Source organism: Neobacillus bataviensis (assembly GCF_019969725.1).
Genome location: NZ_JAHXYW010000005.1, coordinates 403,700 through 461,370 on the forward strand (window position 1 = coordinate 403,700; position 57,671 = coordinate 461,370).

Annotated in this window: 43 protein-coding genes (2 of these 43 running past the window's edge); 11 read left to right on the forward strand and 32 right to left on the reverse strand. The window is 38.7% G+C overall.

Annotated features, from left to right (window positions below; all coding sequences use genetic code 11):
• From LC455_RS15765 to LC455_RS15790, 6 genes are all read right to left on the reverse strand, one after another.
• Nucleotides 1–842 carry the 5' portion of a cytochrome c3 family protein gene (locus LC455_RS15765; protein ID WP_223592168.1) on the reverse strand. 310 nt of this gene lie to the left of the window's left edge, so the window shows 842 of its 1,152 coding nt (coding positions 1–842); it begins with the start codon at nucleotides 840–842; its stop codon lies beyond the left edge, outside the window.
• Nucleotides 843–1,124: 282 nt separating this feature from the next.
• The gene (locus tag LC455_RS15770; protein WP_223592169.1) at nucleotides 1,125–2,237 is read right to left on the reverse strand and encodes a cytochrome c3 family protein; all 1,113 of its coding nucleotides are present in this window, start codon (nucleotides 2,235–2,237) and stop codon (nucleotides 1,125–1,127) included.
• Between the two features lie 97 nt (nucleotides 2,238–2,334).
• Nucleotides 2,335–3,297, reverse strand: a complete 963-nt coding sequence (locus LC455_RS15775; RefSeq protein ID WP_223592170.1) for a 6-bladed beta-propeller — start codon at nucleotides 3,295–3,297, stop codon at nucleotides 2,335–2,337.
• Nucleotides 3,298–3,313: 16 nt separating this feature from the next.
• The gene (locus LC455_RS15780) at nucleotides 3,314–4,021 is read right to left on the reverse strand and encodes a tetratricopeptide repeat protein (RefSeq protein WP_223592172.1); all 708 of its coding nucleotides are present in this window, start codon (nucleotides 4,019–4,021) and stop codon (nucleotides 3,314–3,316) included.
• 121 nt (nucleotides 4,022–4,142) lie between these two features.
• Nucleotides 4,143–5,303, reverse strand: a complete 1,161-nt coding sequence (locus LC455_RS15785; RefSeq protein WP_223592174.1) for a cytochrome c3 family protein — start codon at nucleotides 5,301–5,303, stop codon at nucleotides 4,143–4,145.
• 29 nt (nucleotides 5,304–5,332) lie between these two features.
• Entirely contained in the window at nucleotides 5,333–6,742 is a 1,410-nt protein-coding gene (locus LC455_RS15790; RefSeq protein ID WP_223592176.1) for a cytochrome c3 family protein, read from the reverse strand.
• 492 nt (nucleotides 6,743–7,234) lie between these two features.
• Between LC455_RS15790 and secA the strand changes: the two genes are divergently transcribed.
• Complete coding sequence (gene secA / locus LC455_RS15795; RefSeq protein WP_223592178.1) at nucleotides 7,235–9,748, forward strand: preprotein translocase subunit SecA; 2,514 nt, start codon at nucleotides 7,235–7,237, stop codon at nucleotides 9,746–9,748.
• Nucleotides 9,749–9,955: 207 nt separating this feature from the next.
• Here secA and LC455_RS15800 read toward each other — a convergent pair whose 3' ends face one another.
• From LC455_RS15800 to LC455_RS15840, 9 genes are all read right to left on the reverse strand, one after another.
• Nucleotides 9,956–10,360: a cbb3-type cytochrome c oxidase subunit I gene (locus LC455_RS15800; protein ID WP_223592180.1), complete on the reverse strand. Its 405-nt coding sequence runs from the start codon at nucleotides 10,358–10,360 to the stop codon at nucleotides 9,956–9,958.
• A 188-nt stretch (nucleotides 10,361–10,548) separates the two neighbouring features.
• Nucleotides 10,549–11,574, reverse strand: a complete 1,026-nt coding sequence (locus LC455_RS15805) for a DUF5667 domain-containing protein (RefSeq protein WP_223592182.1) — start codon at nucleotides 11,572–11,574, stop codon at nucleotides 10,549–10,551.
• A 163-nt stretch (nucleotides 11,575–11,737) separates the two neighbouring features.
• Nucleotides 11,738–12,580: a DUF1028 domain-containing protein gene (locus LC455_RS15810; protein ID WP_223592183.1), complete on the reverse strand. Its 843-nt coding sequence runs from the start codon at nucleotides 12,578–12,580 to the stop codon at nucleotides 11,738–11,740.
• A gap of 190 nt (nucleotides 12,581–12,770) precedes the next feature.
• Nucleotides 12,771–13,319, reverse strand: a complete 549-nt coding sequence (gene hpf / locus LC455_RS15815; protein ID WP_223592184.1) for a ribosome hibernation-promoting factor, HPF/YfiA family — start codon at nucleotides 13,317–13,319, stop codon at nucleotides 12,771–12,773.
• A gap of 351 nt (nucleotides 13,320–13,670) precedes the next feature.
• Complete coding sequence (locus tag LC455_RS15820; protein ID WP_223592185.1) at nucleotides 13,671–14,387, reverse strand: ComF family protein; 717 nt, start codon at nucleotides 14,385–14,387, stop codon at nucleotides 13,671–13,673.
• A 20-nt stretch (nucleotides 14,388–14,407) separates the two neighbouring features.
• Entirely contained in the window at nucleotides 14,408–15,895 is a 1,488-nt protein-coding gene (locus LC455_RS15825) for a DEAD/DEAH box helicase (protein WP_223592186.1), read from the reverse strand.
• 349 nt (nucleotides 15,896–16,244) lie between these two features.
• On the reverse strand, nucleotides 16,245–17,090 hold the full coding sequence (locus LC455_RS15830) for a DegV family protein (RefSeq protein WP_223592187.1): 846 nt from the start codon (nucleotides 17,088–17,090) through the stop codon (nucleotides 16,245–16,247).
• Between the two features lie 113 nt (nucleotides 17,091–17,203).
• Nucleotides 17,204–17,887: a response regulator transcription factor gene (locus LC455_RS15835; protein ID WP_223592188.1), complete on the reverse strand. Its 684-nt coding sequence runs from the start codon at nucleotides 17,885–17,887 to the stop codon at nucleotides 17,204–17,206.
• Nucleotides 17,888–17,904: 17 nt separating this feature from the next.
• Nucleotides 17,905–19,038 (reverse strand): sensor histidine kinase, encoded by a 1,134-nt coding sequence (locus tag LC455_RS15840; protein WP_223592189.1) that lies wholly within the window; start codon nucleotides 19,036–19,038, stop codon nucleotides 17,905–17,907.
• 279 nt (nucleotides 19,039–19,317) lie between these two features.
• Here LC455_RS15840 and LC455_RS15845 point away from each other — a divergent pair, with 279 nt between their 5' ends.
• A complete protein-coding gene (locus LC455_RS15845) occupies nucleotides 19,318–19,959 on the forward strand; it encodes a YigZ family protein (protein ID WP_223592191.1) in 642 nt (213 codons plus the stop codon).
• A 53-nt stretch (nucleotides 19,960–20,012) separates the two neighbouring features.
• Here the strand turns inward: LC455_RS15845 and LC455_RS15850 are convergent, their stop codons facing one another.
• A complete protein-coding gene (locus LC455_RS15850) occupies nucleotides 20,013–21,077 on the reverse strand; it encodes a glycosyltransferase family 4 protein (protein ID WP_223592192.1) in 1,065 nt (354 codons plus the stop codon).
• A gap of 127 nt (nucleotides 21,078–21,204) precedes the next feature.
• Nucleotides 21,205–25,599, reverse strand: coding sequence for a bifunctional 2',3'-cyclic-nucleotide 2'-phosphodiesterase/3'-nucleotidase (locus tag LC455_RS15855; protein WP_223592194.1), 4,395 nt, complete (start codon nucleotides 25,597–25,599; stop codon nucleotides 21,205–21,207).
• A gap of 379 nt (nucleotides 25,600–25,978) precedes the next feature.
• Between LC455_RS15855 and LC455_RS15860 the strand changes: the two genes are divergently transcribed.
• Nucleotides 25,979–27,061 carry an LCP family protein gene (locus LC455_RS15860; protein WP_223592195.1) on the forward strand — a complete coding sequence of 361 codons (1,083 nt, stop codon included), beginning with the start codon at nucleotides 25,979–25,981 and terminating at the stop codon, nucleotides 27,059–27,061.
• A 14-nt stretch (nucleotides 27,062–27,075) separates the two neighbouring features.
• Here LC455_RS15860 and LC455_RS15865 read toward each other — a convergent pair whose 3' ends face one another.
• The 3 genes from LC455_RS15865 to LC455_RS15875 form a co-directional block, all read right to left on the reverse strand.
• Nucleotides 27,076–27,462: a GtrA family protein gene (locus LC455_RS15865; RefSeq protein WP_223592197.1), complete on the reverse strand. Its 387-nt coding sequence runs from the start codon at nucleotides 27,460–27,462 to the stop codon at nucleotides 27,076–27,078.
• An 86-nt stretch (nucleotides 27,463–27,548) separates the two neighbouring features.
• Entirely contained in the window at nucleotides 27,549–28,610 is a 1,062-nt protein-coding gene (locus LC455_RS15870) for a glycosyltransferase family 4 protein (protein ID WP_223592280.1), read from the reverse strand.
• A gap of 227 nt (nucleotides 28,611–28,837) precedes the next feature.
• On the reverse strand, nucleotides 28,838–29,950 hold the full coding sequence (locus tag LC455_RS15875) for a glycosyltransferase (RefSeq protein WP_223592199.1): 1,113 nt from the start codon (nucleotides 29,948–29,950) through the stop codon (nucleotides 28,838–28,840).
• A 155-nt stretch (nucleotides 29,951–30,105) separates the two neighbouring features.
• Between LC455_RS15875 and LC455_RS15880 the strand changes: the two genes are divergently transcribed.
• The gene (locus LC455_RS15880; protein ID WP_223592201.1) at nucleotides 30,106–31,578 is read left to right on the forward strand and encodes an MBOAT family O-acyltransferase; all 1,473 of its coding nucleotides are present in this window, start codon (nucleotides 30,106–30,108) and stop codon (nucleotides 31,576–31,578) included.
• Between the two features lie 13 nt (nucleotides 31,579–31,591).
• Nucleotides 31,592–32,695 carry a hypothetical protein gene (locus LC455_RS15885; RefSeq protein WP_223592202.1) on the forward strand — a complete coding sequence of 368 codons (1,104 nt, stop codon included), beginning with the start codon at nucleotides 31,592–31,594 and terminating at the stop codon, nucleotides 32,693–32,695.
• A 67-nt stretch (nucleotides 32,696–32,762) separates the two neighbouring features.
• Here LC455_RS15885 and LC455_RS15890 read toward each other — a convergent pair whose 3' ends face one another.
• Entirely contained in the window at nucleotides 32,763–34,052 is a 1,290-nt protein-coding gene (locus LC455_RS15890; protein WP_223592203.1) for an N-acetylmuramoyl-L-alanine amidase, read from the reverse strand.
• Between the two features lie 261 nt (nucleotides 34,053–34,313).
• On the opposite strand from LC455_RS15890, the gene LC455_RS15895 reads away from it, so the two are divergent.
• Entirely contained in the window at nucleotides 34,314–35,630 is a 1,317-nt protein-coding gene (locus tag LC455_RS15895; RefSeq protein ID WP_223592204.1) for a metallophosphoesterase family protein, read from the forward strand.
• A gap of 70 nt (nucleotides 35,631–35,700) precedes the next feature.
• Nucleotides 35,701–36,954 (forward strand): glycosyltransferase, encoded by a 1,254-nt coding sequence (locus LC455_RS15900; RefSeq protein WP_223592205.1) that lies wholly within the window; start codon nucleotides 35,701–35,703, stop codon nucleotides 36,952–36,954.
• Nucleotides 36,955–36,990: 36 nt separating this feature from the next.
• On the opposite strand, the gene LC455_RS15905 is transcribed toward LC455_RS15900, so the two are convergent.
• The 3 genes from LC455_RS15905 to LC455_RS15915 all read right to left on the reverse strand — a co-directional run bounded on the left by LC455_RS15905 (nucleotide 36,991) and on the right by LC455_RS15915 (nucleotide 40,611).
• Nucleotides 36,991–38,082 (reverse strand): glycosyltransferase family 4 protein, encoded by a 1,092-nt coding sequence (locus LC455_RS15905; protein WP_223592206.1) that lies wholly within the window; start codon nucleotides 38,080–38,082, stop codon nucleotides 36,991–36,993.
• Nucleotides 38,083–38,122: 40 nt separating this feature from the next.
• On the reverse strand, nucleotides 38,123–39,001 hold the full coding sequence (gene galU / locus LC455_RS15910) for a UTP--glucose-1-phosphate uridylyltransferase GalU (protein WP_223592208.1): 879 nt from the start codon (nucleotides 38,999–39,001) through the stop codon (nucleotides 38,123–38,125).
• Nucleotides 39,002–39,153: 152 nt separating this feature from the next.
• Complete coding sequence (locus LC455_RS15915; RefSeq protein WP_223592210.1) at nucleotides 39,154–40,611, reverse strand: O-antigen ligase family protein; 1,458 nt, start codon at nucleotides 40,609–40,611, stop codon at nucleotides 39,154–39,156.
• A 294-nt stretch (nucleotides 40,612–40,905) separates the two neighbouring features.
• On the opposite strand from LC455_RS15915, the gene LC455_RS15920 reads away from it, so the two are divergent.
• On the forward strand, nucleotides 40,906–41,676 hold the full coding sequence (locus tag LC455_RS15920) for a LicD family protein (protein ID WP_223592211.1): 771 nt from the start codon (nucleotides 40,906–40,908) through the stop codon (nucleotides 41,674–41,676).
• Nucleotides 41,677–41,727: 51 nt separating this feature from the next.
• Nucleotides 41,728–43,191 (forward strand): oligosaccharide flippase family protein, encoded by a 1,464-nt coding sequence (locus tag LC455_RS15925; protein WP_223592213.1) that lies wholly within the window; start codon nucleotides 41,728–41,730, stop codon nucleotides 43,189–43,191.
• Nucleotides 43,192–43,235: 44 nt separating this feature from the next.
• Here the strand turns inward: LC455_RS15925 and LC455_RS15930 are convergent, their stop codons facing one another.
• The 3 genes from LC455_RS15930 to LC455_RS15940 all read right to left on the reverse strand — a co-directional run bounded on the left by LC455_RS15930 (nucleotide 43,236) and on the right by LC455_RS15940 (nucleotide 47,382).
• Nucleotides 43,236–45,152 carry a metallophosphoesterase gene (locus LC455_RS15930; protein ID WP_223592214.1) on the reverse strand — a complete coding sequence of 639 codons (1,917 nt, stop codon included), beginning with the start codon at nucleotides 45,150–45,152 and terminating at the stop codon, nucleotides 43,236–43,238.
• Nucleotides 45,153–45,320: 168 nt separating this feature from the next.
• Nucleotides 45,321–46,028: a WecB/TagA/CpsF family glycosyltransferase gene (locus tag LC455_RS15935; protein ID WP_223592215.1), complete on the reverse strand. Its 708-nt coding sequence runs from the start codon at nucleotides 46,026–46,028 to the stop codon at nucleotides 45,321–45,323.
• Between the two features lie 76 nt (nucleotides 46,029–46,104).
• Entirely contained in the window at nucleotides 46,105–47,382 is a 1,278-nt protein-coding gene (locus LC455_RS15940; protein WP_223592216.1) for a nucleotide sugar dehydrogenase, read from the reverse strand.
• Between the two features lie 229 nt (nucleotides 47,383–47,611).
• Here LC455_RS15940 and LC455_RS15945 point away from each other — a divergent pair, with 229 nt between their 5' ends.
• Nucleotides 47,612–48,673 (forward strand): hypothetical protein, encoded by a 1,062-nt coding sequence (locus tag LC455_RS15945; RefSeq protein ID WP_223592217.1) that lies wholly within the window; start codon nucleotides 47,612–47,614, stop codon nucleotides 48,671–48,673.
• Nucleotides 48,674–48,717: 44 nt separating this feature from the next.
• Here the strand turns inward: LC455_RS15945 and LC455_RS15950 are convergent, their stop codons facing one another.
• The 4 genes from LC455_RS15950 to LC455_RS31725 form a co-directional block, all read right to left on the reverse strand.
• Nucleotides 48,718–50,724, reverse strand: a complete 2,007-nt coding sequence (locus LC455_RS15950; RefSeq protein WP_223592218.1) for a leucine-rich repeat domain-containing protein — start codon at nucleotides 50,722–50,724, stop codon at nucleotides 48,718–48,720.
• 148 nt (nucleotides 50,725–50,872) lie between these two features.
• Nucleotides 50,873–52,921 (reverse strand): leucine-rich repeat domain-containing protein, encoded by a 2,049-nt coding sequence (locus LC455_RS15955; RefSeq protein WP_223592219.1) that lies wholly within the window; start codon nucleotides 52,919–52,921, stop codon nucleotides 50,873–50,875.
• Nucleotides 52,922–53,072: 151 nt separating this feature from the next.
• On the reverse strand, nucleotides 53,073–53,819 hold the full coding sequence (locus tag LC455_RS31720; RefSeq protein ID WP_317851442.1) for a C40 family peptidase: 747 nt from the start codon (nucleotides 53,817–53,819) through the stop codon (nucleotides 53,073–53,075).
• A 337-nt stretch (nucleotides 53,820–54,156) separates the two neighbouring features.
• Nucleotides 54,157–55,650 (reverse strand): glucosaminidase domain-containing protein, encoded by a 1,494-nt coding sequence (locus tag LC455_RS31725; RefSeq protein ID WP_317851443.1) that lies wholly within the window; start codon nucleotides 55,648–55,650, stop codon nucleotides 54,157–54,159.
• A gap of 173 nt (nucleotides 55,651–55,823) precedes the next feature.
• Here LC455_RS31725 and LC455_RS15980 point away from each other — a divergent pair, with 173 nt between their 5' ends.
• Nucleotides 55,824–56,339, forward strand: a complete 516-nt coding sequence (locus tag LC455_RS15980; protein WP_223592220.1) for a nuclease-related domain-containing protein — start codon at nucleotides 55,824–55,826, stop codon at nucleotides 56,337–56,339.
• Between the two features lie 1,046 nt (nucleotides 56,340–57,385).
• Here the strand turns inward: LC455_RS15980 and LC455_RS15985 are convergent.
• Nucleotides 57,386–57,671, reverse strand: partial view of an NTP transferase domain-containing protein gene (locus tag LC455_RS15985; RefSeq protein WP_223592221.1) — the 3' end only. 407 nt of this gene lie beyond the right edge of the window; the window shows 286 of its 693 coding nt (coding positions 408–693); its start codon lies beyond the right edge, outside the window — the gene reads right to left on this strand; the stop codon is at nucleotides 57,386–57,388.

Genomic DNA, 57,671 nt, shown 5'->3' on the forward strand with positions numbered 1-57,671 from the left:
CTTCTGCCTTGCTTAGTACTGTTTGTAGTATGTGTATAGTGTACTCCGTCAGCTCTAGGGCCATTTTCTCTATTTTTTAAATAATCGTCATGGCAGCTTGCACAGAATTCAGAGTAATTCAATTTGGAATCATAAACCTGTGCTTGTGTTAATCCATCAGCAGGTTTATTATAGATACCATTTGATTTGTAAATTTTTAAGCCTGATAGACCTGTAGCGCTATTAATAGCAGCGTATGCAGGATCTTCTACTAAGTTAAGCTTAATAGCTTTTGTACCGATTGGAACCTGATTCAATTTCGTAATTGTTTCAGCGTATCCAACGATAGTGACATTATAGTTGTTACCGTATTGCTTACCGGCAACGGTTTCATTTAATAAACGGTCATTAGCTGATCCGTGTGGATTATGACAGCTTGAGCATTCAAATACAGCTGTAGATTTATTGTTTAATGCACCAGGTGCTGAATTGACTGATAAATCTGAATCTACATTGTGCATAGAAGCACTTTCTTCATGAGAACCCATAACACCAGCTTCACTTGCTACTTTAACGTTATAGAAGCCCATTGTCCCATCATGGCAGGACATACAGAGCTCATATTCGCCGCTCTTCATTAACAGGTATTCGTCTTCCCCATTGTGCGTACTGTGACAGTTTGCACAAGAGTTTGTGTTGTTTTGGAAGTTACCATGTGTTCTGTGCGTATTGTTGTCTCCAAAGTTATCTACAGTTCCAACATTAGATGGTAGTTTCACTTCTTCTGCAGAAGCAAGAGCGCCGAACATGCTTAGTAAAATAAGCATGAATATTGCAGACACACTGATTTTTAACTTACTCACTCTAAAAACCTCCCTAAAATCTCTCTCTGTTTGTTTTTCTCTCTTTTTTGTTTGGCATACCTGACTTATAGACTTACTTTTCTTCACCACCCCCTTAAGGTAAATATCCTATATCCATATCAAAAAACTAACCGTGCGGGAGGTATTCCTGGTAGTTTTCTGTCCTTATTCGAGTTTATCAATTTTCCTTTTAGCTAAAAAAATCATTTAAAACAAGGTAACAATACTAAAATTGCTACCTTGTTCTGAAATCAACTTTCCTGCCAATAAATTGCTAAATTATTATCTGATTAGTCCTCTTCCGATGAAACGGCCGTCTGGACCGATGTATTGCGGATCAATCTGAGTTGTAATACTTGTTGCGTGACAAGCAAAACAGATTGCCATGTTCGTGTATTTCTTTAATGAAGAGCCTTTAACGCTTACATCTTTCATGTATGCTTCAGCTTTTTCTTCTGTCCAGCCATATTTTCCGCCATCAGCAACCGGCTTAGTAAGGTCAGCAACTTTTTGTCCTAATGCATCTGTTAAAGTTGTTACATCTGTACCGTGTGCATAGTGACAGGCAGCACAGTTTCTTCCTTGTGATGTAGAGTTTGTAGTATGAGAGAATAGATAATCATGTGTATCTGTTTTCGTTGCATTGCTAGGTCTGCCTGATGATCTCTTTCCATAGTAGTCATCGTGACAGGCAGAACAGAATTGAGAATAGTATTGTTTATCAAGCGAATCTTTTGGACCGATTGATTTTGTGATTTTTAATCCGCCACCTGTAAGTGTGTTGATAGCCGTATAGTCAGGATCCTCTGTCAAGGCAAGATTAATCGTTTTAGTGCCCACTGGAACCGACACTAATGTGGAAGGATTGTAAGCGAAAGGTGTAGTTCCAATCACTGTTTCTTTCAATAATCTGTCATTAGCTGAACCATGTGGATTATGACAGCTAGAGCATTCTAAAATATCTGTTGATGTATTCTTTACTGCACCAGGTGCTTGTTTCACTAATAAGTCTGAATCAACATTGTGCATTGATGAACTTAAATGGGAATCATCAAAGGTTCCTGCACCGCTGCCTTTTGTAACATCATAAAAACCCATTGTTCCATCATGGCAGGACATACAAAGCTCATATTCTCCATCTTTCATTAGCAACATTTCGTCTTCACCGTTGTGCGTACTGTGACAGTTTGCACACGAGTTCGTGTTGTTTTGGAAATTACCATGTGTTCTGTGAGTACTTTGATTACCAAAGTTATCAACATCACCAACATGAATTCCAGGTGCAGGGTTTGTAGAAGTAGGCGGTACGCCATCTTCCGCAAAGGCAACTGCACTGAATATGCTCAATAACATAAGCATAAAGACAGTTGATAACCCAATTCTTAACTTACTCATTTCTAAAACCTCCCAAATCTCTCTCTATTTATTTAATGGTAAAATACAAGAAAATTTACTTTTTCCGGCTCACCTCCTTTACCGGGAAGGGGAATGGTTAATAGAAAACGGATACTCGTTGATTGATAGTATCTGTCACAAACAAGGTGTCTCGATCGTCAATAAACAGTCCATTTGGAAGATAGAGTTTATCATTTTCAGTTCCCATTCCACCTAATTCATATAATTCCTTTCCATCCTTATCAAAAGCATAAATATTATGGGCGAGATTGTTTACTACAAAAACATTTCCCTTAGAATCGACGGCAACCCCTCTTGGATTTAGAAAGGTAGGATCACCTTTTCCGTCTTTAGATCCATTGATAATTTTGATGAATTTGCCAGATTTATCAAAAACTTGGACTCTATTATTTCCTGAATCTGTAACGTATATATGGTCATCATTATCGACCGCTACCGCATTCGGTGCGATGAATTTACCTTCTTCCATACCGGCGCCGCCGATTTCCAGTAGTTTCTCTCCGCTTAAATTAAAAACAAACAATTTATTTGCTTTAATATCAGTAACATAGAGCTTTTTATCAATAATCCGCAGCCCGCCAGGTGATTTTAGAAGTTTTTCTTTATCATTAAAGTATTTAAGAAACTTACCTTTTGAATCGAAAATAGAAATATTGGCATTGTATAAATCTGCTACGTAAACATTGCCATCTTTATCTCCAGCTATTCCATATGGGAATTTAAATTCGCCTTCTTTTGTACCTTCTTTCCCGAACTTAAAGACCGAAGTACCTGACTGGTCAAACACTTGAACTTGTTTGTTATTTGTATCACTTACATAAACAAATTCCCCAATTTTTGTTACATCCATTGGTTTATTTAGGGGTGCATTAAACTCCCCGTATAAGGCATTCGTAAAAATCGGCGGTCCGCTCGGATCTACTTTTGCAACAATCGGTTTGATCGTCGATTCTAAATTAAAGAAATAGATTGCTGCAAAAAAGGCAACGGAAAGTGCGACAATACTACTCATCAATATATAAACAGTTCTCTTTTTCAAGTGTGGTCAGCTCCTTCTATTTGTTGTCTTTTCCTTTTGCAGCGATTCTTTCCAGGCCTTCAGAGGCAGGTTTATAGAGCGGATCATAGGTTAAAGCCTCTTTGAAAAACTTCTCAGCTTCCTTCCTTTTGCCTTGATCCTCTGCCACTCGTCCAATTTCCGTGATGATATCTGTATTAGTCGGCATTAACTTTAGGGCTTCTTTGAGAGATTTATTCGCTTCGTCATACATTTTCAAATTGCGATAAACCATTCCAGATAACAGATGTGCTTTAAAATTACGTGGTCCTAACTCTACCGCTTTTTGAGCCTGCTTTAAAGCATCGTTGTATCTTTCTTCCTTAATATAAACAAGACCTAAGTTAAAATAGGCACCAAAGTATTTGCTATCCAGGTCGGTTGCCACCTTCAATTGTTTAATGGCATTGTCGTTATCACCTTTTATAAAATAGGAGTAGCCTAAATTTACCCGATTTTCAGCATTATTTGGCTTATCATCCACTAATGCTTGATAATAATCGATTTGTTTATCAAGCCGGCTTTGGTCTGAATTGGACCATAAATATTTTTCGCTTACAAAAAAGGCTCCGCCTACACTAACGATTAAAGCAGCAAATAAAAGCATAAAAGCTTGTAATTTAGTAAAATACTTACTTTTTTCCTTCAACTTTGTTCTTTCGTTTATTTCTTTTTCTGGAATGATTGGCAGCTCTCTAGCTTCCATAATATCCACCTCAAATTTCACTAGTATTTTCTGATTACCCCTGATCGACTTGTTGGTAATATCAGAACCTATATCGCTCCAAATCACAGGTACCAACTGTTTTTACGGGTTTAAAACTGCTCTATTGCTTATGGCATTCTGTACACTTTGGTTTAGAATGGCACGTATAGCATTTTGCTGAAGGTCTCTTAACTCCCTCTAACGGAATAGGATGGTTTTCTTTGAAATTCTTTTGACTATGTTTGCTCGGATGACAGCTTGAGCAATTCACTTGATTTCCAGTTACGGTACTAGACTTTTTCACATCATGGCATGCGACACAAGATTTTTGATTTTTGCTTGCAATCGATCCATGACTGCTGAAAAAGCTGCTATCATGGCTAGCCGGACGCTTGCTGTGGCAGTCCTTGCAAAATGTATTCTCTTTTGCATAGTCGTATTGGTTCTTTTGTTTTGCGAGAGTATTATCCTTATTAAGGAAACTATCAATTACAGATGGATCATCATACCCTTTTAAAGGCTCCTTCGACATATCATTATGGCACTGTTGGCATTTCTTTAAATTTTCTGCCGCCAGCTTCCCATGCGTTTTTGTTTTAAAATCAGCTTTTTCATGGCTTTTAGGGAGCATGCCCGTTTTGTGACAGGCTGAGCATTCAGTGGTTACTTTACGAGCCTTATGGCATTCCACACAGGTGTCCATATCTGGACGGATGAATTTGAAATCCGCCATCGCAGAAACACCGGTTTTAGAATCCCATTTATCATAGTCGGTTTGGAACGTCATTTTCCGATCGGCAATTTTACCATGAGCAACACCGTTATGGCATTGGATACATTCAATATCTTTGTTTTTGTGTTTATCATGGGGGATGATTATATCCCCAGATGCTGTGACATCGCGTTTGGATACATCATGACAGCTCTCACAGGCACTATCAGGTATTTCCTTAGGCATTCGAATTGGCGCGGTGTATGTTTGTGTCGCTTTCTTGTATACCTGGAGAAGGCCATTGGCTTTCGATTGAGCATATTCTTTTGTACCTGAGCCTATATGACATTTAACGCAATCTACTTCGCTATGTGTGGACGCCTTCCACGTGTAATACTCCGGCTTCATCTCATGGCACGAGGAGCAGAATTTTGAACTCGAAGTAGATTCAACTCCTATTAATCCCAATGCGAAAAAGACGACGATAACTAACAGTGCTACTGTTAAATATTTATATAATTTGTAGCGAGCCCGTGGAGGGGAGGTCTGATTCATGTGTTCTTCTTCCACTATTTTCCCTCCTTTTAAACATTTTCACCTTAATTCTTATCATCTTTAAAACCGGTTCTATGACAATATTTGCAATAAACATCTGTTGGTGCTTTCGCCGCGGTAGAGTCCGCTTTTGGTTTATCTTGGTCATGACAGACGAAACATTCTGCTTTCTGATCACTTGTTTTGGCTTTAGAAGCGTGACCCGTCAACCATTGATTACTCTCGCCATGTCCATCCGGACGATCGGCATGACAGGCTGCACAGAATTTGTTGGTTCGAGCTTGATCTTTTGCAAGAGTCAAATTCGGTGTGTACTTAATCTTTTGATTTCCCATTTTAAGAAGCGAAATGATATCCTCTTTTGGAATTTCCCGTACCCATTTGGAATCTTGGTGACAGTTCATACATTTATCAAGCTGTTGGACAGCAGTTTGTCCGTGGTTTTGGTTCCAATCTACTTTTTTATGTGTCTTAGGAATCACTGTTTGTTTATGACAAGTCTTACATTCCATTGAAATTTTCACATTTTTCTTTTGCTTTCCAATTGCCTGCAAAATGATATCTTGTGTTTTTTGCTCATGCTCTAAAGAGGCGGCTTCGGTCTTTTCCCCTTCAGTTGTTGCTTCAGTTGTTGCTTCAGCAGAGATGTCTTTTACAGCTTCTTGTTTGTTCTCTTCAAGCTTTTTTTCTAGTTCTTCTGGTTTTGGAGGAACAATGTAAGCAACATCCTTCCAAGGTTCTTCACCGTTATTTACCTTGTCATGGCAATCAATACAAGTTCCCATGTTTGGTCTTAAGTATTTTTTCTCAATTAATTTTTCAGCATTTTCTTTTGTCCATTCGCCGCGTGCTTCTTCAACGTTAATACCGCGTCCGGCAATTTTGGCATGAACGACACCAGCATGACAGGTGACACATGGGATATCTTTTTCAATATGTTGTTTGTGATTTACCTTTAAATCCCCTGACGCTGTAACCAACCGGTTCTTCGAGTGACATTGTAAACAGTTTTCGTTCGAAACAGCCTCTTCCTCAGTTTGCACAATTTGTTTTGGTACGCCTGTAACGTGGTAGTACACTTCCTTCATAGATTTCATTTTGTGTGTGATCATGTTCGTGAAGCCTGGCTTGATATGACACTGTACACAGGAAATCTGGTTATGCGCGCTGGCTGTGAATGTGGAATACTCTGGTTCCATTTCATGACAACTGGAACAGAATGAAGGTGAATTTGTGAAGGACAGGACTCCATATCCTCCTCCAAAAATAACAATGCAACCAATTAATGAGACGAATAATAATTTCCATCTGTTAACTGGATTCTTCCAATCTATATTTCGGAACTTTTGCCAAAGTCTACAAATAGGGCCAGCTTTTTTTCTTTCTTCTCTAGTATCGGGATTATTTTCTTTATTTTTTTTCCCCCAAAAGGCCACTTTCCTCACCCTTCCCATATTGGAGTCATTATCTATTTATTTTCCATTCAACCTCTCTAAAGGTAGTATCTAACATTGCGAAAGGTTATTCCAATGTACAATTTGTGAATAATTTTTCATTCCAATCAGATTGTCCATTATCTCTAAAAACACTATTAATATGTTGTTTTCAAAGGATTAGTTAGCACCATAGCGGCAGTGTATTGGTGTATAAAAATTCATAATTTGTTCTTTTTATGCAAACATTTGGTTGGTTATTGCGTTTTTAATCTTGCTTACATTGCATTTTCCATAAAAATCCATCAATTTGTCATATTTGACGAAAAAACGAACTTATCTTTTATGAAGAATTGGTCTTAATAGGAGGCTGACAATATTTGCTTCTACACTAACATTGTTGTCACTGCATAGAGGAAATGGTAAGATGAAAAGGGAAATTATCGAAAAAGTTTGATATGATTTTTTTTAAAAAATGTTCTTGTAGTCTCGATAAAAAGGAGCGTTCATCACATGATGGGGATTTTAAATAAAGTATTTGATCTTAATAAGCGTGAGCTGAAGCGTCTGGAAAAGCTTGCTATACAAATTGACGCATTAGCGGCAGAAACTGAAAAACTGACAGACGATCAGCTTCGTGAAAAAACGGAGGCATTTAAAGCCCGCTATCAAAACGGCGAAACCCTTGATGACCTTCTTGTGGAAGCCTTTGCGGTCGTTCGTGAAGGTGCGCGCCGTGTGCTTGGCCTGTATCCTTACCATGTTCAGCTGATGGGGGGTATTTCTCTCCACGAAGGGAATATTTCGGAGATGAAGACCGGGGAAGGTAAAACGTTAACAGCGACGATGCCGGTTTATTTAAATGCACTTTCCGGAAAAGGCGTGCACGTTGTTACAGTCAACGAATACTTAGCTAGCCGTGACGCGAACGAAATGGGTCAGCTTTACCAATTTTTAGGATTAACAGTCGGACTTAACTTAAACAGCATGGATAAAGATGAAAAACAAGCTGCTTATGCCTGTGATATCACCTACGGTACAAACAACGAATTCGGATTTGACTACCTTCGTGACAACATGGTTCTTTATAAAGAGCAAAAAGTGCAGCGCCCGCTTTTTTATGCGGTCATTGACGAGGTTGACTCCATTTTAATCGACGAAGCGCGGACACCATTAATTATTTCGGGCTCGGCACAAAAATCCGCTGCGCTATATATTCAAGCCAATGCTTTTGTCCGGATGTTAACGAAAGACCAGGATTATACCTATGATGAAAAAACGAAGGGCGTTATGCTGACTGAAGAAGGAATCAGCAAAGCGGAAAAAGCTTTCGGCATTGAAAACCTTTTTGATATGTCGCATGTTACCTTAAACCATCATATTAACCAGGCGTTAAAAGCAAATGTCAGTATGCACCTCGATGTTGATTACGTTGTGCAAGAAGGCGAAATTGTCATCGTTGACCAGTTCACCGGCCGTTTAATGAAGGGCCGCCGTTACAGCGAAGGCTTACACCAGGCAATTGAGGCAAAAGAAGGCCTTGAAGTCCAAAATGAAAGCATGACAATGGCAACTATTACGTTCCAGAACTACTTCCGTATGTATGAAAAATTGGCTGGTATGACAGGTACGGCTAAAACGGAAGAAGAAGAATTCCGTAACATTTATAATATGAACGTTATCGTGATTCCAACCAATAAACCAATTGCCCGTGATGACCGGCCGGATTTAATTTATGCATCGATGGACGGCAAGTTTAGAGCTGTTGTCGAGGATATTGCCGAACGCCACGAAAAGGGACAGCCTGTTCTAGTTGGTACGGTAGCGATTGAAACGTCTGAGCTTATTTCCACTTATTTATTCAAAAAACGGATTCATCATAATGTCTTGAATGCGAAAAACCATGAACGTGAGGCGGAAATTATCGCAGAAGCTGGTCACAAAGGCGCAGTTACGATTGCGACTAACATGGCAGGACGTGGTACCGATATTAAGCTTGGCGAGGGAGTAATTGAATTAGGGGGTCTGGCTGTAATCGGAACAGAGCGCCATGAGAGCCGCCGTATCGATAATCAGCTTCGCGGACGTTCTGGACGTCAAGGGGACCCGGGGGTAACCCAGTTCTATTTATCAATGGAAGATGAATTGATGCGCCGCTTTGGTTCAGATAATATGAAGACCATGATGCAGCGCCTTGGGATGGATGATACCCAGCCGATTCAGAGTAAAATGGTATCCAGGGCTGTTGAATCCGCGCAAAAACGCGTTGAAGGCAACAACTTTGATGCACGTAAACAGCTTCTGCAATATGACGATGTTCTTCGTCAGCAGCGTGAAATTATTTACACTCAGCGTGACGAAGTGTTGGAATCAGAAAACCTTCAGGAAATTGTTCAAAAAATGATCTTAAGCACCATTCAACGTTCAGTCGATGCCCACGCGTCCCAACATGAGGATGAAGAAGAATGGAACCTCCAGGGAATTGTGGATTACGTACATGCCAACCTGCTTCAGGAAGGTGATATCACGTTAGAGGATTTAAAAGGCAAGGATCCAGAAGAAATGGTCGATGCCATTTATGCAAAAGTGAAGGAGCGCTACGAGGAAAAAGAACAAATTCTTTTCCCAGAGCAAATGCGCGAGTTTGAAAAAGTGGTTACTCTTCGCGCGGTTGATTCCAAATGGATTGACCATATCGACGCGATGGACCAGCTTCGCCAAGGAATCCATTTACGTGCATATGGCCAAATCGACCCGCTTCGTGAATACCAGCATGAAGGCTTCGCGATGTTTGAAGCGATGATTCAATCAATCGAGGAAGAAGCAGCCATGTATATCATGAAGGCTGAAATCCGCAATAATTTGGAGCGCCAAGAGGTAGCGAAAGGCCAAGCCGTGAATCCAAAGGAAGACGGAGAAGCTGTTAAGAAGAAGCCGAAAGTAAATCAATTAGATGTCGGCCGCAATGATCCATGTATTTGTGGCAGCGGCAAGAAATATAAGAACTGTTGTGGAGCAGCGAAATAAATTATCGTATTAATAGAGCTGGCATAGAAATCGCCGGCTCTTTTCCTATTTTGTGGATGGTTTTTGTGGATTTGTAGATAAGTGATGTGTAATTGTAGATAACTCTCTGAATTTTGTGGATATTCATCCTGGATTTACAGATATCCACATGGGGATAACTTTCTAAAATAAACGACCATCTTATTTGATGGTCGCAATTTGTCCTCCTTAGGCGGAAAACTTATTATTCGAATCATAGTTTGAATCCTTGCCAATATGTTTGAACAAGTTAATTGTGAATAAAATAACGCCAACTACAACAACGAGGGATCCGATAATTGCAACTGGAAGTGCCGCATTGCTTCCGGTAATGACTTGCACCGCAATTCCTCCCAACATAACCGGAACGCCAATGTTATGAAACCAGAACTGTGTTTTTGCAAGCTTCGAATTTGCCGCCTGTGGATAAAAATGATAGATTAGTCCAAACAGCGCCATGGATACCCAGCCTAATAGATTGATATGGGCGTGCACAGATGTTAGTCGGAAGTCATGAATAATCCCCATTATGATTCCAGCCAAAACCCCAATTGTTAAATAAACGCTTGCTACCTTTAAATACTTTTGCCCCACTTTATTCTTACCTCCATAGTCCTAAATTCTCAAAAAAATTATGTACTTTTACAATTTAATGGATTTTTTCCATATTTTCAATAGTTTCTCCTATCAAAGCAGTGCAAACTACCCGGTATATTTTTCATAGCCCCAAAAAAGAAAGAGTGCACCATTTTTCGGCTGCACCCTTTGGTATGATTATAAAATTAATGATTACCTTTTCCGTTACCTTGTCCATGCTGGTTATCATCATTATTTTGCTTGTTTTCTTCAGATTTTTTAGCTGCTTCTTGCTGCTTTACTTGGACCTTACTTGCTGCCTCTTGTTGTTTAACTTCTACTTTTTTCACTGCTGCTTGTTGCTTTTCTACCGCTTTATTTGCTGCTTCAGCCTTGTTAGCAGCCGCTTTTACTTGCTGTTCTTTAGATTGGTCTTCAGCGACATTCGTTGTTTCTTGTTCGGTTTTCTCTACTTCTGTTGCTTCTTCTTCCTGCTTATGCTCTTTTTGAAGCTTATGCTTTGCCTTTACAGCTTCATCACCTGAAACCTCTCCAGTAGCAACCTTGTCTTCAATTTCGCCCATTTTTTCAGCAAATTTGGCATCTTTTTCTTCCAGTTTAGCTGCCTTTTTTGCTAGTTTAGCAAATGACTTTTGCACGTTTTTCATAATCGCTTGCTGTGCAGTAGGGTTCTTAACGTGTGCCAATGCTGCACATAAAGCATCGATATTATGGGCAAGCTTTGTTTCTACTTTTCCCTCATCAGCACTTTGAGAGTCATCTGTAGAATCTATTTCAGTCGCCGGTAATGTTTGACTAGCTTCCTCTTGTGTGGCAATGGCTTCTTTTAAAAGCGCTGCCGCCTCTTCCGTTTTGCCTTCTGCAAATAATGCATTGGCCTCTGCAATACGTTCAGACGCAAAATCCGCTAAAAGTTGAGCTTGTTTATAATCATCAAAAGTGAAAGCAAGCTGGATTTTTTCAGTCATGGTTTTAACAAAATAGAAGAATTCACCAGGAACTAATGAAGGCGTTTCCACTTTTTCTTGTTCTGTTGCTTCAACATCTGTTTGGTCTGTTCCATTTTGAACTTGATCGGTTGTCACCGTTGAATCCGGTGTGGCTTCCGTGCCATCGCCATTTGCGAATGCACTGCCTGCACCAAATGAAAAAAATAAAGTTGAAGCAAGCATACCACTTGTTACTAAACTACTAATTTTTCTGTTTTTCATATGACATTTGTCCCCCTAATAAAAGTCTACTAAAGATTACGTTTATCAATTTGAATTTACGGCGGTACTAGTAAAAAAGTTTAGCTTTTTTTGACAGTACTTTAAATCATAAATTTTCCCTATAGGAAAATAGCCCTCCTAATTTTTAGAGGTCAACTTTTTATCATTCTTTTTTCATATATTGAAGAACTTCTAAATCAATAAATCCTGCCGGTTGTTCTCTCATTTCAAAGTTTTCAGTATGAATATAGGCAGTAAGAGCTTTTAAAATGTCATCCTCATTATCTTGACAATTGGTGAGATAGCCGAAATTGGTAAGGCAAGCTGTCAATTCTCGTTTAACCTCTCCCTCAATTGCGACAACTTGCTCCGGTTTGGAAGGAGCAAAGTATAATTGCTGGAGGTGATAAATTCGAATTAATTCTTTAATTGGATCTTGATGGTCATCCACCCGTAATTCGATATAGCGATCATTAAAACCACCGTATCCGCCATTTTCTTTTACAACATATAGTGCCGCAGATTGTTTTCCTCTGCTGTCACCTCCTGCTTCCTGTCCGGCATCAAGTGCGGCAAGAAGTCTTTCACCAAGGGTACCCTTCGTCACAGTAAAAACATGCGCCATCGCTTCAATCGTATTTCCATCAACTAAAATGTTTCCTTGTGCAGCAAAATGGGGGCCTGTCATCCCGCCTGCCCAATGATAACACTCTTTTCCAGTAAAGGTTGCTGCGTTCCCTTTTGCATCAATAAGACCGACCTGGCGCATCTCTCTTTCAGTGTCTTCTGCCAGAAGCGTTTGAAGAGCTTCTTCGGCTGATTTCCCCTGTTCCATCAATTCCAGGGCCTTTGGGCCATAAGAGGTATTCGCATATGATTGCGTTGCGACTGCTCCAGCGCCTGCCCTGGCCCACGGAACAACAGCTCCAACACCTAAAAATTTGGATTGTACAGCTATACCCCATTCTTTTTCAATTGGATCATAACCTACGATTGAAAATGTCATGTTATTCCCTCACAAACTATGTATTTTTTATTGTTCATTATTAACATTAAATAATTAAGGATGCTTCTATTAATTTCATTTTTATTATATAGAAGATTCAGAATTTAGTATACCTATCTCAATTATGTATGAGGAGCACTTTATTTAAAAAACGCCGCTCCGGCCATCCGGTGCGACGTTCTTGTTCATATTAATGGGCTTCAATTAAGCCATAGCGGCCATCTTTACGCTTGTATACTACATTAGTACGGTTAGTATCTGAGTTCGTGAAAACGTAAAAGCTGTGACCCAGCATGTTCATCTGCAGGATCGCTTCTTCGCTATCCATTGGTTTAAGGTCGAAGCGCTTTGTACGCACTAACTCTAAATCTTCCTCATCTAAATCATGTACTTCGGTATTTTCTGAAGTTGCAAAGGTAATAGGAAAATCACCTTTTTCACGGAATTTACGGTTTACTTTTGTTTTGTGCTTGCGGATTTGACGCTCAAGCTTGTCAGATATTAAATCAATTCCAGCGTACATATCAACATTTGTTTCTTCAGCACGTAAAACTAAATGCGGCAGCGGAATGGTTACCTCTACTTTAGAAGTTTTATCCTGATTGAATCTAAGATTCACATTTACTTTTGCGTCGGGTGCTTCTGTAAAATAACGCTCCAATTTTGAAATTTTCTTTTCTACATACTCTCTAATTGCTGGAGTAACCTCAATGTTTTCGCCACGAACGTTATATTTCATGTGGACTCCTCCTTTAGTTAAGGCTATGTAATAACATTTCTATTCTACCCTATGATAATCCTGCTAAATCAGAACAAAAATTTTGTCGAATTATTGACAAAAACAATGGGTAAATAGTGACAATGTTTGGCACAGCCTTTGACATTGATAGGAAACATTTACTAAAATGAATAGTTATTCATCTTAATTTTCATATTAATATTAATTGGGACAATTTGCTACAAATATGCTTTGGGTGTCAGGCACTATAAAAAGACATTTCCCCACCTTTGTCCACTGGAGGTGTACACTAACTAATGTCCACCCCATATGGACAATCGTTAGTATTTGTCCACGAAGGGTGTCAGGCACTTATCTCGCTATCGTTAATGATTGAATGGCAGCAGCCCCAGCACCTTTTAAAAGCTTTGCGGCATGCCTTAGGGTTGAGCCTGTTGTATAGATATCATCGATAATTACAATGCTTTTGTCCTTTAAATTTAAGTCATGGCAAAACTTAAAAACTTGGGGTAGATGGATTCTCTCAGACCGCGATTTTTTCGATTGTTTTTCGGTATGAATTCGGGTAATGATTTCTGATGGGGTAAAGCCTGACACTAACAGTAGTGCTTCCGCTTGATTAAACCCGCGCTCATAAAGGCGCTCATCACTTAATGGAATCGGAACAAACAAGTCCGGTTCCATTTTTATCAACTTATCTTTCATAAGTTCTGAAAATACTTTTACCAACGCATAATCTCCACGATATTTAAATTTCGCAAGCACTTCTTTTAAAAAGTCATTATAGAGAAAAAGGGAGATATTCTTATCAAGAAAACCTTGCCATTCCGAGTCCTCTTCCCAACGCGTACAATCATAGCATAGATTTCCATGACGAAATTTCTCGTCTAAGTGAATAAAGGGGCGGCAGCAAATTTGGCATGTTTCCCCTTCTATTTTTTCTAGCTTACTTTCACATGTTGTGCAAATAGAATGCTCTTTTTCTACTGAAATCATGGCTTTCCAGCTGATGCTGGGGCGGATTAGTTCGTGGCATATTAAACATCGGTCTTGCAGGAATAAATTCATTCTTCTCATCCTTTATCTAACTAATCAATTAATCCCCTTTTTACGCCTTCACGATTCATTCCGTCAATTTGTTTTTTGGCTTTCAGCATTTCATTCGTTTTTCCGTAATGAAAGAAGGTCACTACTCCTTCCGGGTGATCCTTGCTCCTCCCCGCTCTTCCGGCAATTTGCACTAAGGCACTTTCTGTAAAAATATCATCCTCAGCCCCAATAACGGCAACGTCGATATTGGGAAACGTTACGCCGCGTTCAAGGATTGTCGTTGTGAGAAGGAGAGAAATTTCTTTAGCACGCATTTTTTGAACCTTTTCTTTCCTGCCGGGATCTTCTGCATGGACAGCCTCAGTATTCGGGGCAAGCCTACGTAGGATTGGAAGTGCTTTTTCCATAAGCGGGATGTGTGGAAAGAAGAGTAAGGCTTGTTTGTTTGAGTCGGTCCTGTCTTTTATCCATTTGAAGACATTCGGGGGTAATTTATTTTTGTGAAGCTGCTTTTGCCAGTTGCCGCACCAAATGAATTCAGGGACAGGAAGCGGGTGGCGGTGAAAGCGGGCAGGTATCGTGGTAAAAGCTCTTTTTCCAGTCCGGCATTCTCTTTGCCATTTTTGGTTGGGTGTGGCGGTTAGATAGATCATGGAAGAGTTTGGTTTCCGCGCCTGAATGGCGGCATACTGGAGTGATTCCTCGACCGTGTAGGGAAAGGCATCGACTTCATCTAAAATGATTGCATCAAAGGCATGGTAAAAACGGAGCAGCTGGTGAGTGGTTGCAATCGTGAGCGGGGCGAATAAATGTCGGTCTCCGCTGCCGCCGTATAGAGAGGCTATGGTGATTTCAGGAAATGCTGCCTTTAATCGAGGGGTGAGCTCAAGAACTACATCCGTTCTTGGTGTGGCTATGCAGATTCTTTTTAGAGCGGCTAAGGCGGCTTCAATTCCCGCGAACAGCACTTCGGTTTTTCCTGCTCCACAAACAGCCCAGACTAAATGCTCTTTATTTTGTTGGATGGCGTTCACCACATGGTCGGATGCGACATGTTGTCCCTTTGAAAGTCTCCCCTCCCAAACCATAATTTTTTGGGGGAGTGCGGTGTCAGGCACCGGGCCATTCCAGCCAAGCAGCGGGGTACATTCGCTTATCCGCCCCATCATGATACAGTGCCGGCAATAGAAGCAGGTTTCACCGCATCTTTTGCAAGGGTAGGTTGAAAACCACTGTGGATCCTTATTTCCGCACCGTGTGCAGCAAGTTTTTTTACCGTTGTATTGGATCCCAGGTCGGTAAGTAATATATCCATTCTCATAATGTGTGTGAATTTCGTTGAGGGGGAATGGGATATCGTCAAGAAGAAGCTGTTTTCCGGTAAGGTGCTGCTGCAGGTCTTTGTTGTAAGGAAAGTTTGGGTTTAGCTGCGGCTGTGGGATAAATGGAATTTGGGAAATTCTAAATGATTCTTCATGTGGAAATTTGACTGGAGTTAACTGCTGGTTTTTTAAGGTAAAACGCATAGGGAATCTCCTTTGGGGTGAAGTGGTATTACGATTTCTGGTTGTGCCGGTGGATTTTAATCACTCCTTTGTCTTTTTTGATAAATTTCTACAAGTTTTCTGAAATTCCTGCGGAAGAAAATTGTCGATATTTTGAACTTATGGTTGGGGGGGTGAATGGGGATTTCGCGAACTCGGGCTGGGATTTCGCCAAGTTTCGGATTTATTGTATTTATTCCGCAATCTCGTCCCGAGATTCCGCGAACTTCCCTGCATTTTCCGCGAAACACTGAAATCCTCCCTCTGTAAACGACGAAACCCAAAATAAAAACCATTCCGGCCCAAAGACCGAAATGGCAGGTATCTAATCTTAAAGTTTTTTCATCCAGCCCAAGCCCATGGCTCCTTCGCCGAGGTGGGTGCCGATGACGGCTCCGAAGTAGCTAATAGAGAATTCTACGTTGGGGTACAGTCCAGTCAGCTCCCGACGCCACTCCTCAGCTTCCTGCCCGCGATTGGCGTGGATGATGACGGCCCGCCAATCGCCACCGCTCAAGGCATCCTCGCCAAGCAAATCGGCAATCCGCTTCATCGCTTTCCGGCGGGTGCGGATTTTTTCAAACGGAGCAATAACCTTGTCCACAAAATGCAGCAGTGGTTTCACCTGCAAAAGGCTGCCGATGAAAGCTTGGGCGCTTGAAAGGCGGCCGCCGCGCTGCAAATGTGCCAGATCATCGACCATAAAATAAGCACGTGCCGTCTTCTTTAATTCCGAAAGTCTAGCCAAAATGGCATCTGCATCCGCGCCCGAAGACGCCATCTCAGCTGCTTCCAAGGCATAAAACCCCTGAACCATGCAGCTGATTTCCGAATCAAATGAATACACCTTGATTCCCTCAACCATCGTTCCAGCGGTAACCGCCCCTTGATAGGTGCCGCTGATTCCACTGGACAAATGAATACTGACAACAGCGTCGTAACCTGCGGATGCAAGCTGCTCAAACAACTCAACAAATCCCCCAATCGGCGGCTGGGAGGTCGTTGGGAGCGCCTTGGTCCGCACCTCCTCGTAGAACTGGCTCCACGTGAGATCGATTTCCTCCTGATAAACCTCATTCCCGAAAATGACATTTAACGGGATCATATGTATATTAAATTTTTCTCGCAATTCTTTCGTTATGTACGCAGTGCTATCCGTGACAACTGCCGTTTTCATATATGTCTACCATCCTTGTCTATAAATACAGTATGACTATTTTATATGAAAATCCTAAAAAATGCACCACAAAAAAGAGCATGCCCATTTAGAGCATGCTCTTGACGAAAATATTAACGTACTTCCACCCAGCCATTTTTGATTGCAACAACAACAGCCTGTGTACGGTCGTTGACGTTCATTTTTTGCAAAATGTTGGATACGTGGTTTTTGACCGTTTTTTCACTGATAAATAAAGCTTCACCAATACCGCGGTTACTTTTTCCATCTGCAAGCATTTGCAGCACTTCACATTCACGGCGAGTTAACAAATGCAATGGACGACGAATTTCGATCGTCTGCACGTAGGCACCTGCACGGACCACACCAGCAGCCAGCTTTCGATATTCGTTGACCAAGTTGTGAGTAACCTTTGGATGCAAGTAGGAACCACCATCAGCCACGACACGTACTGCTTCTATTAAAGCATCAGCGTCCATTTCTTTTAATAGATAGCCACAGGCACCGGTTTGCAGTGCATGGGTCACATAGTTTTCATCATCGTGAATCGATAAAATGATTACTTTTGTTTCAGGAAATTTCTCGACTAATTCACGTGTCGCTTCGACACCATTCTTTTCTGGCATATTGATATCCATGATGACAACATCAGGACGATATTCTTGTACAAGGTTTAACGCTTCACTGCCGTCGTCGCCTTCTGCAACGACTTGAAACGATTTTTCAAATTCTAGTATTCTTTTAACGCCTTCTCTGAATAGTTGGTGATCGTCAATAATGACAATTTTAGTAGTCATTTGCTACGCCCCCTCATTTAGTTGATTAATGGAACATGAATTAATACTGCTGTTCCTTTTCCAATTTTTGAATCAAATGTAATTTCACCATCGAGCAGGTCGACCCGCTCTCTCATCCCAATCATTCCAAAAGACTCTGGCTTCTTATGGTTAATATCGAAACCTACGCCATTGTCTTTGATCAAAACGCTAATTGACGAATTGGTTATTTCCAGTCTTACTTTTATTTCACAGGCATTCGCATGCTTAAGTGCATTTTGCACTGACTCCTGAATCATGCGGAACAATGCGACTTCATACTTAGTCGGAAGCCGACGTTCTAGGCCAATGTTCTCAAAACTAATTTTCGAGTGGTTATGATATTCTTCGATAGTACGCAGATATTTTCTGAGGGTAGGAACGAGACCTAAATCATCTAACGCCATAGGACGTAAGTCGTAAATAATACGCCGTACCTCATATAGGGCTGAACGGACCATTTTTTTGAAACTATCTATTTCTAAAAATGCCTCTTCAACACCCCTATCACGATAGACCCGTTCAATTAAATCGGAACGGACGATAACGTTGGCGAGCATTTGCGCGGGTCCATCGTGAATCTCACGAGACAGCCGCTTCCGCTCTTCCTCCTGTGCCTCAATAATTTTCAGACCAAAATCCTGCTTCGCTTTCGCAACCTCGCCGACTTGTTTTAAGTCACTCTGCAAATAGTTCATGACGACAGAAATTTGTGAAATGAGCTGGTCAGCCCGATCAATTGTGTCAACCAATCCAAATAGCCGGCGCTCAAGATCATCGCGTTTATCCAAAAGCTGCTTTTTATACTGCCAATTTATAGAAAGATCCATTTGCAACTGATGCGCTTTTTCATACGCATCACGGACCTCTTCCTCCGAATACTTTTTAATATTCATACTCACTTCAGACAGCATGACTCTCGCGTGGTGCACTTGCTTTTCTAGCTGATCTCCTTCATCATTAAGCTTGACCATCATTTGTTTGATATTGTCTAATTCTGTTGTCATGTTGTCGTAATCTTGACGGCATTTTTCACTAATGCGAAAGATGTCACTCTTACTGCAGGTTACTGTCTCAATCATTTCTTCGCGGATTTCATCAATGGATTTCATATTAATCTGTTTAATTTTCATTTTTATTCCTCCAGGGATTGCATATTTTTCCCTTTAGGCCTTCTAACATATTTTACCTATAAATGGAGCGTTTTGCTATTTTGAAGGCACTATCTAAAGACTTAACCCTCAAAGTTCAGTAAAAAGTAGTATAATGATAATATTATTCTACTACTTTCATCCTATAACACATATTAACATCACTGAACTATGATTATTATATCATTCGAATTTTACTATCATATTAAAGGTATATTACAACCATATTTTTTATTTTTTAAAAATAGAAAGGAGTTTAACATGCTCGCAAGTTATTTTACAGTAAAAGAAACAGGAGAACACGAAATTGTAATCCAGAAATCCCGGTTTATTGCTCATATAAAAAGAGTCGAAACGGAACAGGAAGCCCAGGAATTTATTCAAGTCATTAAGAAAAAGCATTGGGACGCCACCCACAATTGTTCTGCCTATCTGATTGGCGAGCAGGATCAGATTCAAAAAGCCAATGATGACGGGGAACCAAGCGGAACGGCCGGTGTCCCGATCCTTGAAGTTTTGAAAAAGAGAAAGCTAAAGGACAGTGCCGTGGTAGTTACCCGTTATTTTGGCGGGATCAAATTAGGCGCTGGCGGTCTCATTCGCGCTTATGGCAAAGCTACCTCTGAAGGTCTTGATACCGTCGGAATCGTTGAAAGAAAACTTGCCCAAGTCATCCATGTAAAAATTGACTACACTTGGCTCGGGAAGTTAGAAAAAGAACTTAGGGCGTCGGAATATAAACTGAAAGAAATTCACTACCTAGATAACGTCATCATTGATACGTTTGTCGAGGAAAGTAGTGTCGAAACCTTTGTCGAATGGATGGTTGAACTCACGAACGGCCAATGCACCATCGAAAAAGGTGAAACAGTATATCTTGAGGAAGATTATATTAGGTCTTGAGATAGATTACAATTGGGAAAATTTAAAGGGGCTCAAAGTATGAGTCCCTTTTGTCATGAGCGGTCCTTTGCAGTGGTTGTTTTTAGCGTCTGGACGATATTTAGTAATGGGCGGTAGTCTCGTCCCATAAGGCCGATTTTTTCGGCAATGATTTCAATAAGAAGAATAACTACAGCGATTAAAAATAAGGCGCCGCCAATACGGGCTTGTGAATAAATGACAGCAACCAGTCCAAAAAACGCTGCCATTGCATAAATAAGCAGAACAGTCTGGCGGTGTGAATAGCCCATGCGCAGCATACAATGATGCAAATGAGATTTGTCAGGTGCGGACAAAGGCTTTTTGTTAATAATACGCCGAAGTATTGCGAAAAATGTATCCGAAATCGGCACTCCAAGAATGATTACAGGAATTACAAAGGAAATAAAGGTGACATTTTTAAAACCAAGAAGGGACAAAACTGAGATGATAAACCCTAAAAACAATGCCCCGGTATCCCCCATAAAAATACTGGCCGGATGGAAATTGTAAAATAAAAATCCTAGTGTACTTGCCAGTACAATTAATCCAACCGCAACAACATATAAATTCCCCTGAATGATTGCCATCCCCGAAATTGTTATTAACGCAATTGACGATACCCCAGCAGCAAGTCCGTCCAATCCATCAATGAGATTAATGGCATTGGTGATTCCAACAATCCAAAGGATCGTAATCGGAATACTTAAAAAACCAAATTGCAGCTGACCGCCAAACGGCAGATTAATAAAGACAACTTGCAAGTTTCCGAAAAAAACAACGGTACAAGCGGCTGCCAGTTGGCCAATTAGTTTATATTTTGCGGGCAGCTCAAACAAATCGTCACAAAGGCCGGTAAGGATGATAATCAAACAGCCGATAAGTATCGCAGGCGAGTAGGGGTTTCCAGGCCTTAAGAGGATCATTCCAGCCATAAAGCTGATAAATATTGCTAAGCCTCCGAGTCTTGGCATAATCGATTGATGGACCTTTCGATGGTTTGGCCTATCAGTGGCTCCAATAAGGAAGGCTAATTTTTTTATGAGTGGAGTAATAAGTATTGATACGAAAAAACATACTATCAAGGTAAGAAAAAGCATAAAAAAATCCTCCTTAATAGTAAGTTTGTCCATTAAACAGAAATCAAAAACAAACAAATCATAGTAAAAATCGGAAAAAATAAAAAGAGGCAATCCCCTAAAGGAATTGCCTTTTAATCAAGACGGATTACTTAATCCAAGCTCCATCTTTACCTACTTTGTATTTGCCGATAGTAGTATTAGCAGCCATTTTACCATCATTATATAGATAGTACCACTTATTGCCAACCTGTACCCAGCCTGTTAACATAGCACCGCTGTTTGCTAGGTAATACCAGTTCTTTCCTGTTAATAACCAGCCAGTTTTCATAACACCAGTAGTTGTATCAAGGAAGTACCACTTCTTGTTCACAAGTATCCAACCGGTTTTCATAACACCGTGAATGTCAAAGAAGTACCACTTGCCATTTATTTGTGCCCAGTTAACTTTCATATCGCCGTTAACAGCATCTAAATAGTACTTTTTGTTACCTTCTTGAATCCAGCCGGTTTGCATAGCACCAGCAGTGTCTTCATCTTCGCTAAAGAAGTACCACTTGCCATTTACTTTCACCCAGCCAGTTTCCATGATGCCTTCTTTGTTGAAGTGATACCATATACCATCTTCATCGTGAAGCCACTTATTTGTGTAAAGCTCTTCCGTTTCAGGATCAACATAAGACCAAACGTCGTTTCCATCTTCATCCTGGGAATAGATCCAGCCTGTTTGTGCTTCAACAGTAATATCAAATGGAGCTAAGTTTCCAGTCCTATCAGTGATGTCTAAACGAATTACTGTACCTTTTGCAAATGTTTGTCCCATCGGGATTTCAAAGTAACCTTGATCATCAGCAGTTGCAGTTCCTAAAACTTCGCCGTCAACTTTTGCTACAACCTTTGCACCTGGCTCAGTTGTACCATAAAGTGTATCGTCATAGTTTGTTACTGAAACTTGCGGCTCTTCAACAAAGTTATCAATTAAGATACGACCTTCAATTTGTGCAGAAACAGGTTGCGGTAAGGATTTGAAGTACTGAATGAATCCGTCTAAATCCACCACGTTTGTTACACGATTTTTACCAGACTTAAGGACTGCGAAGCCGTCTCCGCCATCTGCCATGAAGTTGTTTACAGTAATTGTGTATTCAGCTTCTGGATCGATTAATGAACCATCTTCAAGATAAATATCAAGAACTTTACTGCCATAAGGCTGTGAATCCGTCCAAGTATAACGAAGACCAGAAACTGCCATGATTTTGTTATAGCTTGGTGGTGCTTGGAATTGTTGATTTAATAACGTTCTGATTTGGTCACCAGTGACAGTCATTGTTACTAGGTCATTACCAAATGGTTGAACTTTGAATAAATCGCCCCAAGTGATGGTTCCGCCTGGAAGTGGGTTACGGATACCGCCTGAATTCATAAATCCTAATTCAGTACCAGTAACTTTGCGCATACCATCGGCAATTAAATTACCAAGTGCTGATTCACCTGAAGCATTTGCTACGTTTGTGATTGGAGCTGAAGTAGAACCAACTACTTGGCTGACAATCGGTTTGATGTCTTCTTGATAGCTGTCAAGTTCAGCTTTGATTTTTGCATCAGCAGTAATTTTGCTGTGAAGTGTATCTACAACTTCTGCTTTGCGGTCAATAATATCACCAGTAACAGCATCAATAGTTAAGTCAATATCTGAGAATGCTGTACCATAAGACCAAGATTGTACTAAAGTCTTGTTATCAACAGTTGTATTTAAATATTTGTGATCATGTGCACCATAAATAACGTCAACTGAAGGATCAATTACTTTAGCCATGTCAACAACTTTTCCAGTTGCTGCTGTACCATCTGTTTTTGAAGTTCCTGGATCGTGAGCAAGAACGACAATTGTTTTTACACCTTTATCTGTTAATTCTTTTGCGTATTTATTAATAGCAGTTACTTCATCTGTGAATTTTACACCTGCAACGCCGCTTGGAGTAACGATTAATGGAGTTTCAGTTGTTACAACACCGATAAAGCCGATTTTCACGCCATCAACTTCTTTTACCACGTATGGAGGTAAAATATTTTCATTAGTCTTTTCATCGACAACGTTTGCTACTACATAAGGGAAGTTAGCGCCTGTAAACTTGCCATACTTCGCTTCGTATTTTTCAGTCTTTGGATTGCTGCCGCCGTAAATCAGACGCTTCATTTCGGCAACGCCTTCGTCAAATTCATGGTTACCGATTGTACCAACATCAATGCCAATTTCATTCATCATGCGGATAGTTGGTTCGTCTTGCATAAGAGCAGATACTGGAGGGCTTGCTCCAACAAGGTCTCCGGCTTGAACCATTAGGGTATTGGCAGGGTTTGTTGCTTCTCTTTCTTTCATGTAAGCAGCAAGCCATTCGATACCGCCTGAATAATCAACTGTTTTTCCTGAAGCATCTTTAATAGATCTCCAAGTGTCAAGCTGACCATGGAAATCGTTGATACCTAATAATTGAATGTGTACGTTTTGATCTAAAGTGTATTGCTCAAATCCATCTGCTAATGGAGCAACATCCTTCACGTTTGGTGCAGATGCTAAAACATTTTTCGCAGCTGGTGAAGATTTAAAGGTTAATGTTTTCGCTGCACCGTTAATAGGAGCGATTTTCCAGTTGTTATCCGCGGAAGGATTAACAACACCTTGTTCTTTGATATAATCCATCAAAATTTGACGGTTTTCATAAGGAGAATCAACTACAACCTTTGCAGTTCCGCCCTTTGTTCCTGGGAAATTACCGCCGCCGCTTGCACGATAGTTGTTTGTAGCAACAATGAATTTTTGATCTGGATCAATTGGATTTCCGTTCATATCTGTAAAGTTGATGATACGGTGAGCATCAGCATTCACTACATCACCAGTCGTATAGTTATAGCGGGCTGGCTGTGTTACATCAATTTGATACTTAACACCATCGATCACATCAAAATTGTAAGTTTGGAAACCATAATCGATTAATTCTTGAGCATTCGCATTATTCGGATCGATTTTATTAAATTGGGATGCAGACATTTCTAACCATTCTTTAACTTGCGCACCTGTTAGTTCAACTGCTTTTAAAGTGTTGTTAAACAAATAAAGGTCATTGGCACTCTTAATAGAAAGATCGCCTTTTACGATATTTGTATAATCTGTTGCACCTTGACGGCCAGCTTTAAATGGAGCTCCAGCAGAAATAACTGGAATATCCTTTAATTCCGGCTTATTCGTTGCAATCCACTTTTTAACGTAATCAGTTTGTGCATTGTTTACGATTTGGATGGTTGGATCGTCCATAACACGTGAGAAATAGCTAAACATTGGAGAAGATGTTTCACCAATTTTTCCGCGTACATATGCAAGTGTTGCATCGTGTTCTGGTTTAACAGCATCAACTATTGATTGATCCACAGCAGTTGTCGCTGTTACAGGCATGTCGACAGATTTTGATGCAGTTTTATCTGCTGTCCATTTTCCATTTTCATCTTGTACTAATGCTAAGTCTAGTACCCCAAGGTTATTGCCCCAGAAGCCTGCTTCAACAGCAGGTGTTCCGTTGATTGTACCCTGTTTTGTGTCAAGTCCTGGTAAATCCGCGTTGGCTAAATTGCTTCCTTGGTGGAACTCTTTACCAGCAGGGAAGGCATAGTGAGCATGACCAAATAGAAGGGCATCAATGCCAGTCACTTTACTTAATGAGAATACGGCGTTTTCTGCATCTTGTTGGCCATCATTTGTAACGTCACAGCCGGAGTGAGCAATCGCAACAATAACGTCTGCACCCTTAGACTTCATTTCAGCTACATATTTTTCTGCTGTTTTAACGATATCTTTTACGATTACTTTACCTTGAAGGTTATCTTTATCCCACTGAAGGATTTGTGGTGGAGCGAAACCTACCACACCAACGTTTACTGTATGTTCAACACCATTAACATCCTTAATCTTTTTAGGGATAATTTGATATGGTGTGAAATAGTTTTGATCATTTGTTGGATCATTGTCATGATCATCCTTGTAAATGTTAGCGTTTACAATTGGATACGGAGCATTTTTCATTGCAGTGTTAAGGAAGTCTAAACCATAGTTGAACTCATGGTTTCCTACGATACCGCCATCATAGTTTAATAGCTTCATAGCTTTAAACATTGGGTGTGTTTCATCAGCAGTTAATGGCTTTACTTTTGCTACATAGTCAGCCATTGGATTTCCTTGCAATAAATCACCGGCATCAAATAACATTGAGTTACTTGGGTCTACCTCTGATCTTGCTTGTTGAATCAAGCTTGCTGTTTTTGCCAAGCCGTAGTTAATACCCTTATCAGTATCTTGGTAGTAATCGTATGCCATTGCAGCATCATGCAAGTCAGTTGTTTCCAAAATACGAAGTGTAGCCGTGTTTCCTGTTACTGCAGCTTTCGCTGTATGTGGGAAAATATTAAATGGAACTGTTGTAAGCGCTAACGCAACAGCCAGAGAACTATTGAGCATGCGTCTCTTCATGCTTCTCTTTATCTTTCTCTTCACACTTTTTCCGCCCTTCGACAAAAAATATTTGTATTGCAAGACTATTCTACTAATTTTTCAAATAGATTCATAGTCTTTTTTGTAAAATAAATGTTAGTAATTTGATGAAAGTTCGTAAATTATTTTTAGCTCGAATATTTAGAATTTTCAAGGGTTCGAGCGGCTTATTATTTAAAATCATATGTAACATTTCCAATCTGAAAAACGTCTATTTTGGGGAAGTTCTCTGCAGGAAAGGTGGAAAATGGAAGAATTATATTTTTCAAATTTCGACACTAAACTACAGTTTACGTAGCTGTAAAAAAAGGGTAAAATGTAAATTGGTCTTTTATACTTTTAAAAATGAATCATGATGATATTGATATAAAGGAGAAAATATATGTCCGAAATTCAACGCTCACAGCGTAAAGCGCAGAAGAAGAGAAAGATCCGGAAAAAGCGGGTTTTTATGTGGATTTTCGTTCCGTTTTTAATTGTTGCCCTATGTAGTGCCGCATATGCAACCTTTTTGCTTAAAAAAGCGGAATCAGTCGTCAATAAATCATATAAACCCGTACAGACCGTATCAAAAAGAACGGTCAAGGCTAACCCCGATATGGATAATATCTCAATCCTCTTGATTGGGGTGGATGAAAGTAAGAGCCGGAAGAAGCAATATGGCGATGCGGTCCGATCTGATGCCCTTTTGGTGGCAACCTTAAACAAAAAGGAAAAGTCCGTCAAGCTGTTGAGTATACCGCGTGATTCGTATGTGTATATTCCCGACAAAGATAAATATGATAAAATTACCCATGCTCATGCATACGGCGGTCCGAAGTATACAATCGATACGGTACAAAACCTGCTAGATATTCCAATTGACTATTATGTTAAAGTAAACTTTTATGCCTTTATTGATGTGGTAAATGCTTTAGATGGAATTGATGTCGATGTCCCATATGCTATTTCAGAAAAGGACTCAGAAGACCATCACAATGCTATCAACTTAAAACCTGGCTTCCAAACGCTGAATGGCGAGCAGGCGCTGGCTCTTGCAAGAACGCGCCATAAGGATACCGATGTAATGCGCGGGATGAGACAGCAGGAAATTATTAAAGCGATTTTCAAAAAAGCACTATCTCTTGGTTCCATTACCAAGCATGCTGACATGATTGAAGCAGTTGGCGATAATATGCAGACGAATATGTCCTTTAATGATATGAAGTCGTTGATGGATTATGGCCTTGCAGGCAGCGGCTTAAAAATAGACACCTTGAACTTAAAGGGTGCGGACGATTATATTAACCGGGTTTACTACTACAAGCTTGATGAAGCATCGCTCGAAGAAACGAAATCTATCTTAAAAGCCCATTTAGCTGCCGATTCAACTGCTGATGACGCCAGCACAACAGACAGCACAAATGGCAGCAGTGATTCTGATTCAAATTCTACTGATACAAACTCCAGCGAAAATAACAATTAGTAAAAAAAGCCGCATCATAATTCGTGATGCGGCTTTTTTTTATTGAATGTCCATTTTTGATTTAAGAAAAAATTTACGAACATGCCTAGGAAAGTCGAAATAACTTGAGCTGCTGCAGAATGGGTATTTAATTGATCCACCAATATGAATAGAGATAAAGTGTTAATTCCAAGCGTAATAAGATTAACGACAACAAATTTTAGAAATAGTGTCAGCGTGCCTGACTTTTCTTGAAACACCCAGTTTTTATTCCAAAAAAAACTGTTAACGGTTCCCAAGCCATAGGCAATGATATTCGCTATTAAATAATTTATTCCCAGATAAACGAACAGAGTGAAACTCCCTATCGTAATGAGAGTATTGAAGATACCCACAGCACCAAACTTTAAAAACTTCGTCATATTGATAATTCCACCATTTTTTAGGAACATTATACATTTTTTTATAACGAAGAAAAAGCCTGACCGCTTTGGCCAGGCTTTACATCTTATCTATTTCGTACTGTGGTAACTAGTAAAACGCGCATCATTTTAATTAATGGACGGTAGTTCTTGCCGACAAGCCCAACGGTTTCCGCAATCAATTCTATTAGAATCAATAAAACGAGAATGAGGAAGACTCCTCCCATTAGCTTTGCCTGTGAAAAGATAATCGCCGCAAGACCGAAGAATGCTGCCATTGCATAAATGATTAACACTGTTTGACGATGGGTAAAGCCAGAACGGAGCAGACAGTGGTGTAAATGCGACTTATCTGGTGCAGATAATGGCTTCTTATTCACAATTCGGCGAATAATCGCAAAGAAAGTATCAGAGATCGGTACGCCGAGAATAATAACAGGAACAATAAAGGAAATTAGTGTTACATTTTTAAAACCTAACAAAGATAAAACGGAAATCATATAGCCCAAGAATAAGGCACCTGTATCACCCATAAAGATTTTGGCCGGGTGGAAATTGTAAAGCAAAAATCCAAGAGTACTTGCTAGAACGATAGAGGCAACAGCTGTTACATAGCCATCACCCATGATAATCGCCATTCCAGAAATGGTAATCAAGGCAATGGAAGAAACACCGGCAGCTAGTCCGTCTAAACCGTCAATTAGATTGATAGCATTGGTTATCCCGACAATCCAGATAATTGTCAGCGGGATACTAAAATAACCGAATTCAATTTGGCCGCCAAATGGCAGGTTGATAAATTGAACATGAACGCCGCCCCAGATAACCACAATGGCTGCTGCAGCAATCTGAGCAACAAATTTAATTTTCGCCGAAAGCTCTAACATATCGTCTAGTATTCCAGTAATGACAATGATAATGCTACCTATGATAATCGGCAGCGCATATTGTCCTCCAGGACGCATTACTAACAATCCGATGATAAAGCTTAGGTAAATGGCTAATCCGCCAAGACGCGGCATGATTTTTTGATGCACTTTTCGTTGATTTGGTTTATCAGTAGCCCCAATTTTGAAGGCAAGTTTTTTTACTAAAGGCGTAAGAAGAATAGAACTAAAAAAACATAATATCAGGGTGATGTAGATCATCATGATCCTCCTCATATAGTTGGCCGTAACCATCTAGGTTACTAGAAAGTTAGTTATCTATTTAACAATCAATTACATAACAACTTAACGAATGTACCATGTGGATTATAACACAGCTAAAATTTATTTTAAATAGATTTTCCTTTTCAAGTAAATGACTAATTATTTCATATTTTCCATAAACTTCATAGTTACTATTTTAATAGATGAAATTCAATAAAAGGGCATTAGCTTAAGCCCCTTACATCTTCCACTTGGTACAACTGAATGACGCGGTCTGTCATAATGTCTTGATCGTTTTCCTTCGCCATTTCTAAACCGTTTCGAATAAGCTCCTGTTTCACTTCTGTCGATTCAAGGACCGTTATAATTCCTTTTTTTAGAGAATCGGTGCTATTCACTTCTACCAGAATTCCGTTGCCTTCATCGAGAAGATACTTAAGCCCGCCCACATTGGTTCCAACCACTGGCGTTCCACAAGCCATCGCCTCAAGGGCCACAAGCCCGAACCCTTCAATATGTGAGGGCAGAATAAACACTTCTGCAGCGGCCATCCATAAAGCAACCTCTGCTTGGTTTTTAGTACCAAGAAAATGAATACTTTCTGTAAGCCCTTTTTCTGCTATCATCGTCTTGATTTTTTGAAAATAGCCTTGATCCTTATTTGAACCAAGTATGTACAGTTCATAATCTGGATAATCATTTTTGAGAAGGCTGTAAGCCTCAATCAATTCATTAACACCTTTTTGTTCAATGATATTTCCCACAAACAATAATGGAGTCTTCCCCTCTGGAATTCCGCATTGCTTCCGAGCCTGCACTTTATCAACCTGCTTAAAAACATTCAGGTTTACCCCCATATTAATGAGAGAAAGTTTTGACCGCGGCACCGCAAAGTCTTTTTCAAGGGTGGCAAATAATTCTTGGCCAACCGCAATGACGTGGTCGGCATCTGCTAAAATGCTTCTTGTCATAGTTTGAATGCGTCCGCTTTTCTTCACCATTTTATCAATGTCGCCGCCATGTGCAGTGACGATAAAACGGGCTCCGAAAAGCTTTTTGTACCACTTCGCAAGCCAGCCGCTTGGGAACACATAATGGGCATGGACAACAGATGTTCTGCTCCCTTTAAAAAGCAGATGAACTCCAAACTTGAGCATCCAGTTCCCATATTTCTTCAGCAAATTCAGCTTACCTTTGTTCGGATTGTCAATCGCAAGGACATCTACATCCAAACCCTTGCTGCGCAGTGCTTCTACTTGATTTTTCACAAAGATTCCAAAGCTCTTATGCTCGCTCGTCGGATACATGTTTGAAATGACGGTTACTTTATTTTTCATGAAATCTCCTGTTGGACTTACATAGTTCTTATTAATATACCATGAAATTTGACGAATTACACAAACTAAAAGTTACATATTCGTTTCAATTTCTTATCATTTGACATTTTTCAACAATATGTGTGGATTTCCTACTATATGTTATAATATCATCATTGTTTTATTATCATAAGGAGGTACGCAATTTGTTATTTAATTCCTACATATTTATCTTCGTGTTCTTTCCAATAGTATTCGTATCTTACTATTTGCTTTTGAACTTAAAAAACAAAAGTGTCGCGAAGATCTTTTTTGTTATTGCCAACCTTTATTTTTACAGTTATTGGAATGTTAAGTATTTACCGATTATTCTTTCATCGATTGCAATAAATTTCACCTTGGCAACCATACTTAACAAAATTCAAAAGCAGGGTATAAAAAGAACCGTCTTAACAATAGGCATTTTGTTTAACATTAGCTTACTTGGATACTACAAGTATTACGATTTCTTTATGACCAACGTCAATGCTGTTTTCAAAACAGACTTTTCTCTGTTACATCTGGCTCTGCCGTTAGCCATTAGCTTCTTTACCTTTCAGCAAATTGCTTACTTAGTTGACACCTTCCGCGAAGGAACGAAGGAATATTCCTTGCTTGATTATGCATTCTTTGTTACCTTCTTCCCTCACTTGATTGCTGGACCGATTGTCCATCATCGGGAAATTATCGACCAACTAAGAGACGGAACAAATTATAAGATTAAATTGAATAATATCGCTTCAGGGCTTTATATTTTTTCAATTGGACTATTTAAAAAGGTTATCATTGCAGATACACTGGCTGGATGGGCCAATACAGGATACACCAATATTGCAACATTAACATTGTTTGACAGCTGGGTTACTACCTTAGCCTATACGTTCCAATTATATTTTGATTTTAGCGGGTATTGTGACATGGCAATTGGATTAGGTTTATTTTTTAATATCAAGCTGCCTGTTAACTTTAACTCACCTTATAAATCACTTGATATTCAGGATTTCTGGCGCAGATGGCATATGACTTTAGGCCGCTTCTTCACCCACTATCTTTATATTCCGCTTGGTGGAAGCAGAAAAGGCAATGTCCGCACGTATATAAACTTATTTATCATCTTTTTTGTCAGCGGTATTTGGCACGGAGCCGGATGGACGTTTGTCATTTGGGGAATCTTGCATGGTGTTGCCAGCGTCATTTACAGATTTTGGTCCACATTAAATATCAGGCTGCCAAAGCTTGTCGCTTGGTTTATCACTTTTTTATTTGTTCATATTGCCTGGGTATTTTTCCGTTCGCCTGATTTAACGACTGTTAAATTAATGCTGACAAAAATGTTTAGTCTTCAAGGGTTTCATTTCCCAGACCGTCTGACAGCGTTCTTTAATGAAACACTTGGAACTCATTTTATCGCGGCGGCCTATTATTTTGATTTAAAACTGATCCTTCTCTTTGCTTTAATTCTTGGTATTGTTGTATTCGCCAAGAATTCAATCGAACGCTTGAATACCTTTAAACCTAATTATCGCACTGCAGCATTCATTAGTCTTATTGCAGTGATTTCGTTGCTATATTTGAGCAGAGTCAGCGAATTTTTATATTTTAAATTTTAAGGGGTTTACCATCATGTCATATAAAAAATTCCTTGCTATTTCTGCCATTTTGGCATCCTTTTTCATTATTTTAGTTTCGGTCGTAATGTATAAACTTGACCCGTTATTTTATTTTAGAAAACCTGATCTGTACAGACCGCAATATATTGCGACAGAACGTTATCAAATGCCAGGATTTTTGAAAAATCAAGATTACGATACCGTTTTTACTGCTACCTCAATGGGGCGTAATTTCCGCGAAAGCTATGTAAATGAAAGGCTGGGCGTTAAATCCTTTAACGCCTCTTTACCAGCATCGACTGCCAAGGAACAATCGATGGTTGCAGAAGCGGCGTTTCGAGACAAGCCCCAGTTAAAACGCGTTATCTGGGAACTCAATTATTTTTCCTTTGCAGGTGATCCTGACTGGGTAACGGGACCACCAAGCGATTTCCCTACCTATATGTACGATAAATGGAGATTCAATGATATTCGTTATTTGTTCAGTTCTTATTCGATCGAGGTCCTTTATAATAATCTAATGGCGAATAAAGCAGGGGATGAGCACCGAAGGGATATTGAATCACTTTACAAATTTGGTCAGGTTGCCCCGATCGAATCAATCGACCATATTAAAACTACGCTAAAGAATGTAGAGCCTTTGGAACAATTACCAAGCTACGAAAAATCATCGGTCCAAATCGAATCCTTTAAGGAAAATGTGATTTCTCTTGTAAAAGCACATCCGAATACGAAATTCACCTTGTTCTATGCACCATACCCAATTTATAATCACGTTAGCTTTTATAAAAAAAATCCGAAATATTTAACCGAAAGATTAAAGTTTAAAAATGAAGTCTATAAGCTTGCCAAACAATATCCTAATGTAGAGCTTTATGATTTTCAGGATATGCAGAATATTACTTTTAATATTGGGAATTACCAGGGCGACCAAACCCATTACTACAACTTTATCAATAATTGGATTATCGATTATTTTGCAAAAAATAAACCGGTTCAATCGGAAAAGGAATACACTGCAAAGCTTCAAAATTTCGAAAAGCAAATTACCAATTTTAACGTCAAACAACTAAAAAAAGTAAGCTCCATTAAAGAGCAGTATGTTTTAGATAACTAGTGTTTAGGGCGGCGTTGAAAATAAGAGGGCATGATTCTTTATAAAAGAATCATGCCCTTTTCCTTCATTAAGGTGTTTGCTCATCATTTTCTTGAACTTCAGTTTCATTGATTGGAACTTCCTGCACTCCTTCAGGGGTTTCTGCAACAGGATCTCCTGCTGTTCCTTCTGGATTTCCGCCTGCAGGGTTTCCAGTTGCTCCGTTAGGATTAGCGCTTACAGACTGTGTAGTGACTGCTTCGGATTTGTCGCCTTCCGGTGCAACGGCCATGGAAGTATCTTGAGCAGTTTTAGCTGCACTCGTGCTTGTATCATTAGCTGGGGATGAGGCTTGCGCTTCTATTAAAGCTCCATCATCACCAAACGTATATTCTACCCCATCAATGGTTTGTTTTCCTGTAACCATCACACCATCGGCATTAAGATAGTAAGTCTTCCCGTTATCTTGAACCCAGCCAATGGCCATTTCTCCATTTGTGTTAAAGAAATACCATTTCGAGTCCAATTTAAGCCAGCCCGTTCTCATCGAACCGTCACTCATTAAATAATATTTTTTATTATTAATTTCTAGCCAGCCTTTCTGCATGACTCCATTATCACTAAGGTAATACCATTTGTCTTTTACCTTCACCCAGCCTGTCTGCATGACTCCATTGGCATTGAGATAGTACCATTTGTCTTGTACTTTCACCCAGCCCGTTTGCATGACTCCATCGGTATTTAGGAAATACCACAACCCCTTTACTCTAGTCCATCCAGTATTCATCAGTCCGGTTGCATCAAGAAAATACCATTTTCCATTTTGATTTAGCCAGCCTGTTTGTTTTATATCATCTTTATAAAAGAACCATTGGGTGCCCTTTTTAACCCAACCATCATTTGTACCTTGGAGACGTTTAATAAAACTCTCCCATTGCGGTAATAAATTTCTCGGGCAGTTCTTACCCGTCCAATGTTTATGAGGAACTACATGATCAATAGATATATTGAATCTGCTCATTAAATATTGGACGACTTCGACTGTTTTCGTGACAGTTTGCTTATAATTTCCGTCAACGTTTACGCACATTTCGATATGAATGGATGTCCTGTTCCCCGGACCATTTCGTCCGTCTCCAGCGGCCCATGCCACTTCATCAAAGGGAATGGACTGAATAATTTCGTGTTCATCTACCTGTAGATGCCACGAGGCTGTCCTGCTATTCCCCCGTTCCTGTAAACTTGCGTGTGCCTCTGCGTCGGCACCTCTCGCTGTATTATCTGTTTCGTGAATAGTAATAATGTATTTTGGAACCATTTTAATACCCGGTCGGGTTTCAGTATGAGAAACAGGAATTAGTCGTTGAATAATATTCATGGCTTATCCTCTCCTTTACTTTTATTTATGCAAAAGAGGAGCATTTGGTCAGGGCTTAGGCTGAAATTAGGTTAAAAGTATTTTTATTAAAAGGAATTGTTGATTTTGAAACACTGTTGATTGGAGCGGAAATCAACACAGCCTAATATAAAAACGCAATTAGGAAATGATAATATTTCACGCTCTTTAAGTTAAGAATTACTTAAGCTACAAAATCTATAATCATAAACAATTACAAATTCAATTGTTGTGAGGTAGAGTATGTTTAAAATCATTTTCTCGATTGGATTGGTGTTCGCGGGAATCATTGGACCCGCATTTCAATCGGTACAAGCCAGCACTAATCCAAATTTACAAGTTGCCGTTATTAGCGATACGCATATTGATCCAAATATCCCCAAATTGACAAGGAAATTTGAAAAGGCAATGGATGACTTAAATACCATCGTCCCAAGTTATGATGCTATTGCCGTTAACGGTGATATGACCAATTATGGAAGAACAAAAGAATATGATTTGTTTAACTCGGTTTTCAAGACTAAGAAAAATAGCACGGCTGAGGAATTTATGGCGATCGGAAATCATGAATGGCTTGACTCACAAGGAGATGCCTCTGTCACAGATGAGGAGTTAAAAAATCGATTTCTAAGTAACATGAACGTTTCAAATCTTTATTATGATAAGTGGATAAAGGGGTATCATTTTATTACGATTGGCGGAGAAAAATCGGAGAAAACGATGCTCGCTCAATATGGATCGAAAGAAAGGGATTCTGCGTATATTTCTGACGAACAATTTCAATGGCTGGAGAATACTTTGTCTATTAATGCCGATAGCAGTAAACCAATCTTTGTTTTCTTTCACCAGCCAATTACCAATACTGTTTACGGCAGTGAATGGGGTGCTGGTCTGGAAGATCAAAAGATTCTTGCACTGTTAAAAAAGTATCCGCAGGTTATTCTTTTTACAGGACATTCTCATTACCCTATTAATAATCCGAAAAGTATTGTGACTGATGGCATTACCATGGTTAATACCAGCTCAGTTGCCTACACCTATACACCTAAAGGAAAAGAAAACTATACTCAATCCCAAGGATATGTCGTAAATGTATATGATGATAAAGTAGAATTGAAAGCAAGAGAATTTAGTAATGGTACTTGGATTAAGACCGTTACCATTCCACTAGGGAAATCCAAGTCCTCTCAAACCGAATGGGTCAACTATCAAGGTGATTGGTACTATTATGATTCAAAAGGGAATCTAAAAAAGGGATGGTTTCATTCGAATGGACAGTGGTATTATCTTGATAAATCAACTGGGAAGATGCAAACTGGCTGGGTACAAATAGACTATGAATGGTATTACTTTAATGATAAAGGCGAAATGCAAACCGGCTGGCAAAAATTAAGCGGCAAGTGGTACAATTTCAATGCAATTGGCAGTATGAGGACAGGCTGGTATTACGAAAACGAACAATGGTACTTTCTCAGAGATAATGGGACTATGGCAACCACTAATACCATTGTTTTCAGTAAATTAGAGCACTTTAATCAACATGGACAAAACATAGGATAATTCGACAGAATTTTATATCCCCTTCGAATTAAGGTATAATGATACCATTATTATATAAAGGGGCATAAAAATGTCAGTTAAACATGTAATCCGGAAGAGTTTAAAATCCATTCAGCAAAATGGATTGCAGCCTACTTTCCAAAAAGTGCAAAGAAGATTGTTTACGAAAATAGGGGTTAACAAAATTTTCAATCGCAATAATCCCCAGCTTCATGATGTTTATCTTAAAATAGCGGAATTGAATAGAAGTAAAGAAATCAAAGGCTTTGCCATTCTAACCTCCGGGCGTGAATTTGAAGAATTGTATAATCAAAGAACGATTAATCTTGCCAAGTATTTATCTGACCAGGGATTTGCTGTACTATTTGTCGCATGGCAATGGGATGATCAGGAAAAGCTTGAAAAGAGCTATCAGATGGTTTATAAGAATATCTTCGAAGTTCCTGTTTATGATTTCATCTATGGAATCGAGAAATTAAAAATGCTGGATGAAATAGCCAATAAAACCTATATAACAACATTCCCAGCAAAGCTTTTCTACGGATGTGTAAATCAATTAAAACAATCTAATTATCAAATTGTTTATGACATCATGGATGAGTGGGAAGAATTCTATAAGACAGGGGATGCACCGTGGTATAACCGGAGCATTGAGGAAGCATTTGTGAAGGATTCTAATTTGGTTTCAGTTGTTTCCCAGCCATTAAAAGACAAATTTGCCTCCATTAGAAATAATATTTATGTGATTGGAAATGGATATAACGCCGCCTTATCCGGGAAAAGAAATGTATCTCTTAGAAAAGAATCACCTGATCAAAAAATTCATATCGGGTATTTTGGTCATCTGACACCTTCATGGTTTGATTGGGATCTTATTTTTACCTTAGCCAAAAATGAGAACTTTGTTTTCCATTTTATCGGTCATGGCGCCCCTGATGATATTTTAGCTAAAATTGAAGCTTCTCCAAACTGTGAATTTTATGGAAAAGTACATCCGAGTCAGCTGCAGCAATTTGTTGAGAAATGGCATATTGGCATCATTCCGTTTAAATCGAGTAAACTCTCCGATGCGGTTGACCCAATAAAAATTTATGAATACTTATATTTTGGGCTGCCAACGATATCCACCGGTATTCCTCATATCGGAAAATATCCGCTCGTTACCCATTGTGAAGGTGAGGCGGCAGTAAAATCAGCCATCTTACATGATTATGAACAATTGATTCATTCCAAGCTGCCATATGAAGAGTTGGATGACTTTTTGGCAAAAACAACATGGGACGAGCGTTTCAAGGAAATATTAAACCTGCTTGCAGACAAATAAAGGAAAAGTGGATAGAAATCCACTCTTCCTTTAATTTTATAATAATGATTTGTATAACTGTTTATAATGACTGATCATAATTTGATTACTAAATTTTTCTGTAAAGTCCTTTTTGGCTTGTTGTTCCAGTTCGGATCGTTTATCAGGATTTTCGATGAATCTGGTAAGCCGCTCAACAAATGCGGAAACATCCTTTTTTTCGACAATAAAGCCATTCACATTGTCCTGAATCACTTCTGCCGTATTTCCTACGTTTGTAACAACTACAGCTTTTCCATAAGCCATCGCTTCTAGTAACGTAAGTGGGGCGCCTTCCCATAATGACGTCATCGCAAAAACGTCCATTACCTTAAACAATTCATTCACTTTGGAAACATGACCGATGAATTTTATATTGCTGACACCTTCGGCTTTTTCTCTTAAGGACTGGCTATACTGTTCGCCGCCTTCTCCTGGAATTAAAAAGACGAGATGCTTATATTTTTGATTTAAAGTCTTGGCTGCTTCAATAAAATATTCTAACCCCTTTTGAACATCTAGTCTTGAAAGAGTACTGACCACAAACGAGTCTTCAGGCAATCCGAATTCCTTTTTCAATTCTGCTTTTGTCCGTTCAGTAGGGATGATTCTTTCTGAATCAATGGAATTTCTTATAACTGTATATTTCCTATTATTCATAACTTTAAAGTTTGCCATATTAAACTTTTCGACTGTCTTTGATACTGAAACGACAGAGTCCACAAGGTTTAGATAAAAGCTATATTTTGTCCTTCCCCATGGATTTTCGAAAAAGTGATATGTATTATGTGTGGTTTCGATTACTTTAACACCTGCAAGTTTGGCAGCCAAGATGCCATGAAAACAAAAGTGGGCTTGTACAATATCAAACTTTCCTTCTTTTATATATTTAGAAAGCTTATTTATTCGGGAAATTTTACTTGATTCGTTAATTTCCTTGCAGGAAAATCCCTTTTCTTTAAGCCGGTTTGCCACCGTCCCTCCCCTAAAGTAGGCAACACCTGTCTCAAATTCCTGGTCACTCGTATTTTTTACGAGATTATAGATTACTTCTTCTAAACCACCTTTATCTAGTGTATCGCAAACATGGAGAACTTTTATTTTTTTCATTCTTTTACCTCTTTACTTTTAATCAGGAGATCGATTCAATTTATAAACGGAGTTCCTTTAACTTCTCTTCCATATATTGAATCAAACCATCCTTGATTTCTTCATTCTGAAGTGCAAACTCAATGGTTGTTTCGATAAAGCCTAATTTTTCACCAACGTCATATCGTTTCCCTTCAAATTCATAGGCAAAAACACGTTGGATTTCATTTAGCTTTTGAATCGCATCTGTTAACTGGATTTCTCCACCTGCTCCAATTTCCTGTCTATCTAAAAACATGAAAATCTCAGGGTTTAAAATGTACCTTCCAATAATGGCAAGATTAGACGGTGCAGTGCCAGGTTTAGGTTTTTCAACAAATTGACGAACTTGGTATCTCCTGTCATTCTGAGCTAATGGATCAATTACCCCATAGCGGTGTGTTTCTGTTTCAGCCACTTTCATAACACCAATCACAGAGGAAAGTGTTTTTTCATATTCATTTATAAGCTGACGTAAGCAAGGCGTTTCTGCCTGAACAATATCATCCCCTAAGAGGACGGCAAAAGGTTCGTTTCCAATGAAATTCCTTGCACACCAAACGGCATGCCCTAACCCCCGAGGCTCTTTTTGGCGAATATAATGAATATCTACAAGGTTAGAGGATGCTTGAACTTTCTCTAGCAGTTCAAACTTTTCTTTTTCGAATAGGGTTTGTTCCAATTCAAATGCATGATCAAAGTGATCTTCAATCGCCCGTTTGCCTTTACCTGTTACAATAATTATATCTTCAATGCCCGATTCAATCGCTTCTTCCACGATATATTGAATAGTAGGCTTATCTACAATTGGAAGCATTTCTTTTGGCATTGCCTTCGTTGCTGGCAAAAACCGTGTCCCTAATCCTGCAGCAGGAATAATGGCTTTTCTAACTCGTTTCATAAATGATTCTCCTTTTACATTAATAAAACCTTATAAAGGAAGCAAAACTCTACAAATTAACCTTATTATTTCACAACCCCTAATTTTTGACAAGAATCCCCAAAAACAAAGGGGTCCCTTCCCCATAATTACTGGAAATGGTCCCCCTTTTTTTATACAGTTTCTCTATTTTTTATAAAACGAATGGCATAACCCAGAATGATGAAATAATACATCGTGAAAGCATCCATTTCGAGAATATTATAGACCGCACCACTCACGACGGCAGCTACAATGAAATAAATCAAAAGTGGTGATAGATCTTGTTTCTTTCTGAGGTCCCACGTTATTTTCATAAGGAAAATAACAAATGCTGCAAGAAGTATAATCCCGATTACTCCTGTTTCAGCAATAATTTGTGTATATTGGTTGTCCGAATAAAAATCTCCCTTAATCCCAAAGTGTTTATATATTGGTGATGAGTAAATAAGAGTCGCGGAGCCTCCGAACGTTCCAAACCCGTATCCGATGATAGGGCTGGTCTTTAACACTTCGAGCGATTTTTTAAAATAGTACGCGCGGCCATCCGCATTACTTAATGCCCTATTTTCCGCGGAAAAAGCATCAGAGAATCGATTCACTTCTTTTTCATCATAGTTATCCGTTTCATCTACGGATTCGTCTCCGTTAATTTCCTTAGCGTGTTGAATTTGATATTTTTCAACAACATGGGTAACTTTTTCAACTGAGAAAAATAATACTCCTGCCGTAATACCGATGAAAGCTAAAGGCACCAAAAATTTTACTCTTCTAGTAATGACAAGGTAAACAGGTAAAAAGGCGATGACCGTTAACACAGCTCCGCGGGAATATGTAAGAAGAAAAGCCGTTGCAATTAGAATAAGACTGGCAATAATTAATGACTTGCCCTTTCCTTTATCCTTCCGGATGGATAACAAATAAAATCCAATTAAAAAGGAGATGAGCAGGAACATCCCGGTTTCATTTGGTCCGCCCATTAAACCATAAATGCGTTGTTTATTGGTATAGGATAGTTCCATCCTTTGCCAAACCTCAGGAAGAAATAAGGTTCTAACTGAAATTTTTTCTACTAACCCCTGCACGGAAAGCAATACGCCAAAAATGAGGGTGGTGAAGGAAAAATCCTTTATATCCTGGGGCGAAACCTTCATCCGTTTTATGATATAAAATAACAAATAAAAAAGACCAAAAGCACGTAGCTGAATAATGATTGCTTTAAGTGAAACGCCTGTGATTAAGGCAGAAATTGCTCCGAGAATTAAAAACGCAAAGAAAGCATATTCAAATGGATGAAAGCGAAAGAGTTCGCGAAGATTCTTCCGATTATGATAGAAGGTTTTCACCAAAAGCAGTAGAAGAATCATATCTCCAATCAGCTTAAACCCTGTATTATAGACGGTTAAAAATGGACGAATCGGAACAAAGATAATCATAAATAATATGCCTATTTTTTCATCATAAAAAACAAATAATGCCAATAATAACGAAATTCCAAATCCAATAATAGGTTGATGAATAAATAGACCAACAGCAACTAGAACGATTGCTGTTAAAAGCAGATATAGCCTCTGAATTGTGAAACCTGACATATTCTTTACCTCTTAGTTTTTTATTTTTAAATAATTAATTTAAAGTGCTTTTTACATTTTATTAGTATACCAAGCTATAGAGCAGAAATCTAATAAAAAAGGTCCATTTGTATTTTATTACAAATTACTACTCTTTACTCACGCTCTTTTCATTAAAATTAGCACTCCCCTATGACAGGATTGGAATGGACGAGAAGGTAGGTTCATGATTGAATTGCAAGCTGTATTTGTGTAGAATCAAATGTTAGGAGTAAATTTATTCATATGATTGGTTTTAGTAGGAGGTAAATGAAATTGGCAGTAGAGTTGGAACAGAATAGTCCATTAAGACGTGCTCAACAAACAATGCTTGAGATGTTGTTAGCCGTTGATCATATTTGTAAAACAGAAAATATCCCATATTGGATAACAGATGGTACCTTACTTGGTTCGGAAAGGCACAAAGGATTTATTCCTTGGGATGATGATGCCGATATCGGTATGTTAAGAAAAGATTATTCAAGATTTAAACGAGTCGTCGAAACCATGCTGCCCCCTAAATTCAAAGTGGAATCAGAAAATGTCCACACACACGGTAAGCACAATTGGTTAAAAATTCTTTTTCTTGAAGATTTTGATTGGGTTGATTGGCATGGGATTAAAAGGCGGGGGATTTCCATCGATATCTTTCCATATGATTTCGTGTCCCAGCCTAATAAAATGTCGGCCACGGAGAAAATAGTCCATCGAGTTGCCAGCATTAAATATCCTTCAGAAGCAAATAATATAAAAAATAAACTGCGAAGAGTAATTAATAAACTGCAATTACATGAAGCTTATTCTTATATTAACTCAAAGTCTGACTATGTTACTTATGGGATTGAAACACCTTATTTTGGCCATACCTATTATAATATTCATGATATCTTCCCGTTGAAAGAAGGTATTTTTGAAAACGAGTGGTTTAACGTGCCTCAGCACCCTAATCATTACTTAACAGCCTTATACGGGGAAGATTATATGGAGATACCAGAGGAAAGCAAACGGCAAAGCCATATGTCAGATCTTACATCAATAAATGGCTAATAAGTTTTTGTCATTCGCATTTTTATATAAGAAAGGCTACGCGGGTGTTTTATGCAAAAATCGTCAATCATTAAAAATGTAATTTACAAAATATTACTAAATTTGTTTAATATCATCATCCCTATCTTAGTAGGACCTTATGTATATCGTACTCTTGGGCCTAATTCTATTGGGATGGTACAGCGGTCTGAAACGATCTTTAATTACTTTTTCATTTTTGCGGTGTTTGGTGTTTACCAGTATGGCCTAAGAGAGATGAGCCGTATTAAGGATGATCAGACAAAGGTAAACCAATTCTTTACAAGTATGTTGACCATTAGTATGGGTACAAGTGTACTTTCATTACTTATTTATTTGATATTTATCTATGTAGGATATGGAGACAAAGTAATCTTTCCGGTATTAATGATTTATGCCGTCAACTTAATAGGCAATATCTTTTATGTAGAATGGGTTAATGAAGCAAGAGAAAAGTATAATTTCATCACGATTAAAACGATTGTCATTAAGGTGATCTATCTTGCATTATTATTTACTCTTGTTAAGAGCTCACATGATTATAAACAATATGCTTTTTTGTTAATTCTCACAACTTTTCTTAATAATATTGTAAGCTTCATATATATTAAAAGAAAAATTCAACTGGACTTTTCCAATATCACGATAAAAAAACATATTAAGCCCCTATTATTAGTGGTTGCTTTTTCTAATGCCAATATCCTTTATGTTCAACTGGACCGTTTCATGCTGGGGGAATACATTAGTAATAAATCAGTTTCTTTCTATGTAATGGCACAACAAATAATGGGGATTATTAATACGCTAATGCTTAGTATTATTCAAGTAACGATTCCGCGTCTATCCTATCTATCTGGAAATGAAGATGAGGGCTCTTATCTCAAACTGCTAAACAATATATCTAAAGTTTATTTTGCCTTCTTATTTCCTGCAGCCATTGGCCTTTTCGTCACAGCTGATGCCGGAATTCTCTTATATGGAGGACATAAATATATTAGCGCCCAGACCACGCTTAAGATTTTTGCCATTTATATGATATCACTGGGGATTGATTCAATTTTATCGAATCAAGTTATTTATGTGAAGAAAAAGGAAAATATCCTGGTTAAATTTGTCTTTATTTCTGGGATTCTTAACCTCATTTTTAAGATTGTTTTAATACAAATGAACCATTTCAATCCAACAACAGCCATTTTGACTACTGCTATTTCTAATTTTCTATTAGTCACAATGGAGTATGTGTTTATCCGAAAATATTTAAAGATAGATTATTCTTTATTTACTTTCTCAAAAACGAAATACTTCCTGTATTCGCTCATCTTTATCCCCATCCACTATCTGATAAAGATGTTTATTTCTCATTACATCCCATTATTTTTGGTATCGGTTTTCGTTTGTGTGATGGTCTATGCGGCAATATTATTTTTCACAAAAGACGAAGTTTTTTCATTGTTTCTTAATAAAATAAAAGGTCGTTTTGGAAGGACTGTACAGTAATAAGAGAGGGTATCCTAGTTAGGATACCCTTTCTTTCTAAACTATTATTTTTTCCACACTCCATCATTACCAAAAACATAGCCCTGAATGGTTGTATTTTTGGCCATAGACCCATCTGGCTTCAAGTAATACCATTTTCCATATTCATAAAGCCAGCCCGTTTTCATTTCTCCGTTGGTTTGCAGGTAATACCATTTATCACCAACAGCGATCCATCCGATACTCATCGCACCCTTGCTGTCCAAAAAGTACCATTTTCCACTTGATTGAATCCAACCGGTCTTCATTACTCCTTTGGTGTCTAAGTAGTACCATTTTCCGGCTGATTGAATCCAACCTGTCTTCATTACACCTTTATCATTAAAGAAGTACCAACTGTTATTTAATAGATGCCAGCCCTTCAGCAATTCGTCTGATTTAAGGTAATACCAATTTCCTCGGTCGTTTATCCAGCCTAATTGTAGACTCCCCTCATTGTTAAAGTAATATATTTTCCCGTCTAGTTCCTTCCAGCCTAATTGCATGGTTCCATTAGTATTTAAATAATATTTCTTATTGCCTAAAGTAAGCCAGCCTGTATACATGGTGCCGTCGTTAAGAAAGAAATACCATTGTTCTTGTATTTTTGCCCAGCCTGTGACGGGCACCCCCTCTTTATAGTACCGCCACTTTCCTTCTGCCAATTTCCAGCCGAATAATTTAGGTGTATCAAAGGAAGTGTTTAGCTTTAATAAGGATTCATTGTTCCAAGCATCCACTGCGGAAATTTCGAGATTGTAGGCAGTTTCCGGAGATAAATTTGAAATTTCTGCATAAATCCGATTTTCTGAAGTTTCATGCTCCCAGAACTCCATATTTTTTGTAAAAATTACTTCCCCATTATTTTTAATGACATATTTATCAACCAGCGTATTGTCTCTTGCTGCGTCCCAGGAGAGAGTAACCGAATCTCCACTAATATTTTTTTCCAGATTTATCTTTGAACTTTCCAAAAAATAAGGCTTTTCATCATCCTTATATGTTTGTTGGAAAGGTGTTGGAATCGTAAATGTTTGAATCCATGAACTATTAGTAAAATCTCTCGCTTTTATTTCAACATGGTTTGCATAAACATTTACAAGCAGTCCTTGAGAAAACATCTTAGACCCGGAATCTGAATAGGTATAAGCAACCGAACCGGAATTCACCATAGTAAAACCATCCTGAAAAACCGTTCTTGGGTGATTCAAAAGATAATGAGAATGTCCTGAAAACAAAATGACTTGAGGATATCTTTTCAATATATCTTTAAGTCTATTATCTTGAAATCCAGCCCCCCAATCATCGCTGCCATATACAGTATGATCAATGGCTTGATGAAGAAAAACAAAGATTGGTTTAGATGGGTCAGCATTTTTTGCCAAGGTTCTTTTAAGCCACCAATATTGTTCCTCCGTTATGTTGGCATGATCATGGTCATCCGGACTAGGAAACCCCTCTCCTCCAAGAGTAATAAAGTGGTAACCATTAATCCACTTTTCATAATAAATTTTATCTCCTGGCATGCCAGTCTTATCCAAAAACCTTTTCATATAAATCTCGGCATTTAATCCTGAGGGAGAATAGATACCTTCAAAATATTCATGGTTTCCCATAGTAATGATTTTTTCAGATGCAGGATTGATCGTTGAATTTAAAATATTATTAAAAGTATCATATTCTTGTTCTGTTCCATTATTAGTAATATCTCCAACCATCGCAATTGCCTGGTAATGTGGCGCAATCATTTGCAAATCATTCAGCGCTTTGGTGAATCTATCCTTTTGATAGTCACCTCCAATGTGAATATCACTCATAACGGGAAATTGCAGCAAGGGCTGCTCTTCCTGTGCTTCCCCACCTGCTGCCTTAACGCTTGAGGGAGACTGTGGACATAGAATTATCAAAATAAAAAATATAAAAGTTAGGAATCTAAATTTCAAAGCTTTCTCTCCAATCACGAATGTATATTGCTCTCTATTGAAGAATTTTATACCAATAATTGAAAGATTACTAGAATTGTTTATAATATTTCCCAATAATAAAAAGAGAGGGAAACCTAGTCATTTGTGACCTAAGTTTACCTCTCTTTTTTATATCAAGATAAATACTTATTTTTTTAATGTTCTTAAAAGGAATTTTGGCAAAATCAATTGTCTTTTCCAGCGCCATGGTTCTTTCATTAGACGGTAGAACCATTCAAGGCCAAGTGTTTGGAAAAGCTCCGGTGCTCGCTTGAGATTGCCGGAAATTACATCATATGAGCCGCCGACCCCTTGAAAGATGTAGGGGGTGACTTTATCCATATGATTGACAATCCAATATTCCTGCGTAGGACTTCCTAATGCTACGAAAATAATCTCTGGTTGATGTTGATTGATGGTATCGACGACCACTTTTTCATCTTTCTCATAGCCATGTAACGTCCCGACAATTTGAATACCCGGGATTTGCCTTTCAAGCTCCGCCTTTGCCGCATCGGCAACCCCAGGCTTTCCGCCATATAAAAAAATCCGTTTTCCTTGTGCCGCTGCTGTTTGGCAAAGCTTCAACATCATATCAATGCCCGTGACACGGCTGGTCACCTGTCCGCCCTTTAGCTTGGACGCTAAAATAACGCCAATGCCATCCGGGATTTGATAATCTGCACGATTCAGAAGCTTTCTTAATTCTTCGTCCTCTTGCGCCTTCATAATTTTTTCCGGATTAATCGCCACAATAAATGACTTCTTTTTCTGGTTGATATCCTGCATTAATAATGAAGCAAGCTGGTCATAATCATAATTACAAACATCAACACCGAGAAAGTTTTCCTTCATAACGTACCACCTTTTGGACTTTACATATGAAACGAACTGCGGCAGAGGGTACCGGCCGCAGTCATCATCGTAAATATTAACTATGTTTAGAATCCCCTAAAACACGGACATCAAAGCCGGCTTTAACCCAAGCTTCACGCGGAAGGCAATTTTTTGTATCCAGTACAATTTTAGAACGAACCAAATTGGCCGTTTGCTTTGGATCAAGAATTTTAAATTCATCATGCTCAGTTAAGATTAGAACAATATCCGCATTCTGTAAGGCTTCTTCAAGCTTTAAGGCCTGCTGCGGGAATTTCTGTTCTTTAATATGCGGGTCAAATGCCGTTAGCTCCAGATTCAATTCCTTTAAATGATGGATAACCTCGACAGACGGACTTTCGCGCATATCATCGATATTCGCCTTGAAGGAAAGGCCTAAAACAGCCACCTTCGGGTTCTTAATTTGCTGCTGTTCAGCAATTGTTTTCACTTTATTTGCCACAAATAGCGGCATGGAATCATTCGTTTGACGGGCAAGGTGAATGATTTTCGCATTTTCCGGATCCTGTTCCACTAGGAACCAAGGATCAACCGCGATACAATGACCGCCGACACCCGGACCTGGCATATGGATATTTACTCGTGGGTGATGGTTGGCAAGCTTGATGGCCTCCCACACATTGACCCCAAGAGTCTCGCTAACACGTGCAAGTTCGTTGGCAAACGCTATATTTACATCGCGGTACGTGTTTTCGATAACCTTAACCATTTCTGCGGTAGTCGCATCGGTTAAGAAAATTTCACCCTTTACGAAGGCGCGGTATAGATCGCGTGTTTTTTCTGAAGACTCTTCGTTAATCCCGCCGACAATCCGGCTGTTATTAACAAGCTCTTCAAACACACGACCCGGAATAACCCGTTCTGGGGAGTGAGAAATGAGAAGTTCCGTTCCCATTTCAAGTCCGCTCTCTTTTAATATCGGCATCATTACATCCTCAACCGTCCTTGGTGGAACAGTTGATTCAAGAATAACAAGATTTCCTTTTTCAAGATAAGGGACAATCGATTTTGTTGCCGCTTCAACATATTTCATATCTGCTGTTTTATCAGGGTTAATTGGCGATGGAACGGCGATAATAAATACGTCAGCTTTTTCAGGAGTAGTGGAAACGGTAAGATTGCCGCTGTCAATCGCCGCAATAAGACGCTCTTCCAGACCATTCTCTTCAATATGAAGCTGTTTATTTTGAATTTTTTCTACGGCCGCTGCATTTACATCCACACCGTGAACATGAATGCCATTGTTTGCAAACATAACAGAGGTAGGGAGACCGATGTAGCCAAGGCCGATGACACAAATTTTATTCATCAAGTGACTTCCTTTCATAACCTAACTTTAAAATGTCATTAAGCTTATATTTTACTTTCATAACGCAGTCTAGCCGCTAAAAAGTATGACGAATGAATTTTTCCCAACTAATTTTAACAAAAAACTTGACTAAAAGAAACTATGAGGCGCAAATGTTGTCGTATATTGACAATTTCCAACATTAACGATAATCTAATAAGTTGAATGATAGAACGTTTTAAGGAGTAAACGAATGGGTTACAAAAAATTTTTTATCTATTTTCTTATCACAGGTGTGATTTTGGCTGGACTGTATTCATTATTCATTTATAAGAAAGACCCGCTTGGATATTATCATTTAAAGAAAGAAAGCCGCTACTATAGTAATAATGGCCGCTTTCAACTTCCTGCTTTTATTAAAAATTTAGATTACGATACAATAATCATCGGACCATCAATGAGTCAGAATTTTAATGAACAAACTATTGATCAGGAACTTCATGTCAAAAGCTTTAATGCTGCGTTATCCGCCGCTTCTGCTAAGGAACAAAATTATGTTTATCAGCTGGCAAATAAAACACATCACAACCTTAAAACTGTTTTTTGGGAAATTAATTTTGATTCCTTGTATGGGGAAAGCAATCGAGTTAATAATGATTCCGGAACTTTTCCTGCTTATTTATATAATACATTCCCATTAGATGATATTAGATATTTGTTTAGCTCCTACTCCGGAGAATTATACTTTGATTCTAGAGAAGCAGAGAAAACAAATGCTTCAGTACGCACACCGTATAATGTATATAAATTTGGTAGTGGGATTCCAGGACAAACTCCGGAACAATTTAAGGATACAAAGGTTGTAAATAACCAAAATCCAGTGCCCGATGGGGTTTCTTTTCAAGATATGAAGGAAAATTTCGATTCGAATATCCTTCCAGTGTTAAAAGAGCATCCTAATCAAGAATTTAAGCTTTACTATACTCCATATCCAATTACCTATCATGTAAATAACTATAATCGAAGCAAACAAGCCTTTTTAGACCGTTTAAAAATAAAAGAATATGTTTTTCGACAGGTTAAAGACCTGAATAATGTAGAAATCTATGATTTTCAAACTGAAAAAAAAGTGACCTATACTATTTCTAATTACCTGGATGGTTCCCATTATTTTTCAACAATTAATGATTGGATGGCTCAACAGTTCGCTCAAAAAGCATATCTACAGTCAGAAGAGAAGATTCAAGAAAATAAAGCAAAGCTGCTTGATCAGGTAGAACATTTTAAATGGAAGCAATTAAAAACAGAAAAATAACAAAAGAGGCTGCCTTGAACAGCCTCTTTTGTTATTTTTAGATGTTAATTGATCCAAATTCCGTCTGAATCAAAGTAATAGGATTTACCATTAATCACTGCCCAGCCATGCTGCTCCGCACCATTGCTATTGTAATAGCGGTAGAACGAATAGTATCCGTAGTAATAATCGTAGCCATAGAAATTTATCCAACCTATTTGCATAACGCCATCTTCATTAAAGAGGTAAATAGTGGTACCAATACGATATCTTCCATCAGTTAATAAATCCGAATATTCATCGAAGTAATACCATTTTCCTCTATAAGATAACCATGATTTTGTATATAATGCGCCGCTGCTTTTCGCATAATGCCAGTACTCTCTATCAAAATACCAGCCATTTGCTCCCATAGCACCACTAGCTGAAAAGAAGTAATTAATTCCGGAAATATTTTTTATCCCTGTTACCATGACCCCAAAATCATTAGGATCTAAGTAATACCACCTACCGCCTGAAGAGAGCCAGCCGGTAAGAAGTTTGCCGTCACTTTTACTATAGAACCATTCGCTTCCTTGTGCATTCCAGCCATTCGTTTTCATTGCACCGTTGCTTCCAAAGAAATAATAGGCGCCATTGATTCTATAAGCTCCCGTTGCCATTTCGCCATAAAAGTTCAGAAAGTACCATTTGCCGCCGCTGGATAACCAGTTATTTTTAAGCATTTTTCCATTTGCGCTAAAATAATGCCAGTAGTAATTATATTCAACCCAGCCGGTTTTCATTTTCCCACTGACTGTATCAAAATAATAAGTGGCGTTATCAATATCACGTTCACCTGTCGTCATAACGCCGCTGCTAGGGTCTAAATAATACCAAGTTGTTCCTTCTTGATGCCAACCTGTAACCATGTTTCCATTCTTATCATTATAGTACCAATCACCGTATTTTTGATACCAGCCAACAATCACTTCCTCCGTGCTGCCATCAAAGTAAACTTCCACACCATTGGCCTTTAAAACGTTAATGACTTGAATAGCTGCTGAGCCTGTTGAGAGGTCTAGGTTCGGCATATCATACATTTCTAAATATGACAGATTCGACAAATTTTTAAGCGGTTCGATATTTGTTACAGGATTTCCTGATATGAACAGTGTTGTTAAACTATAAAGGTAATTTAAAGGCAGCAGGTCACTAATATTATTGTTATCCAAGTCTAGTACTTCTAAAGAAGATAAACTAGCTAACGATGAAATATTAGTAATATCATTTCCATAAAGTATTAAGGATGTTAAGTTATTCAACAGTCCCAATGATGTTACATCGGTAATATGGTTCATCGATAAATCCAGATTACTTAATGCTGTTAATCCACTAAGTGGCGCTGTATTACTAATTTGATTGCTTGATAAATCCAAATAAGCAAGGTTTATTAAGCCGCTTAAAGGTGATAAATTAGTAATATTGTTTTGGCCTAAATAAAGATAGTATAAATTTACTGCATATTCTAAGCCAGTCAAGTCAGAAATATTTTGTCCGCTTGCATCTAATCCCGTAAGTGCCGCCATTTGTTCTTGGGTAATTGGGTCGGTCGCCCCAAGACCTAGTTCAGTTCGGACAGCTTTTTCCAAGTTCGCATCTTTAAAAGTAACCACATCATATGTACCTTGAATTGCAGCATTTGGTTCAGTTGTATCTGGTGTAGTATTTGGTGTAGTTTGCTGCGGTTGTTCTTTATCTGCCTCTTTAGGAATTGGATCTTCTGCTAGTGCAGGTTCGGGTTCGGTTGTTTCTGTTGATGGCTCTCCGGCTGGAGCAGTCTGATCACCGGCCGATTCTGTTTGGTCATTAATGGTCCCGGTTTGATCATCAGTTGTTCCTGTTTGATCATTAGTCGTGCCTGTTTGATCATTGGTCACAGCGGGAGCGGACTCCACTGCAGGAACAGTGGTGTCACCACTTTGCCCTATTCCTGATTTTGCTGGTGTCTGTTCTTCAGCTAGTGCATTCAATGGTGCCATGAATGATAGCAAGAGAACAAAAACTAGCAATAATTTACTTAATCTCTTCATTTCTATTAACCCCCTTTTTAATAGGTATATTATACCAGAAATACACTCCAAAAAGTGGAAAAAGATAGTTTATAAATATTAAAATAGGAGATTCTCATTCTCTTTTTGCAACAAAAAAGACGACCGAAATATCAGTCGCCTTACAATCCTAATTTATTGGCTTCGAACCTGTCCATTTTCCATCAGTATTAAAATAATGAACTTCTTTGCCAATTGTTATATATGTGCCATGAACCATTAATCCATCGTTGGTAAAATAGTACCAATCATTCCCGTATTTTAACCAGCCGCGGAGCTCGGCACCATTACTTTTGTAATAACGGTATTCGTTCGCAGTTCCTTCCTGTTTAACCCAGCCAGTTACCATTGCCCCGTTTTTATTAAAGAAATAATAAGCGTTGTTTACGAGGTTTCTGCCTATGACAGAATCTCCCTTAGAATTGAAGTAATACCACTTGTTTTTATATAATAACCATGTTTTGTTATATAGAGCTCCGCTGCTCTTAGCGTAGTGCCAATAGGTGCCATCGAAATACCAGCCATTTGCTTTCATTGCACCATTACCATCAAAATAGTATGGTGTGCTGCCAACCATGAATACGCCAGTGACCATTTGACCGTAGGAATTCGCATCAGTTTTTAAATAATACCATTTGCCGCTAAGTTGGAGCCAGCCAGTTAACAACTGTCCTTTGTTATTGGCATAGTACCAAGAGTTGCCGTCATAGGCCCAGCCTGTTTTCATGATACCACTGTTATCAAAGAAGTAGTGGGCATTGCCGATCTTCAGAACACCACCCGATACCATCATACCTTCTTCATCAACGTAATACCATTTGCCACCATCAAGAATCCATTTGTTAGAGGCCATCACACCAGTAACCGGGTCAAAGTAAAATCTCACATCATCAATATCATACCAGCCGGTAACCATATTGCCATCTTCATCGTAGTAGTAGAGATTTCCGTCTTCATCTACTGTCCAGCCATATTCGATTCCTGGGTCATAGTTTCCATCATAATCCACTTGAACACCATTTGCGAAAAGCTCGCTGATCACCTGCATCGCTGCTGAACCTTCAGTCAAATCAAGATTCGGCATATCAATCATCATAACATTTTCTAAGCTGACTAAATCAAGTAATGGTGAAATATCAGATACTGGATTAGAAGAAATATATAAGTTCGCTAATTTGCTCAAACCTGTCAGCGGCTGTAGGTTCGACACTTGATTAGCGTCCAAATCCAAAGTGGTTAAAGATGGTAAATTAGAGATTGGAGTAAGATCACTGACACCATTCTCCCAAAGAGATAAATATTCCAATTTCGTAAGACTGCTCAATGGGGAAATATCCGTAATTCCATTGTTGGATAATTCTAATTCTACTAGATTTGTGAGCCCGCTAAGTGAAGACAGATCGGTGAAGTTGCTATCTGTAACTCCTAAGCCTGTTAATTGTGGTACTTCGCTCAAGCCAGAGAAATCACTTATATTATTTCCCGATAAATCTACATACTTTAATACTGCTAACCCGCTAAGCGTGGATAGGGTGCTGTTTACAAACTGGGTATATCCTAAACCTAAATACTCTAATTTTGGTAAATTAACTAATCCGGATATATTATTAATTGGATTGCTTGATAAATCTAAGACCTGTAATTCTGGAAGCCCATTAAGAGGAGCTAGGCTGCTGTTTTCAAGCTTATTATTATCCACGAATACATAAATTAATTTTGATAATTTGCTTATTGGGGATAAATTGCTAATATTATTATTTGATAGATTGAGAAAGTCTAAATTTACAGCAAATTCCAGACCTGATAAATCTGTAATATTGTACTCAGATGCTTCTAAATATGTTAGAGTTGCTAGTTTAGCTTGAGTAATGGGTGTTGTGGAGCTGATTCCTAATGCCTCACGCACAGCGTTTGCCAAATTGTTATCTTTGAACGTAACCACATCGTTTGTTCCTTGCGTCACTGCGTTTGGTGTTTGCTGGCTTAATCTTGGTTTTTGCCTCTGCAAATCATTGAGTGCTTTTTGCTTAAAAGATTCTTTTGTCCATTTTGCCGTTTTGGCAGCGGCTGGCGCGGTTTGTGTAACCGTTTTGGTTTGTTCGCCTGCTTTCGTATTCAATGGAGCCATGAATGAAAGCGATAGAACAGAGGCCAGCATGATCTTGCTAAATTTCTGCATCTCTATTAACCCCCTAAATTTACTAGGTACATTATATCAAAGTATTCCAAATAAAGTGGAAAAAATTGAATAATTTATAAATATAGAAATAATAAATTCAACATAAAAAAGCGAAACCATCTTGAGTGTGGTTTCGCTTTTTATAAACTATTTATTTAATCCAAGCTCCGTCGCTTCCGATTACGTATCCATCAATTGTTGTATTTTTGGCCATTGAGCCGTCAGAGTTTAGGAAATACCAGTGGCTGCCAGAATAAATCCAGCCAGTTAGCATTGCACCGCTAGGTCCTAAATAATACCAATCATTATTCCATAATAACCAGCCAGTTTTCATTTTGCCGTTTGAATCTAAGTAATACCATGTATTCCCATCTTTTATCCAGCTAGTCTGCTTTACGTCGTTTTTGTAAAAGTACCAAGAGCCCTCAGATAGTACCCATCCATATTTAGTGTTTCCAATCCGCTTCGAACCAATATAGGTTCTAGTATAGTAAGACTCTGATAAAGAGCTGACCTTAACCCCATTAGAAGATGCATGTACGAATTTATTGTCACCTATGTAAATTCCAACGTGCGATGCTCCAGCCTTATATGTGCTAAAGAAAACTAGATCGCCATCTACTAGATTACTTTTTGAAACGGCTTGTCCTTTTGTGTATTGGTCCGCAGCAGTTCGTGGTAAAGTAACCCCAGCTTTCTTGTATGTATAACTTGTAAATCCAGAGCAATCAAATCCGCTTGGAGATGATCCTCCCCATACATATGGTACGCCAATATAATCAAGAGCAATATCTGTAACCGTATCTCCAAAGGATGCCGCTTCTGTTTTGTGTTCACCGATTAATCCGCTCAAGAGTAAAGAACATGATAGTAGACCAGTAACTATTAACTTCTTCATGATAACCCCCGTGTTTCTTTTTCTCTCTTTTTTGTTAATTCTAGTATCTCATAAAATTTAATAGATTTAATTTACAGTTATTTTTTAATATTATTACAGGAATGTTTCAAAAATTGACCTTTTTCGACTTTATTATCGAATTTTTCAGAAAATAGTCAAAAAATAAAGAAAAACAGGCTTTACGACATAGCTGTTTTATGCTTTTTATCCTATTGATTACTGGGGAGCCGATGAAATATGTCAAAAATGATACAAAGATTTTTCGACTATGATTTCATAATTTATTATTCATTAATAATAAAACCACCCCTTTCGTTTGAAAGGAGTGGTTCTTTGGTTATAACATAGCCCCGTCTTTTCCTAGACGATATCCGCCAATGGTAGTATTGGCTGCCATATGGCCGTCATTGTATAAGTAATACCATTTGCCGGTGACCTTGACCCAGCCTGTGAGCATGACACCGCTGTTGTTCATGTAGTACCATTTCCCGCCAGTGCTTACCCAGCCGGTTTTCATCGCACCGCTTTGATCAAGGTAATACCACTTGCCTCCAGTGTCCAGCCAGCCGGTTTTCATATCCCCAGCAGGATTTAAATAATACCATTTGCCGTTAATATATTGCCAGCCTGTTAGCATGACGCCTGATGAGTTGAGGTAGTACCATTTTCCTCCTGTTAGCAGCCACCCCTTTGCGAGGGTCCAATTACTATTATAAAAATACCAATTACCGTTTAAATTTTTCCAGCCGGTATTAGCCGTAAAAGCATTAAATTCCTTTGCAATTTGAGCTATTTTTCCAGCCCAGGCTTGATCAGTTGAATATTGATGGAAGGAATGGTTGAATCTCATATTATCAAGCGTTGGCTGAGAAAACGGATAATCCACATTGGATTTTTCTCTGCTTATATAATTCTCATTGATCCATTTTGCCCCATCCACAATTCCACTTCTTGCTGCCGAAAACGTATCTGCATTGGCAGCAGGCTGATTATCATCTGCACCAATTCCATAGAAATTCATTTTTGTTTTCACGATATCAGATGTGCCCCATTTGGTTTCGAGACCGGAATGTGCCAAAAGATAGATGGCATTAACGCTGTAATTATTTTGGGCTTCCAAATAAGCTGAACCCATTCCAGTCATTAAAGTTTGTTTCCATCCAGTTTTATAGTTAATAAACTCGTTAAGTTGATTAACCGTAACATTGGCTTTCGTATTTAAGGGGGTAAAAATCGTAATATTGTTTGTGACCTTTCCTTCATTTTCAAATTCATACGGAATAATATTGCTTCCTGCACCCGGTTTGTATGATTCATCCTTCAGGTACAAACCATAGATCCAGCCTTCTAGTAAGCCATCTGCAGTACGTACCTTAAAATAATTACTTGCCGGGTCATAATCAAGGACATATACCTTTGAATGATTAGGAATGATTTTCCCACTTGTCGGAGGGGTAGTAGGGTTGTCTCTGACATTTCTCCACTCCTTCACAAGCCAGGTTTGTTTGGATAGGTCACTGGTTAAATAGTCTTTATGTACCCAGCCCGTTCTGCCGTCAGCCATTTGAATTTCAGCCGCATAGTCTTTTTGGCTGAGGAAGGTTACTTTGTCGTTAAACTTCAATTCAGCATATTGCTGATAATTTGGGTCCAAATGAATTCGAAAATCCGATAGTTCCTCAAAACTGCGATAAACCGGCAGCTCTGTGACAAATACACTCATTTCATTCGGGACTGATGCGGCTGTTGTTTGTGCCGCTGAAGCCTTGCTATGAAAGATCCCCATCAACAATAGGACAACTAAAAAACTACGAAAAACTACTTTTTTCACTATTTTCTCCTCTCAATCTATTATTCTCTTTATAAGAGTATCATATTTTCCATGTGTTTCCACCTTAAATTCGACATTTGCTGCCATGAAATGTTATAGAAAATTCATATATTTTTTATTTCTCGCGGATGTTTTTTTATAAAATAAATAGTAAATTAGGAAGGAAGTGAAACATGGCTTATAAACCTCGCACTGAACCCGTATTGTTAAAAATTCTTCGTTACTTAAATACAAGGATGGTTCTTACAGAAAATGAAAAACAGTATTATTTAACTCTTAAAAAAGGTTATGAAGGGGAGGTAAAGTTTGATTTATTGACTGAGAAGATCTCTAGTGAATGCTTCGTATTAAATGATTTATTGCTTGAGGTTAACAACACCCTATTCCAAATTGATACTACCCTTATTTATCAAGACACTATTTACCTGTTGGATGTTAAAAATCATGAAGGAGATTATATTTTTGAATCTGGAGAGTTCTTCACGATGGCTCGAAAAGATATTAAGAACCCTTTGCAACAGCTAAAAAGAAGTACATCACTGTTCCGTCATCTACTCCATAATCTTGGACATCATTTTAATATTGAATCAAATGTTATTTTTATTAACCCCGCGTTTACCTTATATCAAAACCCACTAAACGAGCCCATTATTTTTCCAACGCAGCTTGATCGTTTTATGAAAAGTTAGATATGATTCCATCAAAACTAAATAGCCGGCACAAAAAGTTAGCTGACCAATTAATTTCTTTACATATAACAAAATCTCCATATACTCATAGTCCTAAATATAATTATGGGATGCTGCGAAAAGGTCTTTCTTGTGGTGTATGCGACTTATTGTCGATTTCCCCCAGCGAGAAGAAAAGCGTTTGTGCTGATTGTGGGCATGAAGAAGCTATTGATACCGCTGTATTGTGAAGTGTTTTGGAATTAAAGGTGCTTTTTCCAGAGATGAAAATTACCACGAACTTAGTACATGAATGGTGCAACGGGGAAGTTTCTATTAAGTCAATCAGAAGGAATTTAAAGCAAAATCTTACTACTAAAGGGAATACAAGATTTTGTTATTATGAGTAAATTGAAATTCTAGGCAATTGAGTCCTCTTTTAGGATCGCGGAGAAGCTTCCATTTGTGTGACCATTATTAATTACAACACCCGAGCTTTTTTGTCTTGACGGGCATTTGGATGCTCTCCTTTTTACCGCTCACGTGCTTTTTCCGCCCTCGACGGGAATTAGGACGCTCTCCTTTTTACCGCTTGCGTGCTTTTTTCGCTTCGACGGGAATTAGGACGCTCTCCTTTTTACCGCTTGCGCGCTTTTTTCGCTTCGACGGGAATTAGGACGCTCTCCTTTTTACCGCTTGCCTGCTCTTTTCACCTCGACGGGAATTAGGACGCTCTCCTTTTTACCGCTTGCCTGCTCTTTTCGCCTCGACGGGAATTAGGACGCTCTCCTTTTTACCGCTCACGTGCTTTTTTTACCTTAATGGGCATTTGGACGCTCTCCTTTTTACCGCTTGCGTGCTTTTTTTACCTTAACGGGAATTAGGACGCTCTCCTTTTTACCGCTTGCGTGCTTTTTTTACCTTAACGGGCATTTGGACCTTCTCCTAATTACACCGTTTATGCCCTTTTTTCATAACAACAAACAATAGGAGCCGCCATTATTGACCAAATTACACTTTTTTCAAATGCATATGGCAAAAAAAATAAACCGGCACCAAGTGCCCGTTTATTTTTTCGCTGCTAATAATTTATTTACTTTTTCAAGGTCTGCTACGGAGTCGATTTCATAGCTGTCATCAGGGTGGATTTCTTGAAGGTAAACATTTAAGTTAGGCAGGTTATTCTTGACGATTTCATCCCACCAGAACTCCACAAAATTGCCGCCTTCTACTGCTTCTTCAAGTTTCCCTACAATATAACGTCCATCCTGCTCGGACCAGTAGGACACGCCGCAAAGAATGTACTCTTGATCACCGTCGCCAACCTCGATATCGGTTACTTTGTAATCCTCA

Excerpts from the sequence above, each read along its gene's own strand:
- LC455_RS15770 (WP_223592169.1), bottom strand. The coding sequence starts at position 2,237 with ATGAGTAAGTTAAGAATTGGGTTATCAACTGTCTTTATGCTTATGTTA.
- LC455_RS15820 (WP_223592185.1), bottom strand. The coding sequence starts at position 14,387 with ATGAATTTATTCCTGCAAGACCGATGTTTAATATGCCACGAACTAATC.
- LC455_RS15810 (WP_223592183.1), bottom strand. The coding sequence starts at position 12,580 with ATGACATTTTCAATCGTAGGTTATGATCCAATTGAAAAAGAATGGGGT.
- LC455_RS15830 (WP_223592187.1), bottom strand. The coding sequence starts at position 17,090 with ATGAAAACGGCAGTTGTCACGGATAGCACTGCGTACATAACGAAAGAA.
- LC455_RS31720 (WP_317851442.1), bottom strand. The coding sequence starts at position 53,819 with ATGAAGAAGTTAATAGTTACTGGTCTACTATCATGTTCTTTACTCTTG.
- LC455_RS15850 (WP_223592192.1), bottom strand. The coding sequence starts at position 21,077 with ATGCTTTTTCTTACCTTGATAGTATGTTTTTTCGTATCAATACTTATT.
- LC455_RS15860 (WP_223592195.1), top strand. The coding sequence starts at position 25,979 with ATGTCCGAAATTCAACGCTCACAGCGTAAAGCGCAGAAGAAGAGAAAG.
- LC455_RS15895 (WP_223592204.1), top strand. The coding sequence starts at position 34,314 with ATGTTTAAAATCATTTTCTCGATTGGATTGGTGTTCGCGGGAATCATT.
- LC455_RS15840 (WP_223592189.1), bottom strand. The coding sequence starts at position 19,038 with ATGAAAATTAAACAGATTAATATGAAATCCATTGATGAAATCCGCGAA.
- LC455_RS15950 (WP_223592218.1), bottom strand. The coding sequence starts at position 50,724 with ATGAAGAGATTAAGTAAATTATTGCTAGTTTTTGTTCTCTTGCTATCA.
- LC455_RS15835 (WP_223592188.1), bottom strand. The coding sequence starts at position 17,887 with ATGACTACTAAAATTGTCATTATTGACGATCACCAACTATTCAGAGAA.
- LC455_RS15845 (WP_223592191.1), top strand. The coding sequence starts at position 19,318 with ATGCTCGCAAGTTATTTTACAGTAAAAGAAACAGGAGAACACGAAATT.
- LC455_RS15915 (WP_223592210.1), bottom strand. The coding sequence starts at position 40,611 with ATGTCAGGTTTCACAATTCAGAGGCTATATCTGCTTTTAACAGCAATC.
- LC455_RS15875 (WP_223592199.1), bottom strand. The coding sequence starts at position 29,950 with ATGAAAAATAAAGTAACCGTCATTTCAAACATGTATCCGACGAGCGAG.
- LC455_RS15980 (WP_223592220.1), top strand. The coding sequence starts at position 55,824 with ATGGCTTATAAACCTCGCACTGAACCCGTATTGTTAAAAATTCTTCGT.
- secA (WP_223592178.1), top strand. The coding sequence starts at position 7,235 with ATGATGGGGATTTTAAATAAAGTATTTGATCTTAATAAGCGTGAGCTG.
- LC455_RS15935 (WP_223592215.1), bottom strand. The coding sequence starts at position 46,028 with ATGAAGGAAAACTTTCTCGGTGTTGATGTTTGTAATTATGATTATGAC.
- LC455_RS15945 (WP_223592217.1), top strand. The coding sequence starts at position 47,612 with ATGGGTTACAAAAAATTTTTTATCTATTTTCTTATCACAGGTGTGATT.
- LC455_RS15870 (WP_223592280.1), bottom strand. The coding sequence starts at position 28,610 with ATGATCTACATCACCCTGATATTATGTTTTTTTAGTTCTATTCTTCTT.
- LC455_RS15900 (WP_223592205.1), top strand. The coding sequence starts at position 35,701 with ATGTCAGTTAAACATGTAATCCGGAAGAGTTTAAAATCCATTCAGCAA.
- LC455_RS15885 (WP_223592202.1), top strand. The coding sequence starts at position 31,592 with ATGTCATATAAAAAATTCCTTGCTATTTCTGCCATTTTGGCATCCTTT.
- LC455_RS15955 (WP_223592219.1), bottom strand. The coding sequence starts at position 52,921 with ATGCAGAAATTTAGCAAGATCATGCTGGCCTCTGTTCTATCGCTTTCA.
- LC455_RS15805 (WP_223592182.1), bottom strand. The coding sequence starts at position 11,574 with ATGAAAAACAGAAAAATTAGTAGTTTAGTAACAAGTGGTATGCTTGCT.
- LC455_RS15865 (WP_223592197.1), bottom strand. The coding sequence starts at position 27,462 with ATGACGAAGTTTTTAAAGTTTGGTGCTGTGGGTATCTTCAATACTCTC.
- galU (WP_223592208.1), bottom strand. The coding sequence starts at position 39,001 with ATGAAACGAGTTAGAAAAGCCATTATTCCTGCTGCAGGATTAGGGACA.
- LC455_RS15790 (WP_223592176.1), bottom strand. The coding sequence starts at position 6,742 with ATGGGAAGGGTGAGGAAAGTGGCCTTTTGGGGGAAAAAAAATAAAGAA.
- LC455_RS15925 (WP_223592213.1), top strand. The coding sequence starts at position 41,728 with ATGCAAAAATCGTCAATCATTAAAAATGTAATTTACAAAATATTACTA.
- LC455_RS15890 (WP_223592203.1), bottom strand. The coding sequence starts at position 34,052 with ATGAATATTATTCAACGACTAATTCCTGTTTCTCATACTGAAACCCGA.
- LC455_RS15825 (WP_223592186.1), bottom strand. The coding sequence starts at position 15,895 with ATGCGTTTTACCTTAAAAAACCAGCAGTTAACTCCAGTCAAATTTCCA.
- LC455_RS15905 (WP_223592206.1), bottom strand. The coding sequence starts at position 38,082 with ATGAAAAAAATAAAAGTTCTCCATGTTTGCGATACACTAGATAAAGGT.
- LC455_RS15780 (WP_223592172.1), bottom strand. The coding sequence starts at position 4,021 with ATGGAAGCTAGAGAGCTGCCAATCATTCCAGAAAAAGAAATAAACGAA.
- hpf (WP_223592184.1), bottom strand. The coding sequence starts at position 13,319 with ATGAAATATAACGTTCGTGGCGAAAACATTGAGGTTACTCCAGCAATT.